62 protein-coding genes, 3 tRNA genes and 1 pseudogene (1 of these 66 running past the window's edge) are annotated in these 53,685 nt (G+C 69.0%); 24 read left to right on the forward strand and 42 right to left on the reverse strand.

Annotated elements, in window-relative coordinates:
* The 32 genes from rplR to ABEE00_RS25715 all read right to left on the reverse strand — a co-directional run.
* On the reverse strand, window positions 1-204 hold the 5' portion of the coding sequence (rplR, locus tag ABEE00_RS25560; protein WP_345748011.1) for a 50S ribosomal protein L18. It extends 180 nt beyond the left edge of the window; only the first 204 of its 384 coding nucleotides appear in the window; its start codon is at window positions 202-204; its stop codon lies beyond the left edge, outside the window.
* A 3-nt stretch (window positions 205-207) separates the two neighbouring features.
* Window positions 208-750 (reverse strand): 50S ribosomal protein L6, encoded by a 543-nt coding sequence (rplF, locus tag ABEE00_RS25565; RefSeq protein ID WP_345748012.1) that lies wholly within the window; start codon window positions 748-750, stop codon window positions 208-210.
* Window positions 751-773: 23 nt separating this feature from the next.
* Window positions 774-1,172 (reverse strand): 30S ribosomal protein S8, encoded by a 399-nt coding sequence (gene rpsH, locus ABEE00_RS25570; RefSeq protein WP_345748013.1) that lies wholly within the window; start codon window positions 1,170-1,172, stop codon window positions 774-776.
* 248 nt (window positions 1,173-1,420) lie between these two features.
* Window positions 1,421-1,606 (reverse strand): type Z 30S ribosomal protein S14, encoded by a 186-nt coding sequence (locus tag ABEE00_RS25575; protein ID WP_345748014.1) that lies wholly within the window; start codon window positions 1,604-1,606, stop codon window positions 1,421-1,423.
* Window position 1,607: 1 nt separating this feature from the next.
* A complete protein-coding gene (gene rplE, locus ABEE00_RS25580) occupies window positions 1,608-2,168 on the reverse strand; it encodes a 50S ribosomal protein L5 (RefSeq protein WP_345748015.1) in 561 nt (186 codons plus the stop codon).
* Window positions 2,168-2,491, reverse strand: a complete 324-nt coding sequence (gene rplX, locus ABEE00_RS25585) for a 50S ribosomal protein L24 (protein ID WP_345748016.1) — start codon at window positions 2,489-2,491, stop codon at window positions 2,168-2,170. The genes rplE and rplX overlap by 1 nt, the downstream gene beginning before the upstream one ends.
* A gap of 2 nt (window positions 2,492-2,493) precedes the next feature.
* Complete coding sequence (gene rplN, locus ABEE00_RS25590; RefSeq protein WP_019354942.1) at window positions 2,494-2,862, reverse strand: 50S ribosomal protein L14; 369 nt, start codon at window positions 2,860-2,862, stop codon at window positions 2,494-2,496.
* Between the two features lie 132 nt (window positions 2,863-2,994).
* On the reverse strand, window positions 2,995-3,282 hold the full coding sequence (rpsQ, locus tag ABEE00_RS25595; RefSeq protein WP_345748017.1) for a 30S ribosomal protein S17: 288 nt from the start codon (window positions 3,280-3,282) through the stop codon (window positions 2,995-2,997).
* Window positions 3,282-3,506: a 50S ribosomal protein L29 gene (rpmC, locus tag ABEE00_RS25600; RefSeq protein WP_345748018.1), complete on the reverse strand. Its 225-nt coding sequence runs from the start codon at window positions 3,504-3,506 to the stop codon at window positions 3,282-3,284. The genes rpsQ and rpmC overlap by 1 nt, the downstream gene beginning before the upstream one ends.
* Window positions 3,506-3,925: a 50S ribosomal protein L16 gene (gene rplP / locus ABEE00_RS25605; RefSeq protein WP_345748019.1), complete on the reverse strand. Its 420-nt coding sequence runs from the start codon at window positions 3,923-3,925 to the stop codon at window positions 3,506-3,508. Before rplP ends, rpmC begins: the two co-directional genes overlap by 1 nt.
* A 5-nt stretch (window positions 3,926-3,930) precedes the next feature.
* Window positions 3,931-4,761: a 30S ribosomal protein S3 gene (rpsC, locus tag ABEE00_RS25610; protein ID WP_345748020.1), complete on the reverse strand. Its 831-nt coding sequence runs from the start codon at window positions 4,759-4,761 to the stop codon at window positions 3,931-3,933.
* Window positions 4,761-5,108 (reverse strand): 50S ribosomal protein L22, encoded by a 348-nt coding sequence (gene rplV / locus ABEE00_RS25615; protein ID WP_345748176.1) that lies wholly within the window; start codon window positions 5,106-5,108, stop codon window positions 4,761-4,763. Before rplV ends, rpsC begins: the two co-directional genes overlap by 1 nt.
* A 43-nt stretch (window positions 5,109-5,151) precedes the next feature.
* Window positions 5,152-5,433, reverse strand: a complete 282-nt coding sequence (gene rpsS, locus ABEE00_RS25620; RefSeq protein WP_345748021.1) for a 30S ribosomal protein S19 — start codon at window positions 5,431-5,433, stop codon at window positions 5,152-5,154.
* A 14-nt stretch (window positions 5,434-5,447) separates the two neighbouring features.
* Window positions 5,448-6,284 (reverse strand): 50S ribosomal protein L2, encoded by an 837-nt coding sequence (rplB, locus tag ABEE00_RS25625; protein ID WP_345748022.1) that lies wholly within the window; start codon window positions 6,282-6,284, stop codon window positions 5,448-5,450.
* Between the two features lie 39 nt (window positions 6,285-6,323).
* On the reverse strand, window positions 6,324-6,743 hold the full coding sequence (gene rplW / locus ABEE00_RS25630; protein WP_345748023.1) for a 50S ribosomal protein L23: 420 nt from the start codon (window positions 6,741-6,743) through the stop codon (window positions 6,324-6,326).
* Window positions 6,743-7,387, reverse strand: coding sequence for a 50S ribosomal protein L4 (rplD, locus tag ABEE00_RS25635; protein ID WP_345748024.1), 645 nt, complete (start codon window positions 7,385-7,387; stop codon window positions 6,743-6,745). The genes rplW and rplD overlap by 1 nt, the downstream gene beginning before the upstream one ends.
* A 7-nt stretch (window positions 7,388-7,394) precedes the next feature.
* Window positions 7,395-8,039 (reverse strand): 50S ribosomal protein L3, encoded by a 645-nt coding sequence (rplC, locus tag ABEE00_RS25640; protein ID WP_345748025.1) that lies wholly within the window; start codon window positions 8,037-8,039, stop codon window positions 7,395-7,397.
* A gap of 14 nt (window positions 8,040-8,053) precedes the next feature.
* On the reverse strand, window positions 8,054-8,362 hold the full coding sequence (gene rpsJ, locus ABEE00_RS25645; protein WP_016473429.1) for a 30S ribosomal protein S10: 309 nt from the start codon (window positions 8,360-8,362) through the stop codon (window positions 8,054-8,056).
* Between the two features lie 421 nt (window positions 8,363-8,783).
* Window positions 8,784-9,977, reverse strand: a complete 1,194-nt coding sequence (tuf, locus tag ABEE00_RS25650; protein ID WP_345748026.1) for an elongation factor Tu — start codon at window positions 9,975-9,977, stop codon at window positions 8,784-8,786.
* 225 nt (window positions 9,978-10,202) lie between these two features.
* Window positions 10,203-12,326, reverse strand: a complete 2,124-nt coding sequence (gene fusA / locus ABEE00_RS25655) for an elongation factor G (RefSeq protein WP_345748027.1) — start codon at window positions 12,324-12,326, stop codon at window positions 10,203-10,205.
* 39 nt (window positions 12,327-12,365) lie between these two features.
* Window positions 12,366-12,836, reverse strand: a complete 471-nt coding sequence (rpsG, locus tag ABEE00_RS25660) for a 30S ribosomal protein S7 (protein ID WP_345748028.1) — start codon at window positions 12,834-12,836, stop codon at window positions 12,366-12,368.
* 2 nt (window positions 12,837-12,838) lie between these two features.
* Window positions 12,839-13,210, reverse strand: a complete 372-nt coding sequence (rpsL, locus tag ABEE00_RS25665; protein ID WP_003948652.1) for a 30S ribosomal protein S12 — start codon at window positions 13,208-13,210, stop codon at window positions 12,839-12,841.
* Between the two features lie 361 nt (window positions 13,211-13,571).
* Window positions 13,572-14,072, reverse strand: coding sequence for a DUF1707 and DUF4190 domain-containing protein (locus ABEE00_RS25670; RefSeq protein WP_345748029.1), 501 nt, complete (start codon window positions 14,070-14,072; stop codon window positions 13,572-13,574).
* Window positions 14,073-14,176: 104 nt separating this feature from the next.
* Window positions 14,177-18,076: a DNA-directed RNA polymerase subunit beta' gene (locus ABEE00_RS25675; RefSeq protein WP_345748030.1), complete on the reverse strand. Its 3,900-nt coding sequence runs from the start codon at window positions 18,074-18,076 to the stop codon at window positions 14,177-14,179.
* 92 nt (window positions 18,077-18,168) lie between these two features.
* On the reverse strand, window positions 18,169-21,654 hold the full coding sequence (gene rpoB, locus ABEE00_RS25680) for a DNA-directed RNA polymerase subunit beta (RefSeq protein ID WP_345748031.1): 3,486 nt from the start codon (window positions 21,652-21,654) through the stop codon (window positions 18,169-18,171).
* A gap of 503 nt (window positions 21,655-22,157) precedes the next feature.
* Window positions 22,158-22,547, reverse strand: coding sequence for a 50S ribosomal protein L7/L12 (rplL, locus tag ABEE00_RS25685; protein ID WP_345748032.1), 390 nt, complete (start codon window positions 22,545-22,547; stop codon window positions 22,158-22,160).
* Window positions 22,548-22,640: 93 nt separating this feature from the next.
* Window positions 22,641-23,204, reverse strand: coding sequence for a 50S ribosomal protein L10 (gene rplJ / locus ABEE00_RS25690; RefSeq protein ID WP_345748033.1), 564 nt, complete (start codon window positions 23,202-23,204; stop codon window positions 22,641-22,643).
* A 294-nt stretch (window positions 23,205-23,498) separates the two neighbouring features.
* Entirely contained in the window at window positions 23,499-24,221 is a 723-nt protein-coding gene (gene rplA / locus ABEE00_RS25695; RefSeq protein WP_345748034.1) for a 50S ribosomal protein L1, read from the reverse strand.
* 128 nt (window positions 24,222-24,349) lie between these two features.
* Window positions 24,350-24,784 carry a 50S ribosomal protein L11 gene (gene rplK, locus ABEE00_RS25700; protein ID WP_345748035.1) on the reverse strand — a complete coding sequence of 145 codons (435 nt, stop codon included), beginning with the start codon at window positions 24,782-24,784 and terminating at the stop codon, window positions 24,350-24,352.
* A gap of 187 nt (window positions 24,785-24,971) precedes the next feature.
* Window positions 24,972-25,832 (reverse strand): transcription termination/antitermination protein NusG, encoded by an 861-nt coding sequence (nusG, locus tag ABEE00_RS25705; RefSeq protein WP_345748036.1) that lies wholly within the window; start codon window positions 25,830-25,832, stop codon window positions 24,972-24,974.
* A gap of 77 nt (window positions 25,833-25,909) precedes the next feature.
* Window positions 25,910-26,191 carry a preprotein translocase subunit SecE gene (gene secE / locus ABEE00_RS25710; RefSeq protein WP_345748037.1) on the reverse strand — a complete coding sequence of 94 codons (282 nt, stop codon included), beginning with the start codon at window positions 26,189-26,191 and terminating at the stop codon, window positions 25,910-25,912.
* Between the two features lie 107 nt (window positions 26,192-26,298).
* Window positions 26,299-26,371, reverse strand: a tRNA-Trp gene (locus tag ABEE00_RS25715).
* A 240-nt stretch (window positions 26,372-26,611) separates the two neighbouring features.
* On the opposite strand from ABEE00_RS25715, the gene ABEE00_RS25720 reads away from it, so the two are divergent.
* The 6 genes from ABEE00_RS25720 (at window position 26,612) to ABEE00_RS25745 (ending at window position 32,806) form a co-directional block, all read left to right on the forward strand.
* Window positions 26,612-27,850, forward strand: a complete 1,239-nt coding sequence (locus ABEE00_RS25720) for a pyridoxal phosphate-dependent aminotransferase (protein WP_345748038.1) — start codon at window positions 26,612-26,614, stop codon at window positions 27,848-27,850.
* 133 nt (window positions 27,851-27,983) lie between these two features.
* Window positions 27,984-29,027 carry an adenosine deaminase gene (locus ABEE00_RS25725; protein WP_345748039.1) on the forward strand — a complete coding sequence of 348 codons (1,044 nt, stop codon included), beginning with the start codon at window positions 27,984-27,986 and terminating at the stop codon, window positions 29,025-29,027.
* A 110-nt stretch (window positions 29,028-29,137) separates the two neighbouring features.
* Window positions 29,138-29,821 carry a TetR/AcrR family transcriptional regulator gene (locus tag ABEE00_RS25730; protein WP_345748040.1) on the forward strand — a complete coding sequence of 228 codons (684 nt, stop codon included), beginning with the start codon at window positions 29,138-29,140 and terminating at the stop codon, window positions 29,819-29,821.
* 155 nt (window positions 29,822-29,976) lie between these two features.
* The gene (locus ABEE00_RS25735; protein ID WP_345748041.1) at window positions 29,977-31,212 is read left to right on the forward strand and encodes a cytochrome P450; all 1,236 of its coding nucleotides are present in this window, start codon (window positions 29,977-29,979) and stop codon (window positions 31,210-31,212) included.
* Between the two features lie 68 nt (window positions 31,213-31,280).
* Window positions 31,281-31,475, forward strand: coding sequence for a ferredoxin (locus tag ABEE00_RS25740; protein WP_345748042.1), 195 nt, complete (start codon window positions 31,281-31,283; stop codon window positions 31,473-31,475).
* Window positions 31,472-32,806, forward strand: coding sequence for an NAD(P)/FAD-dependent oxidoreductase (locus tag ABEE00_RS25745; RefSeq protein ID WP_345748043.1), 1,335 nt, complete (start codon window positions 31,472-31,474; stop codon window positions 32,804-32,806). The genes ABEE00_RS25740 and ABEE00_RS25745 overlap by 4 nt, the downstream gene beginning before the upstream one ends.
* Window positions 32,807-32,874: 68 nt before the next feature.
* Here ABEE00_RS25745 and ABEE00_RS25750 read toward each other — a convergent pair whose 3' ends face one another.
* Window positions 32,875-33,525 carry a TetR/AcrR family transcriptional regulator gene (locus tag ABEE00_RS25750; protein ID WP_345748044.1) on the reverse strand — a complete coding sequence of 217 codons (651 nt, stop codon included), beginning with the start codon at window positions 33,523-33,525 and terminating at the stop codon, window positions 32,875-32,877.
* Window positions 33,526-33,573: 48 nt separating this feature from the next.
* Between ABEE00_RS25750 and ABEE00_RS25755 the strand changes: the two genes are divergently transcribed.
* Window positions 33,574-34,221, forward strand: coding sequence for an NAD(P)-dependent oxidoreductase (locus ABEE00_RS25755; protein ID WP_345748045.1), 648 nt, complete (start codon window positions 33,574-33,576; stop codon window positions 34,219-34,221).
* 61 nt (window positions 34,222-34,282) lie between these two features.
* Here the strand turns inward: ABEE00_RS25755 and ABEE00_RS25760 are convergent, their stop codons facing one another.
* The 6 genes from ABEE00_RS25760 to ABEE00_RS25785 all read right to left on the reverse strand — a co-directional run bounded on the left by ABEE00_RS25760 (window position 34,283) and on the right by ABEE00_RS25785 (window position 36,962).
* Window positions 34,283-35,338, reverse strand: coding sequence for a UDP-N-acetylmuramate dehydrogenase (locus tag ABEE00_RS25760; protein WP_345748046.1), 1,056 nt, complete (start codon window positions 35,336-35,338; stop codon window positions 34,283-34,285).
* A gap of 115 nt (window positions 35,339-35,453) precedes the next feature.
* Window positions 35,454-35,888 (reverse strand): MaoC family dehydratase, encoded by a 435-nt coding sequence (locus ABEE00_RS25765; protein WP_345748047.1) that lies wholly within the window; start codon window positions 35,886-35,888, stop codon window positions 35,454-35,456.
* Window positions 35,889-35,893: 5 nt separating this feature from the next.
* A complete protein-coding gene (locus ABEE00_RS25770; RefSeq protein WP_345748048.1) occupies window positions 35,894-36,358 on the reverse strand; it encodes a MaoC family dehydratase N-terminal domain-containing protein in 465 nt (154 codons plus the stop codon).
* A 158-nt stretch (window positions 36,359-36,516) separates the two neighbouring features.
* Window positions 36,517-36,681, reverse strand: coding sequence for a 50S ribosomal protein L33 (rpmG, locus tag ABEE00_RS25775; protein ID WP_345748049.1), 165 nt, complete (start codon window positions 36,679-36,681; stop codon window positions 36,517-36,519).
* Between the two features lie 89 nt (window positions 36,682-36,770).
* Window positions 36,771-36,843 (reverse strand) — tRNA-Met (locus tag ABEE00_RS25780).
* A gap of 46 nt (window positions 36,844-36,889) precedes the next feature.
* Window positions 36,890-36,962, reverse strand: a tRNA-Thr gene (locus ABEE00_RS25785).
* 299 nt (window positions 36,963-37,261) lie between these two features.
* Here ABEE00_RS25785 and ABEE00_RS25790 point away from each other — a divergent pair.
* Both ABEE00_RS25790 and ABEE00_RS25795 read left to right on the forward strand, forming a co-directional pair.
* Window positions 37,262-38,509: an amidohydrolase family protein gene (locus tag ABEE00_RS25790; RefSeq protein WP_345748050.1), complete on the forward strand. Its 1,248-nt coding sequence runs from the start codon at window positions 37,262-37,264 to the stop codon at window positions 38,507-38,509.
* Window positions 38,510-38,582: 73 nt separating this feature from the next.
* Complete coding sequence (locus ABEE00_RS25795; protein WP_345748051.1) at window positions 38,583-39,251, forward strand: NAD(P)H-binding protein; 669 nt, start codon at window positions 38,583-38,585, stop codon at window positions 39,249-39,251.
* Between the two features lie 230 nt (window positions 39,252-39,481).
* On the opposite strand, the gene ABEE00_RS25800 is transcribed toward ABEE00_RS25795, so the two are convergent.
* Window positions 39,482-40,045 carry a hypothetical protein gene (locus tag ABEE00_RS25800; RefSeq protein ID WP_345748052.1) on the reverse strand — a complete coding sequence of 188 codons (564 nt, stop codon included), beginning with the start codon at window positions 40,043-40,045 and terminating at the stop codon, window positions 39,482-39,484.
* 180 nt (window positions 40,046-40,225) lie between these two features.
* Here ABEE00_RS25800 and ABEE00_RS25805 point away from each other — a divergent pair, with 180 nt between their 5' ends.
* Window positions 40,226-41,020: an NUDIX domain-containing protein gene (locus ABEE00_RS25805; RefSeq protein WP_345748053.1), complete on the forward strand. Its 795-nt coding sequence runs from the start codon at window positions 40,226-40,228 to the stop codon at window positions 41,018-41,020.
* On the opposite strand, the gene ABEE00_RS25810 is transcribed toward ABEE00_RS25805, so the two are convergent.
* Window positions 41,001-42,146, reverse strand: a complete 1,146-nt coding sequence (locus ABEE00_RS25810; RefSeq protein WP_345748054.1) for an NsdA family TPR-like regulatory protein — start codon at window positions 42,144-42,146, stop codon at window positions 41,001-41,003. The two genes, ABEE00_RS25805 and ABEE00_RS25810, sit on opposite strands and share 20 nt — an antisense overlap.
* A gap of 497 nt (window positions 42,147-42,643) precedes the next feature.
* On the opposite strand from ABEE00_RS25810, the gene ABEE00_RS25815 reads away from it, so the two are divergent.
* The 12 genes and pseudogenes from ABEE00_RS25815 to ABEE00_RS25870 all read left to right on the forward strand — a co-directional run bounded on the left by ABEE00_RS25815 (window position 42,644) and on the right by ABEE00_RS25870 (window position 49,586).
* Complete coding sequence (locus tag ABEE00_RS25815; protein WP_345748055.1) at window positions 42,644-42,802, forward strand: hypothetical protein; 159 nt, start codon at window positions 42,644-42,646, stop codon at window positions 42,800-42,802.
* A gap of 91 nt (window positions 42,803-42,893) precedes the next feature.
* The gene (locus ABEE00_RS25820; RefSeq protein ID WP_345748056.1) at window positions 42,894-43,157 is read left to right on the forward strand and encodes a DUF6284 family protein; all 264 of its coding nucleotides are present in this window, start codon (window positions 42,894-42,896) and stop codon (window positions 43,155-43,157) included.
* Complete coding sequence (locus ABEE00_RS25825) at window positions 43,154-43,600, forward strand: Pycsar system effector family protein (protein ID WP_345748057.1); 447 nt, start codon at window positions 43,154-43,156, stop codon at window positions 43,598-43,600. Before ABEE00_RS25820 ends, ABEE00_RS25825 begins: the two co-directional genes overlap by 4 nt.
* Entirely contained in the window at window positions 43,597-43,794 is a 198-nt protein-coding gene (locus ABEE00_RS25830) for a hypothetical protein (RefSeq protein WP_345748058.1), read from the forward strand. Before ABEE00_RS25825 ends, ABEE00_RS25830 begins: the two co-directional genes overlap by 4 nt.
* Entirely contained in the window at window positions 43,791-44,378 is a 588-nt protein-coding gene (locus ABEE00_RS25835) for a hypothetical protein (RefSeq protein ID WP_345748059.1), read from the forward strand. Before ABEE00_RS25830 ends, ABEE00_RS25835 begins: the two co-directional genes overlap by 4 nt.
* A pseudogene (locus tag ABEE00_RS25840) lies at window positions 44,375-44,779 on the forward strand (NUDIX domain-containing protein); the annotation flags it as partial. The gene ABEE00_RS25835 and the pseudogene ABEE00_RS25840, both read left to right, overlap by 4 nt.
* A gap of 326 nt (window positions 44,780-45,105) precedes the next feature.
* The gene (locus ABEE00_RS25845; protein WP_345748060.1) at window positions 45,106-45,405 is read left to right on the forward strand and encodes a hypothetical protein; all 300 of its coding nucleotides are present in this window, start codon (window positions 45,106-45,108) and stop codon (window positions 45,403-45,405) included.
* A gap of 50 nt (window positions 45,406-45,455) precedes the next feature.
* Window positions 45,456-46,280 carry a protein spdB gene (locus ABEE00_RS25850; protein ID WP_345748177.1) on the forward strand — a complete coding sequence of 275 codons (825 nt, stop codon included), beginning with the start codon at window positions 45,456-45,458 and terminating at the stop codon, window positions 46,278-46,280.
* Entirely contained in the window at window positions 46,280-46,648 is a 369-nt protein-coding gene (locus ABEE00_RS25855; protein WP_345748061.1) for an RRQRL motif-containing zinc-binding protein, read from the forward strand. Before ABEE00_RS25850 ends, ABEE00_RS25855 begins: the two co-directional genes overlap by 1 nt.
* A gap of 21 nt (window positions 46,649-46,669) precedes the next feature.
* Window positions 46,670-46,969, forward strand: a complete 300-nt coding sequence (locus ABEE00_RS25860; protein WP_345748062.1) for a hypothetical protein — start codon at window positions 46,670-46,672, stop codon at window positions 46,967-46,969.
* 2 nt (window positions 46,970-46,971) lie between these two features.
* A complete protein-coding gene (locus tag ABEE00_RS25865) occupies window positions 46,972-47,283 on the forward strand; it encodes a hypothetical protein (RefSeq protein WP_345748063.1) in 312 nt (103 codons plus the stop codon).
* Window positions 47,284-47,372: 89 nt separating this feature from the next.
* On the forward strand, window positions 47,373-49,586 hold the full coding sequence (locus ABEE00_RS25870; protein ID WP_345748064.1) for a P-loop NTPase family protein: 2,214 nt from the start codon (window positions 47,373-47,375) through the stop codon (window positions 49,584-49,586).
* A 217-nt stretch (window positions 49,587-49,803) separates the two neighbouring features.
* On the opposite strand, the gene ABEE00_RS25875 is transcribed toward ABEE00_RS25870, so the two are convergent.
* Window positions 49,804-50,826: an SRA domain-containing endonuclease gene (locus ABEE00_RS25875; RefSeq protein ID WP_345748065.1), complete on the reverse strand. Its 1,023-nt coding sequence runs from the start codon at window positions 50,824-50,826 to the stop codon at window positions 49,804-49,806.
* Window positions 50,827-50,966: 140 nt separating this feature from the next.
* Between ABEE00_RS25875 and ABEE00_RS25880 the strand changes: the two genes are divergently transcribed.
* Together ABEE00_RS25880 and ABEE00_RS25885 are read left to right on the forward strand one after the other, a co-directional pair.
* Window positions 50,967-51,866, forward strand: coding sequence for a bifunctional DNA primase/polymerase (locus ABEE00_RS25880; RefSeq protein ID WP_451918664.1), 900 nt, complete (start codon window positions 50,967-50,969; stop codon window positions 51,864-51,866).
* 2 nt (window positions 51,867-51,868) lie between these two features.
* Complete coding sequence (locus ABEE00_RS25885; protein ID WP_345748067.1) at window positions 51,869-53,344, forward strand: ATP-binding protein; 1,476 nt, start codon at window positions 51,869-51,871, stop codon at window positions 53,342-53,344.
* The last annotated feature ends 341 nt before the right edge of the window (window positions 53,345-53,685 follow it).

The raw sequence follows: 53,685 nt of genomic DNA on the forward strand, positions 1-53,685 counted from the left end.
GCTGTCCAGGTGCGAGGCCGAGGCCAGCGTGTGGCCCGCGACGTCGTCGATCACCTGAGCAGTGATACCGCGGTTGGTGCGCGTCACGACCAGGCGCGGGCGCTCAGCGGTGCCCGACACCTTCTTGCGGATGCGGATGTGACGGCGCTTGGCGGCGGCGCGCTTGTAGGCGTCGCCCTTAGCGATCTTCACGCCGTATGCCATGGCTTACTTACCAGCCTTTCCGACCTTGCGGCGGATGGTCTCGCCCGCGTACTTGACGCCCTTGGCCTTGTACGGGTCGGGGCGACGCAGCTTGCGGATGTTGGCGGCGACCTCGCCGACCTTCTGCTTGTCGATGCCCGAGACCGAGAACTTGGTCGGGGACTCGACGGCGAACGAGATGCCTTCCGGCGCCTCGACCAGGATCGGGTGGCTGTAGCCCAGGGAGAACTCCAGGTTGGAGCCCTTGGCCTGGACGCGGTAACCCACGCCATTGATCTCGAGGTTCTTGCTGAACCCGGTGGTCACGCCAGTGATCATGTTCGCCACCAGCGTGCGGGACAGGCCGTGCAGGGCCTTGTTCCTGCCCTCGTCGTTCGGACGGGTGACGACGATGTTGCCGTTCTCCTCGTCCTTCGCGACCTCGATCGGCCGGGAGACGGTGACGGAGAGGGAGCCCTTCGGGCCCTTCACGTCGACCTTCTGGCCATCGAGGGTGACGTCCACACCGGCGGGAACCTGGATGGGGAGCTTGCCAATACGCGACATTGCTTTACCTCCGTTCCCTTCCGTTACCAGACGTAGGCGAGGACTTCCCCGCCCACACCCTTCTTGCCTGCCTGCTTGTCGGTGAGGAGACCGTGCGACGTGGAGATGATCGCCACGCCCAGGCCGCCGAGCACCTTCGGCAGGTTGGTGGACTTCGCGTAGACCCGCAGACCCGGCTTCGAAATCCTCTTGATGCCGGCGATCGAGCGCTCGCGGTTCGGGCCGAACTTCAGCTCCAGCACGAGGTTCTTGCCCACCTGGGCGTCCTCGGTCTTCCACCCGGTGATGTAGCCCTCCTGCTGGAGGATCTCCGCGATGTGAGACTTGATCTTGCTGTGGGGCATCACGACGGTGTCGTGGTAAGCCGAGTTCGCGTTCCGCAGACGCGTCAGCATGTCTGCGATCGGATCGGTCATGGTCATGTGATGGCCTTCGGCCTCTCTCGCCGGGGTTTCCTGTATGCGCCCTCCCTCTCCCCGTACACGCGGACGTGACGGGACGGGTGGGGTGCGGGGACCTACGGCGTAGTAAGCGTCTTCTCGTGGGCGCTGCCCACGGACGGTCATGGGGCGGCGGGGGCCCGACCTCACAAGGCTAATCCATGCGGGGTCAGGCTCCCGACGTCCCTGAGCTCTTACCGAGAGTCCTGGCTGGTCGCCCTAGGGGGCGATTACCAGGAGCTCTTGGTCACGCCCGGCAGCTCACCACGGTGCGCCATCATGCGAAGGCACACGCGGCAGAGGCCGAACTTGCGGTAGACGGAGTGCGGACGGCCGCAGCGCTGGCAGCGCGTGTAGCCACGCACCGCGAACTTCGGCTTGCGGGCAGCCTTGGCGATCAGAGCCTTCTTCGCCATGTCAGTTCTCCTTGAACGGGAAGCCGAGGTGACGAAGGAGGGACCGGCCCTCATCGTCGGTGGTCGCCGTGGTCACCACGGTGATGTCCATGCCCCGGACCCGGTCGATCTTGTCCTGATCGATCTCGTGGAACATGACCTGCTCGGTGAGACCGAAGGTGTAGTTGCCCCGGCCGTCGAACTGCTTGGGCGACAGACCGCGGAAGTCGCGGATGCGCGGCAGCGCGAGCGCCAGCAGGCGGTCCAGGAACTCCCACATCCGGTCGCCACGCAGGGTCACGTGGGCACCGATCGGCTGCCCCTCGCGCAGCTTGAACTGCGCGATGGACTTGCGGGCCTTGGTCACGGCCGGCTTCTGGCCGGTGATCGTGGTGAGGTCCTTGATGGCACCCTCGATCAGCTTGGAGTCGCGGGCGGCGTCGCCCACACCCATGTTGACCACGATCTTGGTGAGACCCGGGATCTGCATGACGTTCTCGTACGAGAACTCTTCCTGCAGCTTGTCCTTGATCTCGGAGCGGTAGCGCTGCTTGAGGCGCGGGGCTTCAGTGGTGGCAGTCATCAGATGTCCTCACCGGTCCGCTTGGCAACGCGGATCTTGTTGCCGTCCTCATCGAAGCGGTAACCGACGCGGGTGACCACCTTGCTGCCCTCGTGCTCGACGACGAGCTGAACGTTGCTCGCGTGAACGGGGGCCTCGGTCGTCACGATGCCGCCGGTCTGCGAACCGCGAGCGGTCTGGCCGGCCTTGGTGTGCTTCTTGACCCGGTTGACACCCTCGACCAGGACGCGGTCCTCGCGGGGGTAGGCCGCGATGACCTTGCCCTGCTTGCCCTTGTCCTTGCCGGTGATGACCTGAACCAGGTCGCCCTTCTTGATCTTCATGGTCACAGCACCTCCGGCGCGAGAGAGATGATCTTCATGAACTTCTTCTCGCGCAGCTCGCGGCCCACCGGGCCGAAGATACGGGTGCCGCGGGGGTCGCCATCGTTCTTGAGGATGACGGCCGCGTTCTCGTCGAAGCGGATGTACGAGCCGTCGGGGCGGCGGCGCTCCTTGACGGTGCGCACGATGACCGCCTTGACGATGTCGCCCTTCTTCACGTTCCCGCCCGGGATCGCGTCCTTGACGGTAGCGACGACGACGTCACCGATGCCCGCGTAGCGCCGGCCCGAGCCACCGAGAACGCGGATGGTGAGGATTTCCTTCGCACCCGTGTTGTCGGCGACGCGAAGCCGAGACTCCTGCTGGATCACGTCTATCTCCTGTATGTCTGCCGGTTCCCGGTGGGGTGCTCCCTGACGGGCCACACCCCACCGAGCCTGGCGGAACGAATCCTGAGGAAGACCTCAGGCTGAAATTTTCGCCAATCCCCTTGCGGGAATTGCCTACTTGGCCTTCTCGAGGATCTCGACGATGCGCCAGCGCTTGGTCGCGGACAGCGGCCGGGTCTCCATGAGGAGGACGCGGTCGCCGACGCCCGCAGCGTTCTGCTCGTCGTGCGCCTTGAGCTTGTTGGTACGGCGGATGACCTTGCCGTACAGCGCGTGCTTCACCCGGTCCTCGACGGCGACGACGACGGTCTTGTCCATCTTGTCGCTGACGACGAGACCCTCACGGGTCTTGCGGAAGCCGCGCGCCTGCGTGTTCTGTTCAGTCACATTCGTCTCGCTCATCAGGCGCTCTCCACCGTCTCGATGCCCAGCTCACGCTCACGCATCAGGGTGTAGATCCGGGCGATGTCCTTGCGCACGGCCTTGAGGCGGCCGTGGTTCTCAAGCTGTCCCGTCGCCGCCTGGAAGCGGAGGTTGAACAGCTCCTCCTTGGACTCGCGAAGCTTGCCTACAAGCTCCTCGTTGCCCAGCTCGCGCAGCTCGGACGCCTTGGTACCGGCCGCCATCACGACTCACCTGCCTCGCGCCGAACGATGCGGCACTTCATCGGAAGCTTGTGGGCGGCGCGGGTCAGCGCCTCCTTGGCAATCTTCTCGTTCGGGTAGGACAGCTCGAACATCACGCGCCCCGGCTTGACGTTCGCGACCCACCACTCCGGCGAACCCTTACCGGAACCCATGCGGGTCTCGGCGGGCTTCTTGGTGAGCGGGCGGTCCGGGTAGATGTTGATCCAGACCTTGCCGCCACGCTTGATGTGACGCGTCATCGAGATACGAGCGGCCTCGATCTGACGGTTGGTCACATAAGCGCCGGTCACGGCCTGGATGCCGTACTCACCGAAAGCAACTTCGGTGCCGCCCTTGGCAATGCCCTTGCGCTTCGGGTGGTGCTGCTTACGGTGCTTGACCCTGCGAGGGATCAGCATTGTGGTCAGGCCTCCGTTCCGGTGCTCTCAGCAGCCGGAGCGGCTGCTGCCTCGGCCTTGGGGGCCTCGGCAGCGGCGGCGTTCTGCTGCTGCTGCGGCTTGCGGCCACGACCGCCACGCTCGCCACCACGACGGGGGCGGTCGTTGCCGCCGCCACGGGACGGGCGGTTGCCCGCACGCGCGGCGGCGTTCTCGGCGCGGACCTCGGCGATGTTCTTGACGTCGCCCTTGTAGATCCAGACCTTCACGCCGATGCGGCCGAAGGTCGTACGGGCCTCGAAGAAGCCGTAGTCGACGTTCGCGCGGAGGGTGTGCAGCGGCACACGGCCCTCGCGGTAGAACTCCGAGCGGGACATCTCGGCGCCGCCGAGACGGCCACCGCACTGGATCTTGATGCCCTTGGCGCCGGCCTTCATCGCCGTCTGCATGCTCTTGCGCATGGCGCGGCGGAAGGAGACGCGCGAGGACAGCTGCTCGGCAACGGCCTGGGCCACCAGCTGCGCATCCGTCTCGGGGTTCTTGACCTCGAGGATGTTGAACTGGATCTGCTTGCCGGTCAGCTTCTCCAGGTTGCCCCGGAGACGGTCGGCCTCGGCGCCGCGGCGGCCGATGACGATGCCCGGACGCGCGGTGTGCACGTCCACGCGGACGCGGTCACGGGTGCGCTCGATCTCCACCTTGGAGATGCCGGCCCGCTCCATGCCCTGCGTGAGCATGCGACGGATCGCGACGTCTTCCTTGATGTAGTCCTTGTACAGCTTGTCGGCGTACCACCGGGACTTGAAGTCCGTGGTGATGCCGAGCCGGAACCCGTGCGGGTTTACCTTCTGGCCCATTACCGGGTTCCTTCCTTGCTGCTCACGACCACGGTGATGTGGCTCGTCCGCTTACGGATCCGGTAGGCGCGGCCCTGGGCGCGCGGACGGAACCGCTTCAGGGTCGGGCCCTCGTCGACATAGGCCTCGGAGATGTAGAGGCTGCCGGCGTCCGTGTGGTCGTAGTTGTGCGCGGCGTTGGCGATGGCGCTGTCGAGCACCTTGCCCACCGGCACGCTCGCGGCCTGCGGGGTGAAACGCAGGGCCGCCTGAGCCTCCGTGGCATCCATGCCACGGACAAGGTCCACCACACGGCGGGCCTTCATGGGCGTGACACGCACGTAGCGTGCCTGGGCCCTGGCTTCCATGGTTGTCCCTTCGGTGTCAGTCATAGTCATTCACACCCGCCGGTCAGCGACGCCGCGACTTGCGGTCGTCCTTGACGTGGCCCTTGAAGGTGCGGGTCGGCGCGAACTCGCCGAGCTTGTGGCCGACCATCGACTCGGTGACGAACACCGGGACGTGCTTGCGGCCGTCGTGCACCGCGATCGTGTGGCCGAGCATGGCCGGGACGATCATCGAGCGGCGAGACCAGGTCTTGATGACGTTCTTGGAACCCGCGTCGTTCTGCGCGTCCACCTTCTTGGCGAGGTGGTCGTCGACGAAGGGTCCCTTCTTGAGACTGCGCGGCATCTAAAACCCGCCTCCTAGCGCTTCTTGTTCGTCTTGCGGCGGCGGACGATGTACTTGTTGCTGGCCTTCTTCGGCGAGCGCGTACGGCCCTCCTTCTGACCCCACGGCGAAACCGGGTGGCGGCCACCGGAGGTACGACCCTCACCACCACCGTGCGGGTGGTCGATCGGGTTCATGACCACACCGCGGACGGTCGGGCGGACGCCCTTCCAGCGCATGCGGCCGGCCTTGCCCCAGTTGATGTTCGACTGCTCGGCGTTGCCGACCTCGCCAACGGTGGCGCGGCAGCGGACGTCGACCAGACGGATCTCGCCGGAGGGCATGCGGAGGTGGACCATGCGGCCCTCCTTCGCCAGCAGCTGCACCGAAGCACCCGCGGAGCGGGCCAGCTTCGCGCCGCCACCGGGACGCAGCTCGATGGCGTGGATGGTCGTACCGACCGGGATGTTGCGCAGCGCCAGGTTGTTGCCCGGCTTGATGTCGGCACCAGGGCCGTTCTCGATCCGCTGGCCCTGCTGCAGGCCCGCCGGAGCGAGGATGTAGCGCTTCTCGCCGTCTGCGTAGTGCAGGAGCGCGATGCGCGCGGTGCGGTTCGGGTCGTACTCGATGTGCGCGACCTTGGCCGGCACGCCGTCCTTGTCGTGACGACGGAAGTCGATCACGCGGTAGGCGCGCTTGTGGCCACCGCCCTGGTGACGAACGGTCACACGACCGGCGTTGTTACGGCCGCCCTTGCTGTGCAGGGGGCGGACCAGCGACTTCTCCGGCGTGGACCGCGTGATCTCGACGAAGTCGGCGACGCTGGAGCCACGACGGCCCGGGGTCGTCGGCTTGTGCTTGCGGATACCCATTTCTCAGTCCTCGTCCGATATCGGACGATCCTGTCTCCGTTAGGAGACCGGACCGCCGAAGATGTCGATACGGTCGCCCTCGGCGAGGGTCACGATGGCGCGCTTGGTGTCGGCGCGCTTGCCGTAACCGGTGCGGGTGCGCTTGCGCTTGCCCTGCCGGTTGATCGTGTTGACCCCGGTGACCTTGACCGAGAAGACCGCCTCGACGGCCTGCTTGATCTGGGTCTTGTTGGAGTTCGGCGCGACGATGAACGTGTACTTGTTCTCGTCCAGCAGCGCGTAGCTCTTCTCCGAGACGACCGGCTTGACCAGGACGTCACGGGGGTCCGAGAACGCCTTGCTCGCCGGGGTCTCGACGGTCTGCTTGCCCTCGGCGGCGATCCGGGTGGCCTTGGCCTTCCGGGCAGCCTTCGCGGCCTTCGCCATCTTGGGCGCGATGCTCGGGTGATGCGTAGCCATCAGGCGTCGCTCCCTTCGGTCTTCGTACGCGCGGCCACGAAGGACTCGAAGGCGGCCTTGGTGAAGACCACGTCGTCGGAAACGAGCACGTCGTACGTGTTCAGCTGGCCCGGCTCCAGGATGTGCACCTGGGGCAGGTTGCGGGCGGAGAGCCACGCGGCCTCGTCGGCGCGCTCGGCCACCAGCAGCACGTTCTTACGGTCGCTGATCTTGCCGAACAGGGACTTGGCGGCCTTCGTGGAGACCTCGCCCTCGACCACGCCGGTGACGACGTGGACGCGATCGTGACGGGCCCGGTCCGAGAGGGCACCGCGCAGGGCGGCGGCCTTCATCTTCTTCGGGGTCCGCTGCGAGTAGTCACGCGGCACGGGGCCGTGGACGGTGCCACCGCCGGCGAACTGCGGGGCGCGCACCGAGCCCTGACGGGCGCGGCCGGTGCCCTTCTGGCGGTACGGCTTCTTGCCGCCGCCGCGGACCTCGCCGCGAGTCTTCGTCTTATGCGTGCCCTGGCGGGCCGCGGCCTGCTGCGCGACGACGACCTGGTGGATCAGCGGAACGCTGACCTTCGCGTCGAACAGCTCCGTGGGGAGGTCGACGGACCCGGCCTTGTCGCCAGCCGGCGAAAGGATGTCAATGCTGCTCATCGTTACCTCAGGCCCCCTTGGCCGACGTACGGACCAGGACGAGGCCGCCGTTCGGACCGGGAACTGCGCCCTTGATGAGCAGCAGGCCCTTCTCCGCGTCAACGGCATGGACGGTCAGGTTCTGGGTGGTGACCCGCTCGTTGCCCATCCGGCCGGCCATCTTGGTGCCCTTGAACACGCGGCCGGGCGTGGCGCAGCCGCCGATGGCGCCCGGCTTGCGGTGGATGCGGTGGGCACCGTGGGAGGCCTTGCCGCCGCGGAAGCCGTGACGCTTCATGCCGCCGGCGAAGCCCTTGCCCTTCGACTTGCCGGTGACGTCGACCTTGAGGCCGGCCTCGAAGGTGTCGGCGCTGACCTCCTGGCCGAGCGTGTACTCGGCGGCGTCGGAGGTGCGCAGCTCCACCAGGTGGCGGCGCGGGGTGACGTCGGCCTTGGCGAAGTGGCCCTTGAGGGGCTTGTTCACCTTGCGCGGGTCGATCTCGCCGAAGGCGATCTGGACGGCCTCGTAGCCGTCCTTGTCTGCGGTGCGGACCTGGGTCACGACATTCGGCCCGGCCTTGACGACGGTCACGGGGACAACGCGGTTGTTGTCGTCCCAGACCTGGGTCATGCCGAGCTTCTCGCCCAGGACGCCCTTGATCTGCTTAGCCATCTTCAGCGCACCCCTCAGAGCTTGATCTCGATGTCAACGCCGGCCGGAAGGTCGAGGCGCATCAGCGAGTCAACGGTCTTCGGCGTCGGGTCGAGGATGTCGATCAGACGCTTGTGGGTACGCATCTCGAAGTGCTCGCGCGAGTCCTTGTACTTGTGCGGCGACTTGATGACGCAGTACACGTTCTTTTCAGTGGGCAGCGGCACCGGGCCCGCGACCGACGCACCGGTACGGGTCACCGTCTCGACGATCTTCTTCGCCGAGTTGTCGATGACCTCGTGGTCGTAGGCCTTGAGCCGGATGCGGATCTTCTGTCCCGCCATGGCTACTTCGTAGTCCTGTCTCTCGTAACGCTCTGGAACCCGTGGCTCTCCGCGTCCTCCGCTCCGTACGACCCACGCGGTCGGGCGTGTCGTAACCCTCCCGGATTTCTCCGCGGAGGTTTTCCCTGGGGAAGAGTGGAGGTGGAGAACCACCGGTGCCTGGCTGGAAGCCCCTCCCACGCTTCCCGGAAGATTCCCGTATTTCCGCCTCTGATAAGAGGCGACGAATACGCTGGGACTCGCTTCCGGTCCTCCCGGCGGGAGGCGCGCAGCATCGGCACTCAACCGAGCAACCTGGACAGTGTGCCACAGGCTCTTCGGTCAAGGCCAATCGGACGATCTTCCCTGCACCAGGCAGTGGGAAACCCCACTCACCTGACGGTGAGTGGGGTTTCAGTAGGTCAGGTGACCCGATCCGGAATTACTTCAGGATCTTGGTGACCTGGCCGGCGCCCACCGTGCGGCCACCCTCACGGATGGCGAACTTGAGGCCCTCTTCCATGGCGACGGGCTGGATGAGCTGAACGCTCATCTCGGTGTTGTCGCCCGGCATGACCATCTCGGTGCCCTCGGGGAGGGTCACGACGCCGGTCACGTCGGTGGTGCGGAAGTAGAACTGCGGGCGGTAGTTGTTGAAGAACGGGGTGTGCCGGCCACCCTCGTCCTTCGACAGGATGTACGCCTGCGCCTCGAACTCCGTGTGCGGGGTGACCGAGCCCGGCTTGATGATGACCTGGCCGCGCTCGACGTCCTCGCGCTTGATGCCGCGGAGCAGCAGACCGACGTTCTCACCGGCCTGGCCCTCGTCGAGCAGCTTGCGGAACATCTCGATGCCGGTGACGGTCGTCGAGGTCTTGGTGTCCTTGATGCCGATGATGTCGACGTTCTCGTTCACCTTGAGCACACCGCGCTCGATACGGCCGGTGACGACCGTGCCGCGGCCGGTGATGGTGAAGACGTCCTCGATCGGCATCAGGAACGGCTTGTCGGTGTCGCGCTCCGGGTTCGGAATCGCGTCGTCGACGGCGTCCATGAGCTTGAGGATGCCCTGAGCGGCGTCCTCGTCGCCCTCCAGCGCCTTGAGCGCGGAGACCTTGACAACCTGGGTCTCGTCACCCGGGAACTCGTACTCGTTGAGGAGCTCACGGACCTCGAGCTCGACGAGCTCCATGATCTCCTCGTCGTCCACCATGTCGGCCTTGTTCAGGGCGACGACGATGGCCGGCACGCCGACCTGGCGGGCCAGGAGCACGTGCTCCTTGGTCTGCGGCATCGGACCGTCGGTGGCGGCGACCACGAGGATGGCGCCGTCCATCTGGGCGGCACCGGTGATCATGTTCTTGATGTAGTCCGCGTGACCCGGGCAGTCCACGTGCGCGTAGTGACGGTTCTCCGTCTGGTACTCGACGTGGGCAATGGAGATCGTGATACCGCGCTGGCGCTCTTCCGGCGCCTTGTCGATCGAGTCGAACGCGGAAGCCTCGTTGAGCTCCGGGTACTTGTCGTGCAGCACCTTGGTGATCGCCGCGGTAAGAGTGGTCTTACCGTGGTCGATGTGACCGATGGTGCCGATGTTGACGTGCGGCTTAGTCCGCTCGAACTTCGCCTTCGCCACTGGGGTCCTCCTGTGGACTGGTGCTGTACACCCTCCACATTCTGCGGAGGGGTTCAGATGGTCGTACCGAACCGGCCAGGACCCCGAGGGGGACGCCCTTGGCCTGTTCGCTTGGGGGCGGGCGGCCGGGGACCCCGGCACAGAACACGATCAGGCGTTCTGTACCGGAGTGCCCCGAATGCCTTTGCTCCAGCCTAAACGGTGGGATAACACGGCCGAGCCGTGTTACTCACCCTTGGCCTTCGCGATGATCTCCTCTGCGACGCTCCGGGGAACCTCGGCGTAGGAGTCGAACTGCATGGAGTAGTTGGCGCGGCCGGAGGTCTTGCTGCGCAGGTCTCCGACGTAGCCGAACATCTCCGACAGCGGTACCAGGCCGGTGACGAGCTTGGCGCCGCTCCGGTCCTCCATGGACTGGATCTGTCCACGGCGGGAGTTGATGTCGCCGATCACGTCGCCCATGTACTCCTCGGGCGTGGTGACCTCGACCTTCATCATCGGCTCCAGCAGGGCCGGGCTGGCCCTGCGGGCGGCCTCCTTGAAGGCCATCGAACCGGCGATCTTGAACGCCATCTCGGACGAGTCGACGTCGTGGTACTGACCGTCGTTGAGCGTCACGCGGACGCCCGTGAGCGGGTACCCGGCGAGCACGCCGAACTCCATGGCCTCCTGGCAGCCGGCGTCCACGGACGGGATGTACTCCCGCGGGATGCGGCCACCGGTGACGGCGTTCACGAACTCGTAGCCGTCGCCCTCGATGGGCTCGACGTCGATGATCACCTTGGCGAACTGGCCGGAGCCACCGGTCTGCTTCTTGTGCGTGAAGTCGACGTGCTCGACCTTCTTGCGAAGCGTCTCGCGGTACGCGACCTGCGGCTTGCCGATGTTGGCCTCGACCTTGAACTCCCGCTTCATGCGGTCGACAAGGACGTCGAGGTGGAGCTCGCCCATGCCGGAGATCACGGTCTGGCCGGTCTCCTCATCGGTCTTGACCTGGAAGGACGGGTCCTCCTCGGCCAGCCGCTGAATCGCGACGCCCAGCTTCTCCTGGTCGCCCTTCGACTTGGGCTCGATGGCGACCTGGATGACCGGGGCCGGGAACTCCATCGACTCCAGGATCACCGGGTTGCTCGCGTCGCTGAGGGTCTCACCGGTGGTGGTCTGCTTCAGACCCATGACGGCGACGATGTCGCCGGCACCCACCGACTCGATCTCCTCACGCTTGTTCGAGTGCATCCGGTAGATCTTGCCGATGCGCTCCTTCTTGCCCGTGACCGAATTCAGCACCTGGGTGCCGGAGTTGATACGGCCCGAGTAGACGCGGAGGAAGGTGAGCTTGCCGAGGTGCGGGTCACTCGCGATCTTGAACGCGAGCGCCGACATCGGCTCCTCCTCGGAGGGGCGCCGCTTGATGATCTCCTCGGAGTTCTTCGGCGAGTGGCCCTCGATGGCCTCGACGTCGAGCGGCGAGGGGAGGTACCGCGCGACCGCGTCGAGCAGGGGCTGCACGCCCTTGTTCTTGAACGCGGTGCCGCAGAAGACCGGGGTCACCGTGGTGGTGCCCTCGACGCCGGTGGAGGCGAGGGTGATGCGGCGGATCGCCGCGCGCAGCTGCTCCTCGGTGGGCTCGGTGCCCTCGAGGTACAGCTCCATCATTTCCTCGTCGTTCTCCGCGACGGCCTCGAGGAGCTTGCCGCGCCACTCGTCGGCGGCCTCGACGTGGGTGTCGGGGATGTCGACGGTCTCGTACGCCTCGCCCAGCTTGGTCTCGGCGGACCAGACCAGGGCCTTCATCGACACCAGGTCGACGACGCCCTTGAAGTCGGCCTCGGTGCCGATCGGCAGCTGCATGACCAGCGGAACCGCGCCCAGGCGGTCCTCGATCATGTCGACGCAGCGGTGGAACTCGGCGCCCGTGCGGTCCAGCTTGTTCACGAAGCAGATGCGCGGAACGCCGTAACGGTCCGCCTGCCGCCACACGGTCTCGGACTGCGGCTCGACTCCGGCCACACCGTCGAACACCGTCACGGCACCGTCGAGAACGCGCAGCGCACGCTCCACCTCGACCGTGAAGTCGACGTGACCCGGGGTGTCGATGATGTTGATGGTGTAGTCGTCGCCGGCGAGCGGCCAGTGGCAGGTCGTCGCGGCAGACGTGATCGTGATGCCGCGCTCCTGCTCCTGCGCCATCCAGTCCATGACGGCCGCGCCGTCGTGGACCTCACCGATCTTGTACGAGACACCGGTGTAGAACAGGATCCGCTCGGTCGTCGTCGTCTTGCCCGCGTCGATGTGGGCCATGATCCCGATGTTCCGGACCTTGGCCAGGTCAAGTGAAGTGGTAGCCATAAGGCTGTCGTCTTCTCTCGGTCTCGATGGGGTGAGCGACTACCAGCGGTAGTGCGCGAAGGCCTTGTTGGACTCGGCCATCTTGTGGGTGTCCTCGCGCTTCTTCACGGCGGCGCCGAGCCCGTTGGAGGCATCGAGCAGCTCGTTCATCAGACGCTCGGTCATGGTCTTCTCGCGGCGGGCGCGGGAGTACCCCACGATCCAGCGCAGCGCGAGGGTGGAGGAACGGCCGGGGCGGACCTCGACCGGGACCTGGTAGGTGGCGCCACCGACACGACGCGAGCGGACCTCGAGGGTCGGCTTCACGTTCTCGAGCGCGCGCTTGAGGGTGATGACCGGGTCGTTGCCGGTCTTCTCCCGCAGGCCCTCCATGGCGCCGTAGACGATGCGCTCGGCGGTGGAGCGCTTGCCGTTCAGCAGCACCTTGTTGATGAGGGAGGTCACCAGAGGAGAACCGTAGACCGGGTCGACGATGACCGGTCGCTTCGGGGCGGGGCCCTTACGAGGCATTCTTACTTCTCCTTCTTGGCGCCGTAGCGGCTGCGAGCCTGCTTGCGGTTCTTGACGCCCTGCGTGTCGAGGGAGCCGCGGATGATCTTGTACCGAACACCCGGCAGGTCCTTCACACGACCACCGCGCACGAGCACGATGGAGTGCTCCTGGAGGTTGTGGCCCTCACCCGGAATGTAAGCGGTGACCTCGATCCCGCTGGTCAGACGCACACGCGCGACCTTACGCAGGGCCGAGTTCGGCTTCTTCGGGGTGGTCGTGAACACACGCGTGCAGACGCCGCGGCGCTGGGGCGATCCCTCGAGCGCGGGCGTCTTGTTCTTCTCGACCTTGTCCTGCCGGCCCTTGCGGACCAGCTGCTGGATCGTAGGCACTACTTCTCCGGTTTCTGTGTGCCAGTCTCGGTAAAGCTAACCTGGAACACCTTCCCGACCCACGAGGTCGGGCGTGTCGAGCACTGCAGACTTCCGCCGAGGTGGAGGGAGTGCAGATTTCGGTGTCCGCCTTCTTCGCTCGCAGTGCGTCGTACGAGTGCGATGGACGCGTCGTACCGCTTACGCGAGCGCAGGGGATACCCCAGGCACAAGGTCAGAGCGTACCTATCGCGTCGTCCCCGGTCAAAACAAGTACCCACGCGGCACCGCATGCGGCACCCGTGCACTCAATCCGCCCCGCACACAGGGCCGAAGAGGCCGCCCGCCCCCGTCACTTCGGGATCGGTCACGTCGGGATCGGTCACTTCGAGAGCGCCGAGCCCACCATCGCGAGGACGAAGATCAGCATGAGCACCGTCAGCGCGAGCCAGCCCACGGCCACACCGGTCACCGCTGCGCCCTCGCCCCGCTCCCCCGTCCTCCGGATCTCCGCCCGCGCGCGGTTCCCGAGGATCACCGCGGGGATCCCGGTCAGCCCGAAGGTGACCGGCGTCAGCAGCGCGCACACGAGCGCGCCCGTCGCCGCCCCGTTCATCGGCCGCGGAGGCACCACCGGCGGCATGTACGGCGCCGGCGGGCGGCTGCTGTACGGGCTCAGCGAGGGCGGCTGGGGGCCGCCGAAGCCCGTGGCGCCCGGGCCGTTCGGCAGGTCGCTGACCAGATGGCGCAGCTCCTCGACCGTGCGCGCCGCCATGATCCGCGAGAGCCGGTGGTCGTACTCCTGCTTGTAGAGCCGGCCCTCGGCGAACGCCGCCTTGAGCACGTCGGCCGTCCGTTCCCTGTCCGCGTCCCCTGCGAGCACCGCGCACCACCCCCACCGCTCATATTGCACAAAGGGCGGCCACCCCCGGTAGGGGTGACCGCCCTTACGTGTATCAGAGCCGAGGCTCAACTACCGCGCACAACTCAGGCGTTGTACGGCCCGTAGTCGTAGTCCTCCAGCGGGACCGCCTGGCCCGAGCCGGTGCCGAAGGGCGAGTAGTCGATGTCGTCGTAACCGACGGCCGAGTACATCGCGGCCTTCGCCTCCTCGGTGGGCTCGACCCGGATGTTGCGGTAGCGGGAGAGGCCCGTACCGGCCGGGATGAGCTTACCGATGATGACGTTCTCCTTGAGGCCGATCAGGGAGTCCGACTTGGCGTTGATCGCCGCGTCGGTCAGGACCCTGGTCGTCTCCTGGAAGGACGCCGCCGACAGCCAGGACTCGGTCGCCAGCGAGGCCTTGGTGATGCCCATCAGCTGCGGACGGCCGGAGGCCGGGTGGCCGCCTTCCGCCACGACACGGCGGTTCTCACCCTCGAACTTGGTGCGCTCCACCAGCTCGCCGGGCAGCAGCTCGGCGTCGCCGGACTCGATGATCGTCACGCGGCGGAGCATCTGCCGGATGATGATCTCGATGTGCTTGTCGTGGATCGACACGCCCTGCGAGTTGTAGACCTTCTGGACCTCGCCCACCAGGTGCACCTGCACCGCGCGCTGGCCGAGGATGCGCAGCACGTCGTGCGGGTTGGTGGCGCCGACGGTCAGCGCCTGGCCGACCGTCACGTGGTCGCCCTCGCCGACCAGCAGACGGGCGCGCTTGGAGACCGCGTACGAGGTCTCGTCCGACCCGTCGTCCGGAGTGACGACGACCTTCTTGGTCTTCTCGGTCTCCTCGATGCGCACGCGGCCGGCCGACTCGGAGATCGGCGCGACGCCCTTCGGCGTACGGGCCTCGAAGAGCTCGACGACACGCGGCAGACCCTGGGTGATGTCGTCGCCCGCCACACCACCGGTGTGGAAGGTACGCATCGTGAGCTGGGTGCCGGGCTCACCGATGGACTGGGCGGCGATGATGCCGACGGCCTCGCCGATGTCCACCAGCTTGCCGGTCGCCAGCGAGCGGCCGTAGCACATGGCGCAGGTGCCGACGTGCGACTCGCAGGTGAGGACCGAGCGGGTCTTCACCGTCTGCACGCCGTACCGCACGAGCTCGTCGATGAGCACGTCGCCCAGGTCGGTGCCCGCCGGGGCCAGCACCTTGCCGTCGACGACGACGTCCTCGGCGAGGCAGCGCGCGTACACGCTGGTCTCGGCGTCCTCGGCCTTGCGCAGCACGCCGTCGGCGCCCTTGGAGGCGATCTCCAGCTTGAGGCCGCGGTCGGTGCCGCAGTCCTCCTCGCGAATGATCACGTCCTGCGAGACGTCGACGAGACGACGGGTCAGGTAACCCGAGTCCGCGGTACGCAGGGCGGTGTCCGCGAGACCCTTACGGGCACCGTGCGTGGAGATGAAGTACTCCAGCACGGAGAGACCCTCACGGAACGACGCCTTAATGGGCCGCGGGATGGTCTCGTTCTTCGCGTTGGACACCAGACCGCGCATGCCCGCGATCTGACGCATCTGCATCATGTTCCCTCGGGCGCCCGAGTCCACCATCATGAAGATCGGGTTCGTCTTCGGGAAGTTGTCGTTCATCGCCTCGGAGACCTCGTTGGTCGCCTTGGTCCAAATGGCGATGAGCTCCTGCGTGCGCTCGTCCTTGGTGATCAGACCGCGCTCGTACTGCTTCTGGACCTTCTCGTCCTGGGCCTCGTAACCGGCGATGATCTCCGGCTTGGCGTCCGGGACGACGACGTCCGAGATGGCGATGGTGACGCCGGAACGGGTCGCCCAGAAGTAACCGGCCGACTTGAGGTTGTCCAGCGCCGCGGCGACGGTCACCTTCGGGTAGCGCTCGGCCAGGTCGTTCACGATCTGGGAGAGCTGCTTCTTGCCGACGGTGTACTCGACGTACGGGTACTCCTCGGGCAGCAGCTCGTTGAAGAGCGCGCGGCCCAGGGTCGTGTGCAGCCGGAACGGGTCGCCGGGCTGCCACTCCGGCTCGCCCTCCTCCGGGGCCGGCGGCGTCCAGCCCGCGGGCGGGGTGGAGCCGACCGGGAAGCGGATGTCGATCTTCGCCTGGAGCGAGAGCTCCCCGGCGTCGAAGGCCATGATCGCTTCGGCGGTGGAGTTGAACGAGCGGCCGTCGCCGATGGTGGTGCGCTGCTCCTCGTCGGTGGTGAGGAAGAACAGGCCCAGCACCATGTCCTGGGTCGGCATCGTCACGGGCCGGCCGTCGGCCGGCTTGAGGATGTTGTTCGAGGACAGCATCAGGATGCGGGCCTCGGCCTGCGCCTCCGCGGACAGCGGCAGGTGCACGGCCATCTGGTCACCGTCGAAGTCCGCGTTGAACGCGGTGCACACGAGCGGGTGGATCTGAATGGCCTTGCCCTCGACCAGCTGCGGCTCGAAGGCCTGGATGCCGAGGCGGTGCAGGGTCGGCGCACGGTTCAGCAGGACCGGGTGCTCGGAGATGACCTCTTCGAGCACGTCGTACACGACCGTGCGGCCGCGCTCGACCATGCGCTTCGCCGACTTGATGTTCTGCGCGTGGTTGAGGTCCACCAGGCGCTTCATCACGAACGGCTTGAAGAGCTCCAGCGCCATGGCCTTCGGCAGACCGCACTGGTGCAGCTTGAGCTGCGGGCCGACGACGATGACCGAACGGGCCGAGTAGTCGACGCGCTTACCGAGCAGGTTCTGACGGAAGCGGCCCTGCTTGCCCTTGAGCATGTCGGACAGCGACTTCAGCGGACGGTTGCCGGGACCCGTCACCGGGCGGCCGCGGCGGCCGTTGTCGAAGAGCGCGTCGACGGCCTCCTGGAGCATCCGCTTCTCGTTGTTCACGATGATCTCGGGCGCACCGAGGTCGAGCAGACGCTTCAGGCGGTTGTTGCGGTTGATGACCCGGCGGTACAGGTCGTTCAGGTCGGAGGTCGCGAAGCGGCCACCGTCCAGCTGCACCATCGGACGCAGGTCCGGCGGGATGACCGGGACGCAGTCGAGCACCATGCCCTTGGGGCTGTTGCTGGTCTGCAGGAAGGCCGAGACGACCTTGAGGCGCTTCAGGGCGCGGGTCTTCTTCTGACCCTTGCCCGTACGGATCACCTCGCGGAGCTTCTCCGCCTCCTCGTCCAGGTCGAAGGTCTCCAGGCGCTTCTGCAGGGCAGCGGCGCCCATGGAGCCGTCGAAGTAGGTGCCGAAGCGGTCGCGCAGCTCGCGGTAGAGCAGCTCGTCGCCCTCGAGGTCCTGGACCTTGAGGTTCTTGAAGCGGTTCCACACCTCGTCGAGGCGGTCGATCTCGCGCTGCGCGCGGTCGCGGATCTGCTTCATCTCGCGCTCGGCGCCCTCGCGCACCTTGCGGCGCACGTCCGCCTTGGCGCCCTCGGCCTCGAGCTCGGCGAGGTCGCCCTCCTGCTTCTTGGCGCGGGCCTCGAGGTCAGCGTCGCGGCGCTGCTCGATCTGCTGCCGCTCGACGCCCACGTGGGCCTCGAGGGAGGGCAGGTCGCGGGTGCGGCGCTCCTCGTCGACGTACGTGATCATGTACGCCGCGAAGTAGATGACCTTCTCCAGGTCCTTCGGCGCGAGGTCCAGCAGGTAGCCCAGCCGGGACGGGACGCCCTTGAAGTACCAGATGTGCGTGACGGGGGCCGCCAGCTCGATGTGGCCCATCCGCTCACGGCGCACCTTGGCGCGGGTGACCTCGACACCGCAGCGCTCACAGATGATGCCCTTGAAGCGGACGCGCTTGTACTTGCCGCAGTAGCACTCCCAGTCCCGGGTCGGACCGAAGATCTTCTCGCAGAAGAGCCCGTCCTTTTCCGGCTTGAGGGTGCGGTAGTTGATGGTCTCCGGCTTCTTGACCTCACCGTGCGACCACTGACGGATGTCGTCAGCGGTGGCCAGGCCAATTCGCAGTTCGTCGAAGAAGTTGACGTCGAGCACTCTCGTCAATCCCTCTCAGGGTCGTGTCAATGATGGTCTGAACGGGGTCGCGGGAGGGGCCGGGAGCGCGTGAGCACTCCCGGCCGAACCCGTCAGACCTCTTCGACGCTGCTCGGCTCGCGCCGGGACAGGTCGATACCGAGCTCCTCCGCGGCGCGGAAGACGTCCTCGTCGGTGTCGCGCATCTCGATGGACATGCCGTCCGAGGACAGCACCTCCACGTTCAGGCAGAGCGACTGCATCTCCTTGATGAGCACCTTGAAGGACTCGGGGATGCCCGGCTCGGGGATGTTCTCGCCCTTGACGATGGCCTCGTAGACCTTCACGCGGCCGGTCACGTCGTCGGACTTGATGGTGAGCAGCTCCTGCAGCGCGTAGGCGGCGCCGTACGCCTCGAGGGCCCACACCTCCATCTCACCGAAGCGCTGACCGCCGAACTGGGCCTTACCACCCAGCGGCTGCTGGGTGATCATGCTGTACGGGCCGGTCGAGCGGGCGTGCAGCTTGTCGTCGACCAGGTGGTGCAGCTTGAGGATGTACATGTACCCGACGGAGATCGGGTCCGGGAACGGCTCACCGGAGCGGCCGTCGAAGAGCTGCGCCTTGCCGGACTCCTGGACCATGCGGTCGCCGTCGCGGTTCGGCACGGTCGCCTTGAAGAGGCCGGCGATCTCGTCCTCGCGGGCACCGTCGAAGACCGGGGTCGCGACGTTGGTGTCCGGCTTGACGTCGTCGGCGCCGATCTCGGTGAGGCGCGCGGCCCACTCCTCGTCGATCCCCTGGACGTTCCAGCCCTGGCTGGCGAGCCAGCCGAGGTGGACCTCCAGGACCTGGCCCGGGTTCATTCGCGAGGGAACGCCGAGCGGGTTGAGGATCACGTCGACCGGGGTGCCGTCCTCCAGGAACGGCATGTCCTCGACCGGCAGGATCTTCGAGATGACGCCCTTGTTGCCGTGGCGGCCCGCGAGCTTGTCACCGTCGGTGATCTTGCGCTTCTGGGCCACGTAGACGCGCACGAGCTGGTTCACGCCCGGGGGCAGCTCGTCGCCCTCCTCGCGGTCGAAGACGCGGACGCCGATGACCTTGCCGGTCTCGCCGTGCGGCACCTTCAGCGAGGTGTCGCGGACCTCGCGCGCCTTCTCGCCGAAGATCGCGCGGAGCAGCCGCTCCTCGGGGGTCAGCTCGGTCTCGCCCTTGGGGGTCACCTTGCCGACGAGGATGTCGCCCGCCTCGACCTCGGCGCCGATGCGGATGATGCCGCGCTCGTCGAGGTCGGCGAGGACCTCCTCGGAGACGTTCGGGATGTCCCGGGTGATCTCCTCCGGGCCCAGCTTGGTGTCGCGGGCGTCGACCTCGTGCTCCTCGATGTGGATCGAGGAGAGGACGTCGTCCTGCACCAGGCGCTGGCTGAGGATGATCGCGTCCTCGTAGTTGTAGCCCTCCCACGGCATGAAGGCCACGAGCAGGTTCTTGCCGAGCGCCATCTCACCCTCGTCGGTGGACGGGCCGTCGGCCAGCACCTGGCCCTCGACGACGCGGGCGCCGTCGTCCACGAGCACCTTCTGGTTGAAGGAGGTGCCCTGGTTGGAGCGGGTGAACTTGGCGATGCGGTACGTGGTGTACGTGCCGTCGTCGTTCGCGACAGTGATGTAGTCCGCGGAGACCTCCTGGACCACACCGTCCTTGTCGGCCTTGATGACGTCGCCGGCGTCGACCGCGCAGCGGTACTCCATGCCGGTGCCGACCAGCGGCGACTCCGCCTTAATCAGCGGCACCGCCTGGCGCATCATGTTGGAGCCCATGAGCGCGCGGTTGGCGTCGTCGTGCTCGAGGAACGGAATCATGGCGGTCGCGACCGACACCATCTGGCGCGGCGAGACGTCCATGTAGTCGACCTCGTCGCCGGGGATGAGGTCGACCTCGCCGCCGCGGCGGCGGATCAGCACCCGCTCCTCGGCGAACCGCATGTCCTCACCCAGCGGCGCGTTCGCCTGGGCGATCACGAAGCGGTCTTCCTCGTCGGCCGTCAGGTAGTGCACCTCGTCGGTGACGACACCATCGACGACCTTGCGGTACGGCGTCTCGACGAAGCCGAAGGCGTTGACCCGGCCGTACGAGGCGAGCGAACCGATGAGGCCGATGTTGGGACCCTCAGGGGTCTCAATCGGGCACATGCGGCCGTAGTGCGAGGGGTGCACATCGCGGACCTCGAAGCCGGCCCGCTCACGGCTCAGACCACCCGGGCCCAGCGCCGAGAGACGGCGCTTGTGGGTGAGACCCGAGATCGGGTTCGTCTGGTCCATGAACTGGGAGAGCTGGCTGGTGCCGAAGAACTCCTTGATGGAGGCGACGACCGGCCGGATGTTGATCAGGGTCTGCGGCGTGATCGCCTCGACGTCCTGGGTGGTCATGCGCTCGCGCACGACCCGCTCCATGCGGGCGAGACCCGTACGGACCTGGTTCTGGATGAGCTCGCCGACGTTGCGCAGGCGGCGGTTGCCGAAGTGGTCGATGTCGTCGGTCTCGATGACGATCGTGTCGCCCTCGGCCGACTGCGACTCGCTCTCCCCGGCGTGCAGCTTCACCAGGTACTTGATCGTGGCGATGATGTCGGCGTTGGTGAGCACGCCGGACTCCAGCGGCTCGTCACCGCCGAGCTTCTTGTTGATCTTGTACCGGCCGACCTTGGCGAGGTCGTAGCGCTTCGGGTTGAAGTAGAGGTTCTCCAGCAGCGTCTGCGCGGCCTCGCGCGTCGGCGGCTCGCCCGGACGCAGCTTGCGGTAGATGTCGAGGAGCGCGTCGTCCTGACCCTGGGTGTGGTCCTTCTCCAGGGTGGCGCGCATCGACTCGTACTGGCCGAACTCCTCGAGGATCTGCTCGTTCGTCCAGCCCAGAGCCTTGAGCAGTACGGTCACGGACTGCTTGCGCTTGCGGTCGATGCGCACACCGACCATGTCGCGCTTGTCGATCTCCATCTCCAGCCAGGCACCCCGGGACGGGATGATCTTGGCCGAGAAGATGTCCTTGTCGGAGGTCTTGTCGATGGAGCTGTCGAAGTAGACGCCCGGCGAGCGGACCAGCTGCGAGACCACGACACGCTCGGTGCCGTTGATGGCGAAGGTGCCCTTGTCGGTCATGAGCGGGAAGTCGCCCATGAAGACCGTCTGGGACTTGATCTCACCGGTCTCGTTGTTGGTGAACTCGGCGGTGACGAAGAGCGGAGCGGCGTACGTGAAGTCGCGCTCCTTGCACTCGTCGATGGAGTTCTTCGGGGGCTCGAAGCGGTGGTCGCGGAAGGTCAGCGACATCGACCCGGAGAAGTCCTCGATCGGGGAGATCTCCTCGAAGATCTCCTCCAGACCGGACTTGGTCGGGACGTCCTCTCCACGCTCCAGCGCGGCCTCGACGCGGGCCTTCCAGGCGTCGTTGCCGAGAAGCCAGTCGAAGCTCTCGGTCTGGAGCGCAAGGAGATTGGGAACCTCGAGGGGCTCCTGGATCTTTGCAAAAGAGATGCGCAGCGGGGCAGTGCTGGCGCCGTTGTTCGAATTGGCAGTCGAGGCAGTGCGCGAGGCGGCCAAGAGGGGGTCCTTCCGAGGGCTCGGACTCTCTGCGCGCATACCGGTGCCCCTGGTGACGGACAGGGGGCAGCTAACAGGCAGCGCAAAGGGTCAGTGTAGCCACAAGGCCCACTGATGTCCAGAGCAGATTTCCGGGGACCTGTTGAGGTTCCGGTCTCCGCCTCCAGCCGGTGGCAATCGCTCCTCCGGGAGGTCTCCCCTTGTTGTTCTCCTGTGCCGCGGTCCCGCTCCGGCGGCCTCGATCGCCGGGACGGATGGTGCTTGCCGCAACACTTCCCGCTTCGTACTCGATCCATGCCTCGGTACCCGGATCGATGTGACGACGCGTCCCGAGAATTGCGCGCTGCGTGCCGTTCGTCAAGGCCCCCAGGGCAACGAAGATCACCATACCTGCCGTCGCCGACGAGGCAACGCAACCGGCGCTGGCACGCCAAAGGGCGACCACCCGCATGGGTGATCGCCCTTGGCTGGCGGGTCATCCGACCCGGGTCATGAGACCGGAGTCACTTGACCTCGACCGAGGCGCCGGCCTCCTCGAGGGAAGCCTTGGCCTTCTCGGCGGCGTCCTTGGTGACCTTCTCGAGAAGCGGCTTCGGGGTGCCGTCCACGAGCTCCTTGGCCTCCTTCAGACCCAGCGAGGTCAGCTCACGCACGACCTTAATGACCTGGATCTTCTTGTCGCCGGCGCCGGCGAGGATGACGTCGAACTCGTCCTGCTCCTCGGCGGCCTCCTCGCCGGCACCGCCGGCGGCGGGGGCGGCGACGACGGCGGCGGCCGGGGCGGCGGCCTCGACGTCGAACTTCTCCTCGAAGGCCTTCACGAACTCGGAGAGCTCGATGAGGGTCATGTCGCTGAACTGCTCGAGCAGCTCGTCCTGGCTGAGCTTCGCCATGGTGGCGGTCCTTCCACTAAGTCGGCTGGTGCCGGATGTCTCATTTCGGCGGGCTTGCCGGCCCGCTGCGACCGGATAGTGCGCGAAGGCGCGTTACTCGGCCTCGGCGGGAGCCGAAGTATCGGCACCGCCCTGCTCGACCTTGCTGCGCAGCGCGTCCGCGGTGCGGGCGAACTTCGTGAGCGGGGCCTCGAAGGTTGCCGCGGCCTTGGCCATGGAACCCTTCATCGCGCCCGCCAGCTTGGAGAGCAGCACCTCGCGGGACTCGAGGTCCGCGAGCTTCTTGAGGTCGCCGGCGCTGTAGAGCGCGCCGTCGACGATGCCGCCCTTGATTTCCAGGGCGGGGTTCTCCTTGGCGAAGTCACGGAGACCCTTCGCCGCCTCGACCGAGTCACCGGTCACAAAGGCGACGGCCGACGAGCCCACCAGGAACTCGTCCAGCTCGCTGATCCCGGCCTCATTGGCCGCGATCTTGGTCAGCGTGTTCTTCACCACACGGTACTGAGCGCCTTCACCGAGCGAGCGGCGCAGCTTCTGGAGCTGGGCCACGGACAGCCCGGTGTACGCGGTGACCACAGCGGCGTTGGAGTTCCGGAACTTGTCCGTCATCTCCTCAACGGCGGCGATCTTTTCAGGGGCGACCTGCTCTCGCGCCATGAGCCTCGGCCTCCTTCCGGGTGATGAGGACCGCTCGGAAGGGGCTGGACAAAACGAAACGCCCCTGCGCAGGCGCATGGGGCGTGGCTCGACCGGGACAGCGAATGCCTCGGGAGTTCTTCCTCAAGTCACCTGCGCAGGCCGTCCGCAGCTAGCGGATCCTTCGGCCGCCGACTCTCTTTCTGAGTGCGGCAGCGACCAGCGGTCTTTGGCTTCATGTAGACAATACGCGAACGGCCCCGGAAGCTCCAAATTCGCTTCCGGGGCCGTTCGTCACGGCGAACTCGCAGGCCGTCAGACCGCGGCCGGGTCCTCCTCGGTGAGGAGGTTCCGGGTGCGGTTCGGGTCGACCTGGATGCCCGGGCCCATGGTGGTGCTCAGGGCGGCCTTCTTGATGTAACGCCCCTTCGCCGCGGAGGGCTTGAGGCGGTTGATCTCCTCCAGGGCGGCGGCGTAGTTCTCCACGAGCTGCTGCTCGGTGAAGGACGTCTTGCCGATGATGAAGTGGAGGTTCGCGTGCTTGTCCACGCGGAACTCGATCTTGCCGCCCTTGATGTCGCCGACGGCCTTGGCGACGTCCGGGGTGACGGTGCCGGTCTTCGGGTTCGGCATCAGACCACGCGGACCGAGCACGCGGCCGAGGCGGCCGACCTTGCCCATGAGGTCCGGGGTGGCGACGACGGCGTCGAAGTCCAGACGGCCGCCGGCGACCTCGTCGATCAGCTCGTCGGAGCCGACGATGTCGGCCCCCGCGGCTTCCGCGGCCGCGGCACGGTCACCGGTCGCGAAGACCAGGACCCGGGCGGTCTTGCCGGTGCCGTGCGGCAGGTTCACGGTGCCGCGGACCATCTGGTCGGCCTTGCGCGGGTCGACACCCAGGCGGAAGGCGACCTCGACGGTCGCGTCGAACTTGGCGGTGGAGGTCTCCTGGGCCAGACGCACGGCCTCGAGCGGCGCGTACTGCCGCGTCTTGTCGACCTTGGCGTCCGCGTTGCGGAGGGTCTTGCTGCGCTTCACTTCTGCTCCTGGCAGTTGTCCCCGCGGTCAGTCGTCGCCGCGGGACGGATACGGAGTCGTGGTCCCCGGGCCAGCGCCTGGCCCTGCCACGGTTGCCGGGGCGGTGAGCCTCGGCGACGGAAGAGCCGTCAGCCCTCGACGGTCACGCCCATGGAACGCGCGGTGCCCGAGATGATCTTCTCGGCCTGGTCCATGTCGTTGGCGTTGAGGTCGGGCATCTTGGTGTTGGCGATCTCGCGCACCTGGTCGCGGGTGATCTTGGCGACCTTGTTGGTGTGCGGGGTGCCGGAGCCCTTCTCGATGCCGGCGGCCTTGAGGATCATCTTCGAGGCCGGCGGGGTCTTGGTCACGAAGGTGAAGGAGCGGTCCTCGTAGACCGTGATCTCCACCGGGATGACCCAGCCGCGCTGCGACTCGGTGGCCGCGTTGTAGGCCTTGCAGAACTCCATGATGTTGACGCCGTGCTGACCCAGCGCCGGGCCGACCGGCGGGGCCGGGTTGGCGGCGCCGGCCTGGATCTGGAGCTTGATCAGCCCCGCGACCTTCTTCTTCTTGGGAGGCATAACTCTCTCCGGGTCCTAGTGAGAGGTGATTCGCCCTCCATCCGTCATCCGGACGGAGGCATACCGCGCCACGATAGCCCGTACCGTGCCGCGCGCTGAAACCGAGCAGGTCAGGCGGCCTGTGAAAAGTCCGCCTGACCTGTCCGGAAGCTGTGTTGTGAAGAGGTGCCGACCGGCCTGGGCCGGGTCAGTTCTTCTGGATCTGGTCGAAGCTCAGCTCGACCGGGGTCTCCCGGCCGAAGATCTCGACCAGGCCCTTGACCTTCTTCGAGTCGGCGTTGATCTCGTTGATCGTGGCCTGCAGGGTCGCGAAGGGGCCGTCGGTGACGGTGACCGAGTCGCCGACCTCGAAGTCCAGCACCTGGACCTCGACCTTGCGGCTCGGGCCGCCCGCGGGCTTGCCCTCCTCGGCCTTCTCCTCGGCCTTGACCGCCTTCTCCTCGGCCTCGGGGGCGAGCATCTTGACGATCTCGTCGAGGGTCAGCGGGTACGGGTCGTACGCGTTGCCCACGAAGCCGGTGACGCCCGGGGTGTTGCGGACGACGCCCCAGGACTCGTTCGTGAGGTCCATGCGGACGAGGACGTAACCGGGAAGCTTGTTCTGCCGGACGGTGCGGCGGTCGCCGTTCTTGATCTGGACGACCTCCTCCTGCGGCACCTCGGCCTGGAAGATGAAGTCCTCGACGTTCAGCGAGACGGCGCGCTGCATGAGGTTGGTCTTCACGCGGTTCTCATAGCCCGCGTAGGTGTGGATCACGTACCACTCGCCGGGGAGGAAGCGCAGCTCCTGGCGGAGCTCGGCGATCGGGTCGGCCGGCTCCTGCTCGGCGGCCTCGGCCGTCTCCTCCGTCACGTCCTCTTCGGTCTCCGCGACCGCGTCGGCAGCCTCGTCGGACTCGACGTGCAGAGCGGACTCCTCGGCGGCCTCGCCAGCCGCTGCGTCGGCAGCTTCCGCCTGGTCGACGCTGTCCGCCGCCTCGACGATGTCGCGCGCGGTGTCATCGCCCTCGGAGGGCTCGACGGCGTCGTTCAGGTTCGGGTCAGACACGGTGGCTGCTTCTTCCTGGCTTCAAGGGGTCGAACATGCGGAAAGCACCGCGGGACGGTGCGCCTCCGCGGGTGCTTCTAGCCGAAGACGAACGTCACGGCCTTGGTGAACCCATAGTCAATCACGGTCACCATGGCGATGACGATGACGACGAAGACGATCACCACTGAGGTGTACGTGGAGAGTTGGCTCCGAGTGGGCCAGACGACCTTGCGCAGTTCCGCGATGATCTGGCGGTAGAAAAGTGCGAGGCGGCCGAAGGGGCCCTTCTTCCCGCGCTTTCCGCCACGACGCGGCTTCTTGCCGGCCGACGACCCTCCGGGCTCGGGGACCTCGGTGGTATCCGTGATCTCCGTCACTCGTCCTCACCTGATCCGGGTCGTGTGCCCTGCGGCGTCCGGCCCGGCCGCACGGCGGTGCAATTCAGTACGTACGCAAGCACACACCTAGGTGACGATGTGTGGAGCAGGGCCGGAGGGACTCGAACCCCCAACCGCTGGTTTTGGAGACCAGTGCTCTTCCAATTGAGCTACGACCCTTTGTGGTTCCCTCAACCTACCCCATCCGCAAGGATGCTGGGCGCCATCGCGGCTACCGCGGTCGGTGAGGGCCAACGACGTAGGAGTGTACGTGTTCCGTCGCCGAGCGTCGAACAGGTACCTGCGGGGCGGTCCTGGCCAGGGGTCGGCGCCGTGGTTTCCGGGGCCCGTGCGGGGCGGCGCGGATACGGTCCGTAAACCCCGGTGCCCTGCGACACGGCGGTCTGGGAACATGCCTCCATGACCGCTGCGACTCCCTCTGCACAGTCCCCCACCGAACGACGCGTATCGGCGCGGGTCGGCTCGATCTCCGAGTCGGCGACGCTCGCCGTGGACGCCAAGGCGAAGGCGCTCAAGGCCGCGGGGCGGCCGGTGATCGGCTTCGGCGCCGGCGAGCCCGACTTCCCGACGCCCGACTACATCGTCGAGGCGGCGGTCGAGGCCTGCCGCGACCCGAAGAACCACCGCTACACCCCGGCCGGCGGCCAGCCCGAGCTGAAGGCCGCCATCGCCGCGAAGACGCTGCGCGACTCCGGTTACGAGGTCGAGGCCTCGCAGGTGCTGGTCACCAACGGCGGCAAGCAGGCCATCTACGAGGCCTTCGCCGCGATCCTGGACCCGGGCGACGAGGTCATCGTCCCGGCCCCGTACTGGACCACGTACCCCGAGTCGATCCGGCTCGCGGGCGGCGTGCCGGTGCCGGTGGTGGCCGACGAGTCCACCGGCTACCGGGTCACCGTCGAGCAGCTCGAGGCCGCGCGCTCCGAGAAGACCAAGGTGCTGGTCTTCGTCTCGCCGTCCAACCCGACCGGCGCCGTCTACCCGCGCGAGCAGGTCGAGGCCGTCGGGCGCTGGGCCGCCGAGAACGGCCTGTGGGTGCTGACCGACGAGATCTACGAGCACCTGGTGTACGGCGACGCCCGGTTCAGCTCGCTGCCCGTCGTGGTGCCCGAGCTGCGCGACAAGTGCATCGTCGTGAACGGCGTGGCCAAGACGTACGCGATGACCGGCTGGCGTGTCGGGTGGATCATCGGCCCGCAGGACGTGGTCAAGGCCGCGGCCAACCTGCAGTCGCACGCCACCTCCAACGTCAGCAACGTCGCGCAGCAGGCGGCGCTCGCCGCGGTCTCCGGCAGCCTGGACGCGGTCGAGAAGATGAAGGAGTCCTTCGACCGGCGCCGTCGCACGATCGTGCGGATGCTGAACGAGATCGACGGCGTGGTGTGCCCCGAGCCGGAGGGCGCCTTCTACGCGTACCCGTCGGTGAAGGGCCTGCTGGGCAAGGAGATCCGGGGCAGGCGCCCGGCGACCAGCGTGGAGCTGGCGGAGCTGATCCTGGAGGAGGCCGAGGTCGCGGTGGTGCCGGGCGAGGCCTTCGGCACGCCGGGTTACCTGCGGCTGTCCTACGCGCTCGGCGACGAGGACCTGGCCGAGGGCATCTCGCGGATGCAGAAGCTGCTGGCCGAGGCGCGCGACTGAGCGTTTCCCCCGCTGCCTTTTTCGGGCGGGCACCTGCCAACTCGGCGGGTGCCCGCCCGAGTTCGTGTTCGGGCAAGGGCTCGTTCGGGGAAGCGCCTTCCGGTGTGCGCGGTGCGTGCGGCAGGATCTTCGGATGGAAAGCGTCCGTGACCTCCGTGATCTCCATGAGCTGCCGAAGGCCCATCTGCATCTGCACTTCACCGGATCGATGCGGTCGGGAACGCTGCTGGAGCTCGCCGACAAGTACGGCGTCCACCTGCCCGAGGCGCTGAGCGGCGGCGAGCCGCCGAAGCTGCGCGCCACGGACGAGCGCGGGTGGTTCCGCTTCCAGCGGCTGTACGACATCGCCAGGTCCTGTCTGCGGGAGCCCGACGACATCAGGCGGCTGGTGCGGGAGGCCGCAGAGGAGGATGTGCGGGACGGTTCGCGCTGGCTGGAGATCCAGGTGGACCCGACCTCGTACGCGCCCCGGCTGGGCGGTCTGACGCCCGCGCTGGAGATCATCCTGGACGCCGTGGAGCTGGCGTCCCGCGACACAGGGCTGGGCATCCGCGTCCTCGTCGCGGCCAACCGCATGAAGCACCCGCTGGACGCCCGTACCCTCGCGCGGCTCGCGGTGCGCTACAAGGACCGCGGGATCGTGGGCTTCGGGCTCTCCAACGACGAACGCCGCGGGTTCGCACGGGACTTCGACCGGGCGTTCACCATCGCGCGCGAGGGTGGCCTGCTGGCGGCGCCGCACGGGGGCGAGCTGAACGGCCCCGGGAGTGTGCGGGACTGCCTGGACGACCTGTGCGCGCAGCGCGTCGGGCACGGCGTGCGGGCCGTCGAGGACCCGCGGGTGCTGTCGCGGCTCGCGGAGAGCGGCGTGACCTGCGAGGTGTGCCCGGCCTCGAACGTGGCGCTCGGCGTGTACGACAAGCAGGAGGACGTGCCGCTCAGGAAGCTGTGGGACGCCGGGGTGCCGATGGCGCTGGGCGCCGACGACCCGCTGCTGTTCGGCTCGCGCCTCGCGGCGCAGTACGAGATCGCGCGCGCGGCCCACGGTTTCACGGACGGTGAGCTCGCCGAGCTCGCGCGGCAGTCGGTGCGGGCCTCCGCGATGCCCGAGGACGTGCGGGCCGGCGTGCTGGCCGACATCGACGCGTGGCTGGCCGGCCCGGGCACCGAGGGCTAGCACCTCCCGTACGGGCCCGCCGCCTCCCGCCTGCGGCTTCGCGTCCTGCGTACGGCGTTGTCAGTGGCGGCGGCTACGGTGGGTGGCCGCAGTGCGGAGGTGGACGAGCGGTGGCTGAGCGTACGGATTCGGGGCGTACGGAGCCGGAGGGTGCGGGGCCCGGGACGGCGGGCGCGGGACGTCCGGCGGCCGCGCGCACCCGCAATCCGCGCGGTCAGGGCGACCGGCTGCGCGAGGAGCTGCTCGTCGCCACCGAGCGGCTGCTGGAGCAGGTCGGCAGCGAGGACGCGCTGTCGCTGCGCGCCGTGGCGAGAGAGGCGGGCATCGCGGCGCCGAGTATCTACCGGCACTTCTCGGACAAGACCGAGCTGGTGTGGGCGACGCTCGCGGTGAGCTACGACCGGCTGGCCGAGGCCATGCAGGCGGCGGACGCCGCGGCGCCCGAGGACGACCCGGTGGACAGGCTGCGCGCGCAGTTGCGCGCCTATTGCCGCTTCGCGACCGAGCACCCCGCCAAGTACCGCCTGATGTACGCCACTTCGCAGACCCCCGTGGGCCCCGAGCGGCTGCCGGAGCATCCGGCCCGGGTGCTGGTGCAGGGGTGGAAGCGCGCGCTGGAGCGCTGCGAGGAGGCCGGCTTCCGGGTGCGCGCCTCGCCCCAGGAGGCTCCGTACGTGCTCTGGTCCGCCGTGCACGGGCGGGTGTCGCTGTGGCACGTGATGCCGCGGCGCAAGGATCCGGCGCGGCTGGACGCGTTCGTGGACGAGCTGCTGGGGCTCCTGCTGGAGGGCTGAGCTCCCCCTTTCTTTTTCCAACTCCCGTTCCGCTCTGCCCTTTTTGGCGCGCTTTTGCGCTGATCTAAAGGCTGCTCTGCCCTTCCCCGGCGAGGTGTACCGTCGCGATACATGCGTAAGCTAACGCGTGTTAGTTCAGCCTCCGAAGGAGCGGCATGACCACCACCGAACCCGTCTCCGGTTTCGCCCCGCTGCCCGTGGAACCGCCCGCCGGCTGCCCGTTCGACCCTCCCGCCGGGCTCGACCGCCTGCGTACCGAGGAACCGCTGTCCAAGGTCTCGCTGCCCGACGGCAGTTGGGCCTGGCTGGCCACGCGGTACGCGGATGTGCGGGCGATCCTCGGGGACCAGCGGTTCAGCTCCGACACCACCAGGACGGGCTACCCGCTGAGCGGCATGACCGGCGGCGCGCGCGCCGGTTCCGCGCCCGTGCGCGGCTTCATCCGCATGGACCCGCCCGAGCACACCCGGCTGCGCCGCATGGTGACCAGGGACTTCATGGTCAAGCGGGTCGAGGCGATGCGCCCCACGCTCCAGCAGCTCACCGACGAGCTGTGCGACGCGATGGAGCGCGCCGACCGGTCCGAGCACCCCGTCGACCTGGTGCAGGCGCTCGCGCTCCCGCTGCCCTCGCTGGCCATCAGCCTGCTGCTCGGCGTCCCGTACGAGGATCACGAGCTGTTCCAGCGGCTGACCGGGCGGCTGCTCTCGCGGGAGATCGACGAGGACGAGCGGCAGGTCGCGCGCGGCGAGCTGAGCGCGTACCTGAACGGCCTGGTGAACGCGAAGCGCGAGCAGCCCGGCGACGACATCCTCAGCAGGCTCATCACCGAGCGCGAGGCGAACGACGAGCTCGGCCACGAGGAGCTGGTCGCCTTCGCCGCGCTGCTCCTGGTCGCCGGGCACGAGACGACCGCGAACATGATCGGGCTCAGCGCGCTGACCCTGATGCGGGACCCTGAGACGGCTGAACTGCTGCGGCGGGACCCGTCGTTGATCCGCGGCGCCGTGGAGGAGCTGCTGCGCTTCCACAGCATCATCAGGAACGGGCCGCGGCGCGCCGCCACCGAGGACGTGGAGATCAACGGGACGGTCATCCGCGCGGGTGAGGGCGTGATCGTCGCCGTTCCCTCGGCCAACAGGGACGAGGAGACCTTCGCCGAAGCCGACCGGCTCGATGTGTGCCGGCCCAACGCGCAGCACCACGTGGCCTTCGGCTACGGCATCCACCAGTGCCTCGGGCAGGCCCTCGCGCGGGCCGAGCTCCAGGTGGTGATCGGCACGCTGCTGCGCCGGTTCCCGGGGATGCGGCCCGCCGCCCCGCTGGACGAGGTGCCGTTCCGCACCGACATGGCCATCTACGGCTGCCACGCACTGCCGGTCACCTGGTGAGGGTTCGCCCCTCCGCTCCCCCAGCCCCACGGCTCCCGCACCCTCAGCATCACTCGAAGGAGAACCCCATGAAGATCACCCTTGACGCCGACAAGTGCTGCGCCGCCGGGCAGTGCGTGCTCATCGCGCCCGAGGTCTTCGACCAGCGCGACGAGGACGGCATCGTCGAGCTGCTGGACGCGGCGCCGCCGGCCGAGCAGCACGACGCGGTGCGCGAGGCGGCGGCCATCTGCCCCGCGGCCGTGATCGAGATCGCCGAATGAGCGCGGGCCGGACGGCCACGGCGGGCCCCGGTACGGGTACGCGGAGCAGCGCACGGATCACGGTCGTCGGTGCCTCGGCCGCAGGACTGGCCGCGGTGGAGGCCCTGCGGCGCGCGGGCTGGGACGGCGCGATCACCCTCGTCGGCGACGAGCCGCACCTGCCCTACGACAGGCCGCCGCTGTCGAAGCAGCTACTCAGCGGCGCGTGGGAGCCCGGTCGGCTCGCGCTCAGGGACGCCGAGAAGCTCGCCGCGCTGGACCTCGACCTCCGGCTCGGCACCCGCGCGACCGCGCTGGACGCGGGGGCGCGCAAGGTGAGCCTGGACGACGGCAGCGTGCTGGAGTGCGCCGGTGTCGTGATCGCCACGGGGGTACGGGCCAGGCCGCTGCCCGGAGACGGCGACCGGGACAACAGCGGCAGTGGCGACAGCAGCGGCGGAGCGCTCCTGCTCCGCACCCTCGACGACGCGCTCGCGCTGCGGGAACGGCTGTCCGCACCAGGGCGCCGGGTGGCCGTCGCCGGCATGGGCGTGCTCGGCGCCGAAGCCGCCGCCGTCGCACGGGAGCTGGGCCACGAGGTCACCCTTGTGGGATCGGGCACCGTACCCATGGAAGGCGTGCTGGGCACCGAGGTCGGCGCCCTCCTCGCCGAGGCGCACCGGAGCCACGGGGTCGAGCTCCGCGGCGGACGGCGGGTCGTGGGCCCCGTACACACATCGCCCCAGGGTGAGGGCGACCCTTACGGCTCCCCCTACGGGGTCCGGCTGGACGACGGTTCCGTGGTGGAGGCCGACACCGTGCTGGCCGCCGTCGGCTCCGAGGCGGCGGTCGACTGGCTGGAGGGATCGGGCCTGGACGCCGGCGCCGCGGCGGGCGTGGGCTGCGACGTGTACTGCGCCGCGGCGCCCGGCGTCTACGCGGCGGGCGACGTGGCCCGCTGGGAGCACCGGACGCTGGGGCGCGCGCTGCGGGTCGAGCACCGGATGAACGCCACCGAGCAGGGCATGGCCGCCGCCCGCAACCTGCTCGCCGAGCTGGATCCCGAACGCTTCGGTGAGCGCCGGGAGTTCACGCCCGTGCCGTACTTCTGGTCCGACCAGTTCGGCCTCAAGCTCCAGTCGTACGGGCACCTCACCGGGAACGCGGGCCGCACCGAGGTACGGGTGCTCGGCACGGACCCGCTCAGCGCCGTCGCCCTCTACGGGGAGGGCGGCCGCGCTCTCGGGGTACTGGGCATCGGCATCGCCCCACGCCAGATGCGGGGGCTGCGGGCACTGGTGGCCGAGCAACGGGAGTGGAAGGCCGCGGTGAACGAGCTGCCGACCCCCTAGGGGGAGGGTGGCCCCTAGGGGCAAGGCCCACCCCGGGAGACCCCTACGGGCAGGGACCCCTTAGGGGCTCAGCCCCCGATCCCGCCCAGCACCGTGTCCACCAGCGACACCGCGAACTCCTCCAGCCCCTGCTCCTCCTTCCCCGTCGTACGGGCGAAGTCGCTCACGAAGGCCCGCTGCGCACAGGCGCCCAGCAGCAGGGAGGCCGCCGCCTCCGGGTCGGCGTCCGGGCGCAGCCGTCCCGCGCCGCGCTCCCTCCTGAGGTAGTCGGCGAGGCTCCGCACGGGCGTCTCGGGCCCCGCGCCCATCTCGGCGACGGCCTTGTAGTGCCGCTCCTTGAGCCGGGGCTCGGCGTAGAGGGAGGCCGCGATCGGCACGGAGCTCTCGTAGAAGAGGGCGGCCTGGCGCACGACCTCCAGCAGGTTCTCCCGTACGGGGCGCGCCTCGGGGTCCTCCGCGCCCCCGGGGCCGCACTCGCCCGGCCGCCTCGCCGGCGCCGAATTGAGCTCGTCCAGCAGCGGGTTGAGGCGCGGCAGCCGCTCCTTGAGCACCTGCACGAACAGCTCCTCCTTGCTGGAGAAGTGCTTGTAGAGCGCGGCCTCCGAGCAGCCGGCCGCGCGCGCGATCTCCTTGGTGGTGGCGCGCGCCAGGCCGATGCCGCGCATGAGCTGCTCCGCGGCATCGAGGATGCGGGTACGCGTTGACTTTCCGGTGAGCATTCACTCACCCTAGTGGTAAGTGAATGCTCACCCACTAGGGGGAACGCCATGCGCTACACCGTCTTCGGCGCGACAGGCGGCACGGGCAAGGAGCTGGTCCGTCAGGCACTGGACGCCGGACACCAGGTCACGGCTGTCGTACGGGACCCGGCTCGGCTTCCCGTGCGGCACGAGCGGCTGGATGTGGTGACCGCCCAAGTCACCGGCCCCGACACGGACTTGGACGCGCTGCGCGGCGCGGTCGAGGGCAGGGACGCGGTGTTCTCCGCGCTCGGCCCGCCCGACAGGAAGCCGACGACCGTCACCTCGGAGGGCGTGCGCACCATCCTGCGCGCCATGGAGGCGACGGACGCGCGGCGCTTCCTCGCGGTGAGCGCCGCGCCGCTGGGCCGGCCGGCCGAGGACGAGAGCCTCCTCACACGCCGGCTGGTGCTGCCGGTCATCAAGCGCGTGTTCCGGCAGGTGTACGCGGACCTCGCCGTCATGGAGGAGGAGATCCGCGGCAGCGCGACCGAGTGGACCGTCGTACGGCCGCCGATGCTGCTGGACAAGCCGGTGACCGGCGAATACCGGACCTCGACCGGCGCCAACGTGCGCGGCGCGCAGAAGGTCGCCCGCGCCGACCTGGCCCACGCGATGCTGGCGATGACCGAGGACAAGGCCACGTACAAGCAGGCGGTGTGCGTGGCCTATTGAGGCCGGCCGAGACCGGCGCCGAGGACCCCAGCGCTGGAGACTCCGACGCCGGGGACCCCGCTCAGAGGCTGACGCCCACCGTCACCGGTTCGTTGACGAGCGTCACACCGAACGCCTCGTACACGCCCGCGCGCACCTCGCGCGCGAGGGCGAGCAGGTCCTCGGTGGCGGCGTCGCCGCGGTTGGTGAGTGCCAGGGTGTGCTTGGTGGAGATCCGTACAGGACCCTCGCCGTACCCCTTGGTGAAGCCCGCCTTGTCGATCAGCCAGGCCGCCGAGGTCTTGGTCAGCCCCTCCCCCGCGGGGAAGGCGGGCGCGGCCACATCCGCGCCGAGCCGCTCGGTGACCCGCGCCGTGAACGCCTCGAACTCGGCGTCGCTCAGCACCGGGTTGGTGAAGAAGGAGCCGGCCGACCAGGTGTCGTGGTCCTCGGGGTCCAGCACCATGCCCTTGCCGGCGCGCAGCTTGAGCACCGTCTCCCGCGCGGTCGCCGCGGGCACCCGGTCGCCGGGCTCGACCCCCAGGACCCGCGCGGTCTCCGCGTACTTCAGCGGAGCGGACATCCCGCCCGCGTCCTCGAGACGGAAGCGGACCCGCAGCACCACATGGCGCTCCGGGTCGGCCTTGAAGCGGCTGTGCCGGTAGGAGAAGCCGCACTCCTCGTTCGTCAGCGTCACCGTCTCGCCCGCGCGCCGGTCGTACGCGACGACCTCGGTGATCGTGGAGGAGACCTCCTGCCCGTACGCGCCGACGTTCTGGATCGGGGTGGCGCCCGCCGAACCGGGGATGCCCGCCAGGCACTCGATGCCCGCGAGGCCCGCCTCGACCGAACGGGCAACGGCGTCCGACCAGTTCTCGCCCGCGGCGAGCTCCAGCGTCTCGCCGTCGAGGGCGAAGCCCGAGGTGGCGATGCGCAGCGCGGTGCCGGGGAAGCCCGCGTCCGAGATCACGAGATTGCTGCCGCCGCCGATGAGCAGCAGCGGAGTGCCGCTCTCATCGGCCTCCCGCACCGCGGCGATCACTTCGTCGTCGGTGGCGGCGGTCACCAGCCGTGCGGCGGGACCGCCGAGCCGGAAGGTGGTCAGCGGGGCGAGGGGGGCGTCGTTACGTTCCTGCACGCGCTCAAGAGTACGAGAGGGCGCGTGCGGACCCGCCGCGCGCACACCCCGTACGCCTCGTACCCCTCGTACGTCCGGTGCGTCCCGTGCTTCCCCGGCGGGAGCCAACGGGCCGTCAGGCCAGCCGGACCACGGCGCGGGACATGCCCAGCACCTTCTGGCCCGCGCTGGTCGCGGTCAGGTCGACGCGCACGGTGCGCGCCTCGTCGTCGAGCTTCTCCGCGACCTTGCCTGAGACCTCGATCACGGCGCCCTTCTCGTCGTCCGGCACCACGACCGGCTTGGTGAAGCGCACTCCGTACTCGACGACGGCGCCCGGGTCGCCTGTCCAGTCGGTGACCACGCGGACCGCCTCGGCCATGGTGAACATGCCGTGCGCGATCACGTCGTCGAGCCCGACCTCCTTGGCGAACCGCTCGTTCCAGTGGATCGGGTTGAAGTCGCCGGAGGCGCCCGCATAGCGCACCAGGGTCGCCCGGTCCACGGGGAAGGACTGCGCGGGCAGCTCGGTGCCCTTCTCCACGTCCGCGTACGCGATCTTCGCCGTCATGCCTCTCACGCCCCCTCGGTCGCGGGGTCGGCCGCCCGCGAGACCAGCTTCGTCCAGGCGGTGACCACCAGCTCGCCCGACTCGTCGTGCACCTCGCCGCGCACGTCGAGAATGTCGTTCCCCGCGAGGGACTTCACGCCCTCGATGTACGAGGTGACGGTCAGCCGGTCGCCGGCGCGCACCGGGCGCGCATAGGCGAACTTCTGATCACCGTGCACGACCCGGCTGTAATCCAGCCCCAGTTGCGGGTCCTGAATGACCTGCTGGGCGGCCTGGAAGGTGATGGAGAACACAAAGGTCGGCGGGGCGATCACATCGGGGTGGCCCAGCGCCTTCGCCGCTTCCCTGTCGGTGTAGGCGGGATTTCCGTCGCCGACGGCCTCCGCGAATTCGCGGATCTTCTCCCTGCCCACCTCATAGGGACGGGTGGGCGGATAACTCCGCCCGACGAAGGACTGGTCGAGCGCCATGGGCGCAGCACCTCCTGCGGCTGGTGAGGAATGCGGACTGCGGAATACACAGCGGAACATCTGCGGGAAACCGGAGGCGGAATGCGCGCTTCACCGGGCCCGTCAACACGTCGAGGCCACCCCCGGCTACGGGGATGGCCTCGGCTGAGCGCTCTGCTTCAGCGCGTCTCGCGGTGCGCGGTGTGCGCGTTGCAGCGCGGGCAGTGCTTCTTCATCTCAAGACGGTCCGGGTTGTTACGCCGGTTCTTCTTGGTGATGTAGTTCCGCTCCTTGCACTCCACGCAGGCCAGCGTGATCTTCGGGCGGACGTCGGTGGTAGCCACGCGAGTGCTCCTTGACGAACGGATGGATCGAACACAGAAAGAGTAGCCGATCGGAGGACCGAGCCTACAACCGGCTACTGTCGGTGAAGTAGCGGTGACCGGACTTGAACCGGTGACACAGCGATTATGAGCCGCTTGCTCTACCGACTGAGCTACACCGCCGCGATGCGGCGGCCCCCGTCTTCCGACGGGTGACCTCTCACATCAGAGCCCCAAAGCGGAATCGAACCGCTGACCTTCTCCTTACCATGGAGACGCTCTGCCGACTGAGCTATTGGGGCGAGCGATGAAGACATTACACGCTTGGCCGCCGAAGGTGAAATCGGTATGGGCGCGGCCCTCGCCACCTCCGCTTCCCGCGCACCGCAGTGTCTCTCAACTGCCCCGCACACCACACCAGTACGACTATTCGGCTCCTCCTCGCCGGTGCACCCGACCCGTCCTAGGCTCGTTCCGCATCGCGTGATCTTGACGCGCGCCCCGCGCGGCACGCGCACCGCGCGGAGGCACCGCCGCGCCGCGCGAGCACCACGCACCGCGCACCGCCCGCCGAACCACCGAGCCCGAGCCGGGGAGTCCGATGGCCGACAGCCCGCCCCAGGAACCGACCGCTCCCCCGCTGCTGCTCTGCGGGGCCCGCCTCGCCGACGGCCGCACCGTCGACGTACGGATCGGGGGCGGGCGGATCGAGGCGGTCGGCACCGAGGGCAGCCTCGCGCCGGGCCAACTGCCGCCCGAGGGTGCCAGGGTCGATCTGTCCGGCTATCTGCTGCTGCCCGCGCCGGCCGAGCCGCACGCGCACTACGACACCGCGCTGACCGCCGAGCGCCCCGGGCCCGCGGGACCGCCGGGCGCGGCGCCCGAGGAGATCCAGCAGCGCACCACCGAGGCCGCGCTGCTCCAACTCGGCCACGGCGCCACCGCGTTGCGCACCCATGTGCACATCGGCGACGTGGCCGGGCTGAGCGCGCTGGAGGCGGTGCTGCGCGCCCGGCACACGCTGTACGGCCTCACCGAGCTGGAGGCCGTCGCCGTGCCGCGGCTGCTCACCGGGGTCGCGGGGGCCGAGGGCCTGGCCATGCTGCGGGACGCGGTCAAGGCCGGGGCCACGGTGGTGGGCGGCTGCCCCGACCTCGACCCGGACCCCGGCGGCTATGTGGACGCGGTGCTGGAGATCGCCGCTGACCACGGCTGCGCCGTGGACCTGCACACCGAGGGCGACGAACCCGCGCGGCTCGCCCGCCTGGCCGCGGCCGCCGGAGGGCTGCGGCCCGGCGTGACGATCGGGCCGTGCGGCGGGCTCGCGCGGCTGCCGCAGGAGGCCGCGGCCCGCGCCGCCGACCAGCTCGCCGCCGCGGGCGTCACCGTGGTCTGCCTGCCGCAGGGCAACTGCGGCGCGCTGGACCGCCGTTCACCGGGCGCCGCCTCAGGGGTGCCGCCCGTACGGCTGCTGACCTCCGCCGGAGTGCCCGTCGCCGCGGGCAGCGGTGCGCTGCGGGACGCCGCCAACCCGGTCGGCAGGGGCGATCCGCTGGGCGCCGCCTATCTGCTCGCCTCGCGCGGGGAGGCACGCCCCGAGACCGCGTACGAGGCGGTGAGCGCCGGTGCGCGGGCCGCGATGGGGCTTCCCGCCGTACGGGTCGAGGCGGGCTTTCCGGCCGAGCTGCTGGCGGTGCGCGGGACGGACGTCGCCGGCGCGCTCTCGCTCGCGTACAGCAGGGTCGTGGTGCACCGCGGGCGGGTGGTCGCGCGGACCAGCGCCGTACGGGAGTTCTGCGATCTCAGCGCGGCGGGCGAGCTCGACCTGCCGCGGCAGGCGCAGGGCTGAACCCGCTCCCCGCGCGGTGAACGGCCGGGGCGGGTCGTACGGCTGACGTGTCGGCAGGCGTACGGTCGGTGACATGCGCACTGTTATCGCTGGTGGACATGGTCAGATCGCGTTGCGGCTGGAGCGGCTGCTCGCCGGGCGCGGAGACGAGGTGGCGGGCATCATCCGGCGCCCCGAGCAGGCGAGCGATCTGCTCGCGGCGGGCGCCGAGCCGGTGGTGTGCGACCTGGAGTCGGCCTCCGTGGAGGAGGTCGCGAAGCATCTGGAGGGCGCGGACGCCGCGGTCTTCGCCGCGGGCGCGGGCCCGGGCAGCGGCGCCGGGCGCAAGGAGACGGTGGACAGGGACGCCGCGCTGCTCTTCGCCGACGCGGCACAACGCGCGGGCGTACGGCGGTTCCTGGTGGTCTCCGCCATGAACGCGGACGCGCACCTGGAGGGGACGCCCGAGGGCATGGACCCGGTCTTCGCCACGTACCTGCGGGCCAAGGGCGCGGCCGACGACGCCGTGCGCGCCCGCGACGACCTCGACTGGACGGTGCTGCGTCCGGGGCGGCTCACCGACGACACCGGGACGGGCCTCGTACGGCTGGGCGAGCGGACCGGGCGGGACGAGGTGACCCGCGACGACGTGGCAGCGGTGCTGGTGGCCCTGCTGGACGCGCCGGGCACGGCGGGCCGGACCCTGGAGATGATCGGCGGCGGGACGCCGATCCAGGAGGCGGTCGCGGCGGTGAGCGGCTGAGCGGCGCCGGCTCACGGGGCACGGACAGACCCGGGCACAAAGAGAAGGCCCCCGACTCGTGGAGTCGGGGGCCTTTTCCCAGTCTGTGGCGGCGCTAGGATTCGAACCTAGGAAGGCTGAGCCGGCAGATTTACAGCGGGCCGCGTCTAACCGTCTCGACCTGCATGTTCCCTTCACTCTTAACCCCGTGGGGGACAAGTGGGGGAACAGTACCTCGATCCCCCACCGTTTCAGTGGTCAGATGCAAGCGTCTCTCGCACAGCGGCCACGAAGGCGAGCCTGTTGTTGCCCACGCTCTCGGACTTGGCGTCACAGTCCTCCTGATGCTCTCTGACGGCTGCAGAATCACCGTCCGCCTGGACACCGGGCCAAGTACGTATCGAGCGGCCGGACACGCCCACTGCCGCGACGAGCTGCCAAGCCTTATCAAAGAGGCTGTCGGGGCCCCACAGTTGCAACTGGGCAGATGCAACAGTCAGGTCTGTGACAGCAGCATCAAACGCTTCAATCGCATCTTCCGAAACCGGTGAGTTGCGCCCGATCTGTGCCGTAACAGGGGCCATCAGCAACATGCACGTGTCGAGCGCCTCCATGAAGCCGACACACGCTTGCTTTCTTTGTTCACGGACCCAGTGACGATGCTCCGCCTGCGACTGCTTTTCCACCTGGGTCTGTGCAGCTTCGATTGTCTTCTCAGCTCCGATACGAGCGCCGTAGGCAGTCGCAAGTCCACCGATGCCAGCACCTACGAGGCCGGCGGCGCCAGCAAGCAGTCCAGCCAATCCCTGATCCATACCGCCCTCTCGCCCAGAGGCTTGCGATCTTCCCCGCCTCATGCCCGCGGGTGCGCTTGCCTGACGTGTCGTGCCCCGCACAACTATGACTGGAGGCCCCGATTGACAGCACTGCCTTGCTCTCCCCCTCCCCGTTACGCTGGCACGCACCAGTCGACGACCCGGGAGGGCTCTCCGAGCATGGGACCGCAGTCCACAGAGGCGTACTACACGATCCGAGGGTGGATTGATTCTGGAGAGCTGAAGCCTGGACAGAAGATCCCCAGCGAGCGCGAACTGGAGGCCATCCTTCCCGTAAGGCGGACGGCACTGCGCCAGGTCTTGGCGCGTCTCGTCAGCGAGGGGTTGCTAGAGGTCTTCGGCCGTAGCTCGTACCGCGTCGCCGGGGGAGTCAGCGTCAAACGACCCACGGGCGTGCAGCCGTGGAAGATCCACGGTGAGCGGAGTGTCTACGAAAATCGGTGGGTGAACCTCGACCTCGTCGATGTCGACCCACCCGGCGCAAAGCGGTTCGAGCACCACGTCGTGCGACTGCATCACGTCTCCATCGCGGCTGTTGTCGACGACAAGGACCGGGTGCTGATGCTGTGGCGGTACCGCTTCGTGCCGCAGGTGTTCGGCTGGGAGCTCCCCGGGGGCATCGTGGACCCTGGTGAAGACCCGAAGGCCACCGCGGCCCGCGAGGTGGAGGAAGAGACCGGCTGGCGTCCGGGGAAGCTAAAGCACATCTCGACGTTCCAGCCCATGATCGGGATGGTCGATTCTCCGCACGAGGTCTACATCGGCCGTGGCGCCGAGCGCATCGGGGAGCCGACCGACGCCGAGGAGGCCGGCCACGTCGAATGGGTGCCGCTCAGCGACGTGCGCGGACTCATGGCCCAGGGCGAACTCATGGGCGCCGGCACGCTCGTTGCCCTCAACTACCTGCTGGCCAACCGCGGGCAGCTTCCCCCGCCTACGAGCGAGGCTGAGTAAGCAGGTCGACACGTCGCTGCTGACGTACGGAGCCGGTCCGCTTCGCCAGTAGTCGCGCCTGCCGGAGATGCTGCTGCGCCTGGTCGGGCTCGCCGCGTGCAAGGTGGGCTTGGGCGAGGTCGCAGCGCACGCCAGCCTGTGCTCGGACGAAGGTCGGGTCAACAGCTTCGAGCGCGTCGTACAGATTGCTCACCGCTTCGTCGTCGCCGAGCAGGGCCAGTACGTTGCCACGCCATCGGGTCATGTGGCCGTGGTTGAGGAAGACGCTGAGCAGGTCGGGGTCGCGTGTCTCCCCATCTTCCGGGAGGCACGCGGCTGCCCTTTCCAGCGCGCGACGGCAATCGTCGGGCATACCGGCCTTCGCGCAGAGCTCCGCTTCGGCAGCGTGTAGCCAGGCCCGGAGCCGCAGTGACAGTCGCTCTCCGCCGGTCTCACGCGCATACCGGACGAGCGATACAGCGTCGTCTACGCGGCCGGCTTCCCCGAGCACGTACGCCTGCTCCCCCGTGGCGTGTGCGAGGTACATGGGGGCGTCGGCCTCTTGAGCAGCGCGCTTCGCCAGTTCGTACCGCCGCCAGGCCCTTTCCACGAACCCGCCATCAAGGGCCTGCCACGCTGCGAGTGAAGCGGCGCCGGTCAGCGCGAGAGCTACCGGCTTCCGGGTATCCGGAAGAACGGCGAAGGTGAGCGCTTCTTCAAGGGTGGAGAGGTGGTTGCCCATCTGGTCCACCAAGCTCGCCGCGCCCATCTGGCGGTCCATGGTGCGTAGCAGCTCCGTCTGGTCCTCGAACGTCTTCACCATGGACTGGCTCACGCTGCGGGCCGAGTCGATGCGGTCGAGTAGATCGTCATAGCCGTCGGTGGACGGCGGCTTCATCGGTTCTGAGATGAGCTGTTGCCCCCTCAGTTCCGCATCTGTGACGCCTAGAACTGCGCGAAGGATCTTGGCGTACCTGTCATTGATCTTGCGCCCCTTTTCGTTCTCCCACTCTGAGACGTAGACCTTCAGGCTCGCCGTGCTGGCCACCTCGATTCCGTGCTTTCGCGCGTGCACCTCGATCGCGTGAACGAGCCGATCCTGCGACATGCCCTGCGCTTCTCGCGTGGCGCGTAGTGCGTTGCTCATGTGCTTCGTCCTCGGCCTTGCTTCGGTGCTGCCTTCAGCAGCATGCCCTACATATGCGCAGGTCGTCAGGGGTTAACAGCTCTCTTAACTCCTCTCACATGAACCTCTGTTGGCTACCGCGGCCCCCTCACCAGGGCTTTCTCTGGAAGTGCGCCGAAGTTGAGCGGCAACGAGGAATCACCTCAGACGCTTGACTCTGGTGCGCACCAGATGCATTCTACTGGTGCGCACCAGACGAAGCCCTCGGTTTCGACGGTGCGGAGCAGAAGGCGGGGACGCTGCAATCCCGCTGAAGGCCAGGGGACAGGGCTACGGCCCGACTGGCGAGGTGGCCCGGTGACCGCGAGCAACGGCCGGAGGGTGGGGGACACGAGCCCCCCTTGCAGTGCACGTACTGGAGTCGAGCTGAGAGGAGTCGCCGCACGTCGAAGCGCCGAAGAGGTACTTCCGCTCCCCACCGATCACCAGGCAGAACCGAGTCACTACCGGAGGCACGTATGTCCCGCACCCCCGATCAGATCGTCGATGACGCGCTGGCCGCCGTGGAACGCCGCACGGCCGAGATCGTGCAGGAGCGCGAAGCCCAGCGGCAGGCGGTCGACGACGCGCTGGCGAAGGTCAACGCCCGCACCGAGGAGATCCTGCGCAACCGCTGAACCTCGACCCAACTGACATATGGCGCGGCCCCGGTGCTGGAACACCGGGGCCGCTGTCGGGTCGCCACCCATGCTGAGAGGAACACGACCCATGCAGTACATCGGCACTGTTCAGGCGGCTGTTACCGCCGCCGATCCCGACCGCGAGCCGACGGCCGCGGAACTGGACGCCATCGAGCGCGAGATGCCCGTCATCACGGCGGACGTCGAGCTGCTGGACGCGCACATCACCACCCTCGACCGCACCCCGTCGGAGCTGGACCGGCAGCGCATCCGCCGCGCCCAGCGCCGCCTGCTGGCCGCCCGCCGGGACCTGGCCAACCAGACCACCGAGGCCACCGGGGGTGCGGCATGAGCGCGGTGACGGACGCCAAGTCTGAGGTCAAGGCGGAGATTGCCCGCACCGACACCAAGGCATCACTGTTGCTCGCCTTCAACGGTGTCGCGCTGGCCGGCGTGTGGAGCCTGGGATCGCAGCCGTGGGTGCCGCTGGCCGCCCGGTTCGCCGGCGGCGTGGGGCTGGCCATGCTGCTGGCCTCGGTGACGCTCCTGCTGCTCGTGGTCCGGCCCCGGATCTCCCCGACGGCCGCGCAGGTCGGCTTCCCGCGCTGGGCCGAGCTGACCGCCGAGGAGCTGACGGAGGAGCTGGCCCGCGACTGCACGGCCGCCCACACCGTGGCGCTCTCCCGGATCGTGGTGGCGAAGATGCGCGGCCTCCAGGTCGCGGTGAACCTCACCCTCGCCACCGGCGGCCCCCTGCTGCTGGCCGCCCTCCTCACCGCCGGGGGTGCGGCATGAAGAGCACGTCGCCCACCGGGCTTCCCCTCTTCCTCATCCTCGTCGGTGCGCTGCTCATGGCCGCGGCCGTCACCGCCCGGTACGTGACCGGCCGCGAACGGCTCCTCGTCCTCGTCGCCGTCGGCGGCGCGGTGCAGTTCGCCGGCTGGGTTCTGTTCTGGTTCCGACTCGGCAAGCAGCGGGGGCAGCGATGACCACGACAGCTATGGCACCGGAGCTTCTGCCCGAGCAGCGGCCGACGTTGGAGACGCCCCTCACCCGCGTGCAGACCCGCTTGGGGACGGCGTATCACGAGGCCGGGCATGCGGTGTTGTCGATGGCCTACGGGCTGTATGTGCAGTCCAGCGAGGTCATCGACCAGGACACCGACGACGGCGGCTGGCTGCTCACCGGCATCACCTACCTGACCGTGGACACCGTGCCGCCCTGGCAGTTCGCCGCGCAGGCCGCTGCCGGCGAACTCGCCCACGCCCACCACCTGCTGCTCTCCGGTCTGTGGACCCCGCAGGCCGCCGCCGCGTGCGCGGCTGAGCACGACCGGGACCAGGCCATCGCCATCCTCGGCCAGCTCGGCCACCGGCTCGGCCGCGACCACGTGCCCGCGGGCGGCAAGTCCTGGGGCATGGTGCGCGGCATGGCCCGCCGCAAGGTCACGCGGCTGTGGCCGCAGATCCGCGCGGTAGCCCACGCCATGAACATCCACACCGTGCTGAGCGGCGAGGACATCGCCGACCTCACGGGACTCACCAACACTCCGATTCAGGCGGTGGCTGCATGAGCGACAACGTCGAGACCATCCGCTACACCGCCGATGTGGTGGCGGTGACCGAGGACGGTCGGGTCCTGCTGATCGAGCGGGGCTGGCCGCCCCACCAGGGGCAGTTCGCGCTGCCGGGCGGTCACGTCGACCCCGGCGAGACCTCCCGGGCGGCGGCTGCGCGGGAGCTGGAGGAGGAGACCGGCGTCGCGGTCGCCCCGGACGACCTGACTCTGATCGGCGTCTATGACCGCCCCGACCGCGATCCGCGCGGGCGGTACGTCAGCGTCGCGTACGCGGTCACCGTCCCCGCCGACACTGTGGCACGGGCCGGGGATGACGCCGCCGCCGTGCGGTGGGTCCCGCTGGACGCGCCGGGTGAGGGCCTGGCGTTCGACCACGGCGAGATCCTGCACACCGCATGGCGGCAGCGGCTCGCCGCCGGATACGCCCGTCAGGTCGCGGCCGAGACCGGCACCGGCCGGTGCGGTGCCGCGCACCCCGGTGACCCGAGCGGCTGCAAGGGTCCGGTCGCGGTGACCGTCGTGGACCGCTCCGGGGCCGGGGCGGACGGCTGCGAGCACCACGCCGCGCGCATGCTCGCCTCGCTGAACGGGGCCCGGGTCTACGCCCTCCCCGACGCCCCGGACGGCGCGGCCATCCGCACCTTCAAGGCGGCGGGCACCCTGCCGCCCTACGCCTGGCTCCAGCCCACCACCCCCGACCCGCACCAGGCGAGGAGGCAGTGATGAGCACCCGTCAGGAGGCGGTCGCCGCGCGGCATGCGGCGGTGGCCGAGCTGTGCGCAATGAACGACCGCGGCCTCACGCTGCACTGGCGGCTGGTGTCGCTGGACTACCAGCCCGGCGTGGCCCTGGTCTGCGAGAGCCCCGAGCACGGACGCCTCTACGAGGGCACACCGCACGAGGTGCGGGACGAGGAGGGCGTCTACGACTGCTGCCCCTGGCCGCAGCTCGAAGTCGGCACCCCCGCACTGGCCCACTACCTGCTCACCCTGCTGAACGCGCATGCGGGAGGTGCACTGTGAACTGGCAGCAGCACGCACGCAACGCCAAGACCGTGGGCCCGGCCGTGGCCATGACCACCGTGTCCATGGTGCTCACCCTGGCCGTGGTGGTGATGTGGCTCGGGGCCGTGACGCCCTGGCCCGTCGCGCTGCTGGTCGGCCTCGGACTGGACGGGGCCTGGCTGGCCACCCTCGCCTACGAACGCCGCCTCGCCGCCCAGGGCGACCACAGCACTCCGGTGACCGTGGTCGGCTGGGTCTTCGGCGCCATCGCCTCCGGCGTGCTGGTCGCCCACGCCCTCACCGCCGAGACATCGGTGGGGGCGTGGCTGGCGGTGGCATGGCTGCCGCTGGCGGCCAAGGCACTGTGGCTCGTCCACACCCTGTGGGAGCGCACCGCCCTCACCGCATCCGCGCTGGAGGCCATCGCGGGCATCCAGCAGGAGGCACGGGACGAGGCGGCCGTGGCCCGCGCCCGGCTGCGCGCCGAAGCAGGCTCGGAGGAGACCCGGCTGACCGCGGTCACCGCGGCCGGTGCCCGGGTCGCGAGGGTGCAGGCGAAGACCGCCACCACCCTCGCCGAGGCGTGGTCGACGCTGGAATCGGCCCGCGAGCGCGAGGACACCGGCAGGGCGCTGACCAGCGTGACGACCCCCGTCACACCCGGCGTCACACCCCGCTGGGAACTCCCGGTGTGGGGGCCGACCGAACCCGTACCCGCACTGGAGGCGGCGCCCGAGCCCCCCGACGAGGCGCTGGACGCTCTCGTGGATGAGATCCGCCGCAGCGAGACGCCCCCGCTCTCCTACCGGCAGATGGCGGGTCGCTTCCGGGCCGCCGGACACGCCGCCTCCGAGGTGAACCTACGGGCCGCCTGGAAGCGCGTGGCCGCCTGATGTTCGGCGACGACCCCACCGGCGCCACCTACGGCATACCCACCTTCCCCTGGGGCCTGGCCCCGGAGGGCTACGCCACCCGCCGTCAGTTACGCGCCCGCGGCCTGCGGCCCGGCGGTCAGCCCGTCGTCGCGCAGGTCCTCCGTGCCCGGCATCGGCGGGCGCCGCTGGTGGCCTACCTCTACCGCATCGACGCCGCGAAGCCGGTCCGGCCGATGACGCCGGGCCGCGCCCGCGCGCTGGCCGCGGCGATGACCGCGCGCCGCACCTGCCCCAACTGCGGCACAGACGCGGGCTACTGCATCCCCGCCTCACTCGGCATGTGCGTGACCTGCGCCTACCCGCCTGCCGTGCAGGCCGCTGCCTGAACCCCCTGACAGGAGTCCTCCATGAGCGAGATCGAGAGGGCGAGCAGAGAGGCGGTGGACGCCGCCCGGCAGGGCGACCAGTTCGCCCTCGTGCTCGCCGCCATCCAGGCCGCACAGCAGCCCCAGACCGCCCCGCCCCGGCAGCCGCCGCCCGCACCCCGCGGAGCGGCCGGCAAGTGGGTCGCCCTCGGCGTCGCCGGCACCTTCCTCGCGATGGCACTGGCGGTCTCCATGGTCGCCTTCGCGATCGGCGCCGTGTCCCTGACCGTGTGCCTGCTGGTGCTGCGCTCGGTCTTCACCCAGATCAGCAAGGAGAAGTGAGCATGCCGACCGGATACAGCTACACCCGCGCCGAGAAGAGCAAGCGGGCCCGCCTGCTGGTCAAGGGCGCGCACAACGCCTACGGCGACACCGCCAAGGTCGAAGCCGAACTCGACCGCATCGACCGGGACGCCGCGGACCGCTACCAGCGCGAGATGCAGGCGTACGAACGCCAGCTCTCCACCGCGAAGGACGAGGCGGCTGCCGCGAAGGTCGCCGAACGCGCCGCACCCCGCGACGAGCGGGACACCGCCCGCGAGCGGCGCAAGGCCGCGGAGAAGCGGCTGCGTGAGGCCGAGCGCGCCCGGCCGTGACGCCCCGGGGCGACCGCCGAGCCTGCCAGCCATACCGGTCGCCCCGAGCCCTCCGGCCCGCCCTCAGACGAGACAGGAGAAGTTCCATCATGACCGACGTTGCGACGGAGACGCCCGCCCTGGGCACCGTGCACGACCTCGACGAACACCGCGCCACCCGGGAAGAGACCACCCCGACGGTGAGCCTGGTCAAACAGGCCGCCCCCGAGACCGAGACGCCGACCGGTGAGACCCCGCCGGAGGCCGTGGACCGGCCGGACAACCCCCTCGCAGACTGGCTGACGGTGCCGGATACGCCGGTGCTGCCCGCCTGGGCCCGCTCGCTGGCCTCGATCAAGGCGAATGTGACCGCGCTCGGGCGGCTGACGTGGTGGCACACCCGCTACCACGGCGTGAGGGTCCCCAAGTACCTGATGAAGGCCATGCTGCTGGCCTGCCGCGGCTTCTTCCGCGCCTGCAAGGGGCTGTGGCCCACGCTGTCCGCGCAGGACCACACCAGCGTGGTGAGGGCCCTGCGCGCGCAGACCAAGGCCCGTCCGGAGGATGTGGAGCTGGCCGCCCGGCACCAGATCGCGCACGCCATCCGCACCCGCACCCGCCGGTGGCGCTTCGGCGCCGCCGCCATCGCGGTGGCCGCCGCCGCGATGGGGGTGTGGCTGGCCCCGCCACTCTTCCAGGCCGGGGTCGCCGCGGCCGTGGTCACCCCGCTCGCCTACCTCGGCCGCGGCAAGGACACCCAACTGCTCGACCAGGGCGCCCCACCGCTGCGGGTGGACATGTCCGCCCAGCAGCTCAACGACGCCCTGCGCGCCGCCGGGCTGCTCAAGAGCGGCAAGGGCGACGAGGACGGCCCCAAGGTCACCTGCGTCATGGGCCCGGTCCGCGACGGACGCGGCTGGGCGGTCGTCTTCGACCTCCCGCGCGGCGGCGGCAAGACCGCCTCGGACGTGCTCGCCAAGCGCGAGGTCCTGGCGCAGGAACTCGGCGTCGATGAGATTCAGGTGGTCATGTCCCGGGTGCGGGCCGCGAAGGGCGGCAACGCCGGGCGCGTGTCGATGTGGGTGGCCGACGACGACCCCTACCTGGCCGAGCCCACCCCGTCCCCGCTGGCGCGTATGGAGCGGTTCTCCATCTGGGACGCAGTCCCGTTCGGGCAGGACGCCCGCGGCAACCGCATCGACGTGCCCGTGGTGTGGCAGTCGATGTTCTTCGGCGGGCTGCCGCGCCGCGGCAAGACCTTCACCCAGCGCCTGATGACCGCGGCCGGCCTGCTCGACCCGTGGGTGCGGCACTACGTCGCGGACTTCAAGGGCGGGCAGGACTGGATGGGCATGCGGCACGTCGCCCACCGCCTCATCCTCGGCGCCGAACAGGACGCCATCGACGCCTTCAAGGCCATACTCAAAGAGCTGCTGGCGGAGATGGAACGCCGCTTCGCACTCTTCCGCGGCCTGCCCACCTCCATCTGCCCCGAGGGCAAGCTCACCCCGCAGATCATCGAGAAGTACAAGATGCCGTTCATCTTCGTCACCGTCGATGAGCTGCAAGAAGCCTTCCTCGCCATGGACGACAAGGAACGCGAGGAAGTCGTCGACGACCTCGGTCGCATCGCCCGTCGCGGCCCGGCCGCCGGGTTCATCTCCAACTACGCCAGCCAGCGCCCGGACGCGAAGTCCGTGCCGACCAAGCTGCGGGAGATCATCACCATCCGCTGCTGCACCCAAGTCACCGACAAGACCAGCTCCGACATGGTCCTCGGCTCCGGCAAGGCCGCCATGGGCGCCGACGCCTCGCTGCTCTCAGAGGACCACAAGGGCGTCACGGTGCTGGTCACCGGGCCCGCGTCGTACGCCACGGTGAAGAACGACATGCTCACCACCGCGGAGTTCAACTCCCTGTGCCTCAAGGGCCGCGCACTGCGCGAACCGCTCGGGCAGATCACCGGGGACGCCGCCGGCGACGTGACCGCCCAAGCCGACCAGGCCGGAGTAGTCATCGCGCCGGTGCTCTCGGACTGCCTGGACGTGATGCGGCACGCTGACCGCATGCACACCACCGTCCTCCTGGACCGGCTCGTGAACGCCGACGAGGACCGCTACGGCGACTGGGACGCCGAACGCCTGGCCACCGAGCTGGAGACGGCCGGCGTCGAGCGCACCACCCGGCAGGTCAAGGTCGGCGGGAAGAACCTCGCCGGATGGCGCCGCTCCGACCTGGAAGCCGCGGTGCCCGAGGAACTGCTCCTCGCCGCCCGCGAGACGGGGCCGGTAGAGGCCACCCCCGCTACCAACCCCGCCTCCTGACCCCGGTTCGTCCCCCGCTACCCGCACCCCGCGAGTAGCGGGGGAGCACTACCCCGGTAGATCCACCGGTAGAGGCGGCCTGACCTGCGAAGTAGCGCCCCGTAGAGGGGGTTCCGGCCCTCCGGCCACATCCCCTCTCCAGCCCTCGTTTCGTACACCGGGGCGGCCCCTCACGTTCGGCGTAAGGGACCGCCCCGGTGTACCAGCCTCGACAAGCTCAGGTGGCGAGGGGGAAGCCGTCGAATCCCTCGTCAGTCTGCGTCACCAGCGCGATGTTCTCCGTCACTAGCAGCTCCCGTACATCGTCGCTGGGTGCCTCCGGCAGCAACACAGCAAGCCGAAGGCCGTCGGGGACTTCCAGATGCCGGCGATAGTCCAAGAGCTGCCCGATCGCGAAGCGCACGGCGTTGCGGGTCGCTCGTCCTTTCGCTTCGTAGAGCACGTTGTCAGTGACGTCGTATACGTCCGGGATGAGGGCACCGACTTCGCCCTTGACGGTGATCTGGAAGCTCTTGAACGTGTGGCCTGCCGCAGACAGGTACTCCTCAAAGGCCGTGACCAACTGGCCTTCCCGACGCACGACCTGACGTTCTCCACCGGGGACATTGGCGACAGTGTTCTTGGTGGAGTGCTTCTCCGTCTTCTTGTCTTTGACCCCCGTCGTTGTGGCCTTCTGCTTGTCGGCGGAGGGAGCGGACTTCGGACTCGTCGGCAGTTCGACCACCTTGCTCACGGTGGCCGGCATCGCCACGTCCTCGTCCGTGAGTGACCACGTCACTCCCGGGGCGGGGCGGAACCGGAAGACGAACACGCGACGCATCACACCGTCTGAGCCTGGCGCGTGCCGTTCCACGTAGGGAAGCACCGGGTCGACTACGGCCCGTCCAACGAACCGCTGGCGCATCCCACCCTTGACGGCACCCTTCTTACCGACTGAGACGAAGAGGAGCACTGCGCGCTCATCAGCAGTGCTCTCCAAGATGGCCTTGTTGCCCGACGTCATCTTCTGGTCGCCGGATGCACCTTCGCCGGTGTACAGGAAGAGCGGGCCGTACTCGTCATCGTCAACCTGACCATCGAAGGTGTAGCCGTACTTCACCCCCTGCGAGGGGTCTGAATAGACCAAGACCGTCTCGCCGTTCGCCGGGGTCTGGATACCTCCCTGAATGGCACCGCCCAAGAGCTTCTTTACCTCGGTGCGGGTCGTGATCATGCCCGGAGTCAGGTCGTCAATCGCCATGGCCGCAACCTATCCGGCCCCACCGACAGCACCTCGTGTCGCCCATATACCGGCAAGTAAGGGCGGCCCCACGTCTCGCCAAAGATCCCGGGGCCGCCCGTGTCACCAGCAACTCCAAAAGAGCACCGGAGGTTTCCAGCATGACCCAACCCACTGACATCCGGCGAGCCTCCGCCGGGCGATCCCCGCGTCCTGGTGGCGCCATGACCGCCGGACTGCTGCATACCGGGCTGGAGTTGGCGGCGGCCGGAGTGCCGGTGCTGCCCCTCTCCCGCGGCAAGATTCCCTTCGGTAACTGCCCCGCCTGCCGGGACAACGCCTGCGGCGGCCGGCCGAACATGAAGCACCAGGGCCCGTGCCGCTGCCCCGGCATCTGCCACGGCTGGGCCGCCGCCACCCGCGACACCCGCACCCTCCTGTCCCCCGCGTGGGAGCCGGCCTGGCGCCGCGTGGCAGGCCTGGCTTGGCACCCCGGCGGCGCCGGGCTGACCGTGGTGGACCTGGACGACGCCGACGCCATCGCCTGGGCCCGCGCCACACTGCCCGCCACCCGCACCGTGCCGACCACCCGCGGCCAGCACTGGATCTACCGCGGGACGATGCCGTCGGCCAACGGCGTGCGGCCCGGCGTCGACATCAAGTCCCTGATGCAGTACGCCCGCTGGATCTCCCCCGGCACCGGCACCATAACCGCCCTGCCGGACGCCGTGCGCGCACTGATCGTGAAGGAGTCCGCGCCGGTCCGGCCGGGGGCGCACAGCGTGTCTGTGCCGGGCGGGGGCGGGGAGTGCCGGCACCGCACGCCCGTCTACCTGGAGCGTGGCATCGCGATGGCTGAGCAGCGCATCACCGAGGCCCGCGAGCAGATTCACGCGACCGTCTATCGCACGTTCCTGGCCGTGCTGTCCGCGCACGGCCGGTGCGGCTGCCTCACCGACGCCCACGTCGCGCGGCTGTTCACCGCCGCGCAGGCCAAGGGCGAAACCGCCCGGCACTGCACCGATGCGTGGACCAACGCCCGTACCAAGTTGGGACTGTGAGCATGTCCGAGGACGAGAAGACCCCGGGGCGCGAGGTCATCACGGACTACGCGCAAGCCCACTTCCGCTACTTCCGCACCACCGACGGGACCGTATACGCGCAGCGCAACGGGCAGCCCGTGGCGCGGCCGATCCGCTCGCAGGGCACCGCGGGCAGCCACCGGCAGGAACTCCTGGTCGGCCTGTTCCGCGACGGTCTCGGCGTGTTCAACGGTACCGCCATGAAGGAGGCGTTGGACTTGATCGAAGCCCTCGCGATGGGTGAGGCAGTCCAGCCGGTCCACATCCGCGTCGCGCCCGGCGCCGATGGGGCGACGTGGCTAGACCTGGGCCGCAGCGACGGCCAGTCCGTGCGCATCCACCCCACCGGCTGGGACAGCCTCACCCCGGACCCGGCTGAGGTGTGCTGGCGGCGCACCCAGCTCACCGGCGAACTCCCCCTGCCGGCCAAGGACACCGACGGCAAGGGCATCGACCTACTGCTGCGGCTGTGCAACTTCGCCAGCGCCGAGACCGAATGCCTGGCCCTCGCCTGGCTCATCGGCTGCCTGGAGCCGTCCGTGCCGGTGCCGGCGCCCTTCCTCACCGGGCCGCAGGGCGCGGGGAAGTCGACCGGCGGGCGGATGCTCACGCGGATCATCGAGGGCATGAGCGGGGACCTGCGGCGCGCGCCGAAGGACGAGGAGAACCTGATCGCCGCCGTGGCCGCCGGGTGGGTCACCGCGCTGGACAACCTCTCCCACATGACCCCGGACCTCTCCGATGCCATGTGCTGCATCGTCACCGGCGCCGAGAACGTCAAGCGCGCCCTGTTCACCGACGGAGACGTCTTCCGCGTCGGCTACCGCCGCCCCCTGCTGCTGACCGGCATCGACGTCGGCGTCATCCGGCCGGACCTGGCCGAACGGCTCCTGCCGCTGCGGCTGGAACGGCCCAAGGTGCGGCGGACCGAGGCGGAGCTGTGGGCGGAGTTCGAAGAGATCCTGCCCATCGTCCTGGGCTCGCTCCTCGACCTCACGGTCAAGGTCCGCGCGGCCCAGGCCGACATCCCCACCGACCTGCGCATGGCCGACTTCGCCCACCTGTGCGCGCAGTTGGACGCGGCCACCGGCTTCGGAGCGCTGAGCGCCTACCGGGCCAGCCTGGATGACCTCAACGACGACGTCATCGAGGGCGACCTCCTGGCGCAGACCGTGCTGCAGTACGCCGCCCGTCTGGAGGCGGGTGCGGAGGAGCGGATGGCGTCGGCTGAGTGGCTGCACTGCCTCACCCAGCTCTACACCGGGGAGGACTTCCGGCCCCTGCCCAAAGGGTGGCCGACCACGGGCAAGGTCCTCTCCGACCGTCTCAAGCGCCTCCAGCCGACCCTCGCGGCCCGGGGCGTCCTCATCGACTGGGGCCGCATCAACAAGGCCCGCTACATCGCCATGACCCGACCACAGCCCTCCGCCCCCTACGAGCAAGAGCCGCTGGCCTGACCAGGCACATCCGGCACGGCGCAAGCAAGAAGAGCACCACGGGGCACCACGCCCGGGGTGCTCTTCTTGCTGTTCGGCGGCTTGTCCGCCGCCCGAAGGACGCGCCGCGAAGCGGCTCCTTCTTCGCTCTTCAAAAAACGCGCCCACAAGACAAACCACCCCTTCTTTTTCCTAAGAGAAGAGATGCTGCGTCACCTGCGTCACCCACGGACCCAAAACGGCCCCTGACCTGCGGCTACAGCAGTGACGCAGAACGCTCCCGGCTGCGTCACCCCGCGTCACCCGCGTCACCGGTGACGAAGAGCCTGCGTCACCCGTGACACAGCCCCGATCCTCTGCGT

The organism is Streptomyces odontomachicola (genome assembly GCF_039605595.1).
Classification (GTDB): domain Bacteria; phylum Actinomycetota; class Actinomycetes; order Streptomycetales; family Streptomycetaceae; genus Streptomyces.

Excerpts from the sequence above, each read along its gene's own strand:
- rplF (WP_345748012.1), bottom strand. The coding sequence starts at position 750 with ATGTCGCGTATTGGCAAGCTCCCCATCCAGGTTCCCGCCGGTGTGGAC.
- rpsH (WP_345748013.1), bottom strand. The coding sequence starts at position 1,172 with ATGACCATGACCGATCCGATCGCAGACATGCTGACGCGTCTGCGGAAC.
- ABEE00_RS25575 (WP_345748014.1), bottom strand. The coding sequence starts at position 1,606 with ATGGCGAAGAAGGCTCTGATCGCCAAGGCTGCCCGCAAGCCGAAGTTC.
- rplE (WP_345748015.1), bottom strand. The coding sequence starts at position 2,168 with ATGACTGCCACCACTGAAGCCCCGCGCCTCAAGCAGCGCTACCGCTCC.
- rplX (WP_345748016.1), bottom strand. The coding sequence starts at position 2,491 with ATGAAGATCAAGAAGGGCGACCTGGTTCAGGTCATCACCGGCAAGGAC.
- rpsQ (WP_345748017.1), bottom strand. The coding sequence starts at position 3,282 with ATGAGCGAGACGAATGTGACTGAACAGAACACGCAGGCGCGCGGCTTC.
- rpmC (WP_345748018.1), bottom strand. The coding sequence starts at position 3,506 with ATGGCGGCCGGTACCAAGGCGTCCGAGCTGCGCGAGCTGGGCAACGAG.
- rplP (WP_345748019.1), bottom strand. The coding sequence starts at position 3,925 with ATGCTGATCCCTCGCAGGGTCAAGCACCGTAAGCAGCACCACCCGAAG.
- rpsC (WP_345748020.1), bottom strand. The coding sequence starts at position 4,761 with ATGGGCCAGAAGGTAAACCCGCACGGGTTCCGGCTCGGCATCACCACG.
- rplV (WP_345748176.1), bottom strand. The coding sequence starts at position 5,108 with ATGGAAGCCAGGGCCCAGGCACGCTACGTGCGTGTCACGCCCATGAAG.
- rpsS (WP_345748021.1), bottom strand. The coding sequence starts at position 5,433 with ATGCCGCGCAGTCTCAAGAAGGGACCCTTCGTCGACGACCACCTCGCC.
- rplB (WP_345748022.1), bottom strand. The coding sequence starts at position 6,284 with ATGGGTATCCGCAAGCACAAGCCGACGACCCCGGGCCGTCGTGGCTCC.
- rplW (WP_345748023.1), bottom strand. The coding sequence starts at position 6,743 with ATGGCTACGCATCACCCGAGCATCGCGCCCAAGATGGCGAAGGCCGCG.
- rplD (WP_345748024.1), bottom strand. The coding sequence starts at position 7,387 with ATGAGCAGCATTGACATCCTTTCGCCGGCTGGCGACAAGGCCGGGTCC.
- rplC (WP_345748025.1), bottom strand. The coding sequence starts at position 8,039 with ATGGCTAAGCAGATCAAGGGCGTCCTGGGCGAGAAGCTCGGCATGACC.
- rpsJ (WP_016473429.1), bottom strand. The coding sequence starts at position 8,362 with ATGGCGGGACAGAAGATCCGCATCCGGCTCAAGGCCTACGACCACGAG.
- fusA (WP_345748027.1), bottom strand. The coding sequence starts at position 12,326 with ATGGCTACCACTTCACTTGACCTGGCCAAGGTCCGGAACATCGGGATC.
- rpsG (WP_345748028.1), bottom strand. The coding sequence starts at position 12,836 with ATGCCTCGTAAGGGCCCCGCCCCGAAGCGACCGGTCATCGTCGACCCG.
- rplL (WP_345748032.1), bottom strand. The coding sequence starts at position 22,547 with ATGGCGAAGCTCAGCCAGGACGAGCTGCTCGAGCAGTTCAGCGACATG.
- rplJ (WP_345748033.1), bottom strand. The coding sequence starts at position 23,204 with ATGGCGCGAGAGCAGGTCGCCCCTGAAAAGATCGCCGCCGTTGAGGAG.
- rplK (WP_345748035.1), bottom strand. The coding sequence starts at position 24,784 with ATGCCTCCCAAGAAGAAGAAGGTCGCGGGGCTGATCAAGCTCCAGATC.
- ABEE00_RS25720 (WP_345748038.1), top strand. The coding sequence starts at position 26,612 with ATGACCGCTGCGACTCCCTCTGCACAGTCCCCCACCGAACGACGCGTA.
- ABEE00_RS25725 (WP_345748039.1), top strand. The coding sequence starts at position 27,984 with ATGGAAAGCGTCCGTGACCTCCGTGATCTCCATGAGCTGCCGAAGGCC.
- ABEE00_RS25735 (WP_345748041.1), top strand. The coding sequence starts at position 29,977 with ATGACCACCACCGAACCCGTCTCCGGTTTCGCCCCGCTGCCCGTGGAA.
- ABEE00_RS25740 (WP_345748042.1), top strand. The coding sequence starts at position 31,281 with ATGAAGATCACCCTTGACGCCGACAAGTGCTGCGCCGCCGGGCAGTGC.
- ABEE00_RS25745 (WP_345748043.1), top strand. The coding sequence starts at position 31,472 with ATGAGCGCGGGCCGGACGGCCACGGCGGGCCCCGGTACGGGTACGCGG.
- ABEE00_RS25750 (WP_345748044.1), bottom strand. The coding sequence starts at position 33,525 with ATGCTCACCGGAAAGTCAACGCGTACCCGCATCCTCGATGCCGCGGAG.
- ABEE00_RS25755 (WP_345748045.1), top strand. The coding sequence starts at position 33,574 with ATGCGCTACACCGTCTTCGGCGCGACAGGCGGCACGGGCAAGGAGCTG.
- ABEE00_RS25765 (WP_345748047.1), bottom strand. The coding sequence starts at position 35,888 with ATGACGGCGAAGATCGCGTACGCGGACGTGGAGAAGGGCACCGAGCTG.
- ABEE00_RS25770 (WP_345748048.1), bottom strand. The coding sequence starts at position 36,358 with ATGGCGCTCGACCAGTCCTTCGTCGGGCGGAGTTATCCGCCCACCCGT.
- ABEE00_RS25790 (WP_345748050.1), top strand. The coding sequence starts at position 37,262 with ATGGCCGACAGCCCGCCCCAGGAACCGACCGCTCCCCCGCTGCTGCTC.
- ABEE00_RS25795 (WP_345748051.1), top strand. The coding sequence starts at position 38,583 with ATGCGCACTGTTATCGCTGGTGGACATGGTCAGATCGCGTTGCGGCTG.
- ABEE00_RS25800 (WP_345748052.1), bottom strand. The coding sequence starts at position 40,045 with ATGGATCAGGGATTGGCTGGACTGCTTGCTGGCGCCGCCGGCCTCGTA.
- ABEE00_RS25805 (WP_345748053.1), top strand. The coding sequence starts at position 40,226 with ATGGGACCGCAGTCCACAGAGGCGTACTACACGATCCGAGGGTGGATT.
- ABEE00_RS25810 (WP_345748054.1), bottom strand. The coding sequence starts at position 42,146 with ATGAGCAACGCACTACGCGCCACGCGAGAAGCGCAGGGCATGTCGCAG.
- ABEE00_RS25815 (WP_345748055.1), top strand. The coding sequence starts at position 42,644 with ATGTCCCGCACCCCCGATCAGATCGTCGATGACGCGCTGGCCGCCGTG.
- ABEE00_RS25820 (WP_345748056.1), top strand. The coding sequence starts at position 42,894 with ATGCAGTACATCGGCACTGTTCAGGCGGCTGTTACCGCCGCCGATCCC.
- ABEE00_RS25825 (WP_345748057.1), top strand. The coding sequence starts at position 43,154 with ATGAGCGCGGTGACGGACGCCAAGTCTGAGGTCAAGGCGGAGATTGCC.
- ABEE00_RS25830 (WP_345748058.1), top strand. The coding sequence starts at position 43,597 with ATGAAGAGCACGTCGCCCACCGGGCTTCCCCTCTTCCTCATCCTCGTC.
- ABEE00_RS25835 (WP_345748059.1), top strand. The coding sequence starts at position 43,791 with ATGACCACGACAGCTATGGCACCGGAGCTTCTGCCCGAGCAGCGGCCG.
- ABEE00_RS25845 (WP_345748060.1), top strand. The coding sequence starts at position 45,106 with ATGAGCACCCGTCAGGAGGCGGTCGCCGCGCGGCATGCGGCGGTGGCC.
- ABEE00_RS25850 (WP_345748177.1), top strand. The coding sequence starts at position 45,456 with ATGACCACCGTGTCCATGGTGCTCACCCTGGCCGTGGTGGTGATGTGG.
- ABEE00_RS25855 (WP_345748061.1), top strand. The coding sequence starts at position 46,280 with ATGTTCGGCGACGACCCCACCGGCGCCACCTACGGCATACCCACCTTC.
- ABEE00_RS25860 (WP_345748062.1), top strand. The coding sequence starts at position 46,670 with ATGAGCGAGATCGAGAGGGCGAGCAGAGAGGCGGTGGACGCCGCCCGG.
- ABEE00_RS25865 (WP_345748063.1), top strand. The coding sequence starts at position 46,972 with ATGCCGACCGGATACAGCTACACCCGCGCCGAGAAGAGCAAGCGGGCC.
- ABEE00_RS25870 (WP_345748064.1), top strand. The coding sequence starts at position 47,373 with ATGACCGACGTTGCGACGGAGACGCCCGCCCTGGGCACCGTGCACGAC.
- ABEE00_RS25875 (WP_345748065.1), bottom strand. The coding sequence starts at position 50,826 with ATGGCGATTGACGACCTGACTCCGGGCATGATCACGACCCGCACCGAG.
- ABEE00_RS25880 (WP_451918664.1), top strand. The coding sequence starts at position 50,967 with ATGACCCAACCCACTGACATCCGGCGAGCCTCCGCCGGGCGATCCCCG.
- ABEE00_RS25885 (WP_345748067.1), top strand. The coding sequence starts at position 51,869 with ATGTCCGAGGACGAGAAGACCCCGGGGCGCGAGGTCATCACGGACTAC.